Raw genomic sequence first — 53,587 nt, forward strand, 5'->3', positions numbered from 1 at the left:
GATTTTCGGGAGTCGGGGCGAAGTCCAGCACCCGCAGCAGTTCCGGCACGTCCACGTGCTTCGGGGTCAGCCCACCGCGCAGCACATTGTCCGAGTTGGCCATCACCTCGACACCGACACCGTGCAGATATGCGTGCAGATTTCCGGCGGGAAGGTAGATGCCCTCCCCCGGCCGCAGGCTGATGCGGTTGAGCAACAGGGAGGCCAACACACCGGCATCACCGGGGTATCGCTCGCCGAGTTCCAGCACCGTCTTGACCTCGGCGGCGAATTTCTTTGCCCCGGAACGGATGTAGTGAACGGCCCCGTCGAGGACAGCAGGCACCAACACGTCGAGATCGGGCTGGGGCGCGGTGATCCAGGTAGTAAACAGGGCGCGCAACCCGTCGGCATCGGATTGATCCGACAGCAGGTTGATGAACGGGTCGAGGTCCGAGACCGCCAGCGCCCGCATCAACTCGACCGTGCGGTCCACCGTGCGAAATCCGGCCAACGCATCGAATTGTCCAAGCGCAACCAGCAATTCGGGCTTGTGGCTGCGGTCACGGTAATTGCGAATGGGTGAGGTCACCGGAATGTCGAGCCGATCCTCACGGTCGAAACCCTCCCTCGCCTGCACGGCACTGGGATGGGCCTGCAACGACAATGGTTCATCGGCGGCCAGAACCTTGACGAGGAAGGGCAGCGCATCGCCGAATCTGCCGATTGCCACGCTGCCCAACTGACCCTCGGGGTCGTCCTGGACCGCCTGCAGCAGCGACTCTTCACCGTGCTCGGTCTGCAGCCAGGCCGGGTCGCCCGGGTGCGCACCGAGCCACAGCTCAGCCTCCGGATGGATTGTCGGACTGGGCCTTCCGGTGAAATCAGCGATTGCAGTACGCGAACCCCAGGCATAGGTCCGCACCGCTCCCCGTAGCAGATGCACTTCTTATCCTCGAACCAGTTTCATATATACGGCCGTCATCTCCATGCGGACAGCCAGAACCGCCAGTTGTTGTTCCGGGCGCCCGGGCGACAGGGTCGTCCCGGCCTGGTCCGGCACGTCCTCGGCACCGATCACCGCAATATCGTCAAAGCCGCTGACCCTTGCCTCCACCAGTTGTCGTTCGGTGTCGGTGATCAAGGCGAACGTAAGCATGCGGCGCGGCAGCGGTCCGTCGATCTCCTCGTCGTGGAACAGCGATCGGGCCGCGGGCAGCCCGACCGCTCCGCTGCCGATCGCGGCGAGGACGTCACCCAGTCCGGCTGCAGCCACCACTTCCCCGGCCAGGCGCAGCATCACCGTCGCCCCGTGCCGGGCCAGCGCCACCGTGGCCGGATTGTCGCCGGCCAACACGACCGCGCTGTCCGACATCCGCTCGGCCAGGGCCTTGGCCGGGTTGGTCAACAGGTCTCGCCCCGCGCTGTTGCGCAGCGCCTCGGCGTCCAATTCGTCTGCCAGCGCGGCCAGATCCACTCGCATGCCGGGATCCACCACGTGGAGTGCGGCCAGACCGGCCGCCAGATATCGGGTCAGTCCGAAGTCGTCGGGAACCCACAGCCGGGGTGCCAGCACCACCGCGCGTCCGGCCGCCACATCACGCAAGGGACCCTCGTGCGGTGCCACGATCAACACCCGGGCACCGCGGCGAACACCGGCGGCCGCCGCGTTCACCAGAGCCGGATCGCCCGGGTCGTCACCGGCCACGATCACCACGTCGAGTGCACCCAGCCACGGCGGAGTCTCGGCGACCACCACGATGGGGGATGCGATCGATGCGCTGAGTGCACCGGCCAACATGGCGCCCGCATGCTCAGCGGCGCCGCGGCCGGCAACCCAAATCACTGTGCGCGGTGGATAATCGGCGCGCAGCGGGTCGAGCACGCCCTCCGCCAGGGCCGCGGCCGTGGCCCGAACCTGGGCACCCGCCATGGCCACCGCCCGCAGCAGACCGTTGCGATCAGCGGCGAGAAGTCCGTCGCCGTCGCCCAGGTCGACCGTGGCGTCCACGGCGTTCACGGCACCGGCTCGCTCACCCCACGGATCTGTGCCGAAACTGTGTCGACGAGCGTGGCGACATCCTCGGCGGTACGGGCTTCCACGTTCAGCCGCAGTAGCGGCTCGGTGTTCGACGTGCGCAGGTTGAACCAACGCCCCTCACCGAGATCGACGGTGACGCCGTCGAGGTGGTCGATGGACTGGATCGAGCTGCCGAACGATTTCAGTACGGCTTCCACACACGCCGGTGCATCGCTCACGGTGAAGTTGATCTCGCCGGACGCCTCATACCGCTGATAGTCCGCCATGAATTCCGAGAGCGGGCGGTCCTGCTCGCCGAGTGCGGCCAACACGTGCAGTGCCGCGAGCATGCCCGAATCGGCGCCCCAGAAGTCACGGAAGTAGTAGTGCGCCGAGTGTTCCCCACCGAAGATGGCGCCCGTCTCTGCCATCAGTCCCTTGATGTAGGAATGCCCGACGCGGGACCGCACCGGAGTGCCGCCACGCTCGATCACCAGCTCGGGAACCGCACGCGAGGTGATCAGGTTGTGGATCACCGTGGCACCGATCTCGCGGTTGAGCTCACGGGCGGCTACCAGTGCGGTCACCGCCGACGGCGATACCGGGCGCCCGAGTTCGTCGACCACGAAGCAGCGGTCGGCGTCACCGTCGAACGCCAGGCCGATATCGGCACCGCTCGCCAACACGTGGGCCTGCAGGTCGATGAGGTTGGCGGGGTTCAGCGGATTGGCCTCGTGATTGGGGAAGCTGCCGTCGAGTTCGAAGAACAGCGGGAGAATCGTGACGCCCGGGATCCGCCCGAGCACCGCGGGCGTGGTGTGGCCGGCCATGCCGTTGCCCGCATCGACGGCGATCCGCAGCGGCCGCAGCGCGCTCAGATCGACCAGGGACCGAAGGAAGTCGCCGTAGTCCGTCAGCACGTCACGATCGGAGCTCACGCCGGCCGGGCCGTCATGGGCCGGCACCCCGGCGATCACCTCGTCGGAAATGACCGTCAGCCCGGTGTCCTTGCCCACCGGCTTGGCCCCGGCTCGGCACAGTTTGATCCCGTTGTACGCGGCCGGGTTGTGACTGGCGGTGAACATCGCTCCGGGGCAGTCCAGCAGACCCGAGGCGAAATACAGCTGATCGGTGGAGGCCAGCCCGATGCGGACCACGTCCAGCCCCTGGGCCATCACGCCGTCGGCGAAGGCGGCCGACAGCGAAGGCGAGCTCTCCCGCATGTCATAGCCGATCACCACCTGTGCGGCGCCCTCGGCGCGGACCAGCCGAGCGAAGGCACCACCGACCTCGGCCACGAACGCCTCATCGATCTGACTGCCGACCAGCCCTCGGACGTCATAGGCCTTGATGACATCGTGAACGGCCGCCGCTGGCCTAGACATATAGCTCCTTGTGAAACGGGATCGTTGGCGCCAGCCTAACCGTCGGGCGGCGTCGACACGCTCACTACTCTTGGGCCGGTCGACGTCTAATCAGGTCTTAATCGGTGGGATCAGGCAACACCCGCAGGTGCCCGCGTCGGCGGCCGTTGGTCTCGGCGGGACGTGCCTGCGGCGCCATCATCGCGCTGGCGCCCACACCTGCGGAGGGATCGGAGAATCCGGCCACCACCCCGCCGCGGGGAACCGCACCTGCCTGCCCTTCCCGGACCGCGTCGGCCAGTGCCACCAGATCGTCCTCGTCGGGATGGGTGGGCAACGGACCGGCATGACGGACCAACTCCCAGCCTCTGGGCGCGGTGATGCGGCCGGCGTGGCCGACACAAAGGTCCCAGGAGTGGGGTTCAGACACCGTGGCCAGAGGTCCGACTACCGCCGTGGAGTCGGAGTAGACGAAGGTCAACGTCGCCACGGCGTAGTGCGGGCACCCGGGCCGGCAGCAGCGACGGGGAACATTCACGCATCAGAGATTACTTTGGACGATCGCTGTCCGGTGCCGGACACGCGCAGCCGTCGGGTCCAGATCCCGAACCGTTACGATCATCGCCGTGGCTCAGCGCAACCCATGGCGATCGCGTCGCGGCCGCGATATGCGCGGACCGCTGCTTCCGCGCTCGGTTCCCGGCTGGCGTAGCCGTGCCGAGCGGTTCGACATGGCGGTGCTCGAGGCCTATGAGCCGATCGAGCGGCGGTGGGCGTCGCGGATCAAAGATCTCGATGTCGCCGTCGATGAGATACCGCGGATGTCCCCGAAAGATCCCGACAGTGTGCAATGGCCACCCGAGGTCATCGCCGATGGCCCGATCGCGTTGGCGCGGCTGATACCTGCTGGGGTTGACGTCAGAGGAAATGCGACCCGGGCTCGAATTGTCTTGTTCCGCAAGCCCATCGAGCGCCGGGTCAAAGGATCCGATGAGCTAGCAGACCTGCTGCATGAAATCCTGGTGGCCCAAGTGGCCACCTATTTGGGAGTCGAACCGTCAGTCATCGACCCAACGATCGACGACGACTGACGTCAAGCGTCAGATGATGCCGCGTTTGAGCCGGCGACGCTCCCGTTCGGACAATCCTCCCCAGATACCGAAGCGCTCATCGTGCGCGAGCGCGTACTCCAAGCAGGCATCCTTGACTTCGCAGCCCAGGCAGATGCGCTTGGCCTCGCGGGTAGACCCGCCCTTCTCCGGGAAGAACGCCTCCGGGTCGGTCTGCGCGCAGAGCGCACGTTCCTGCCATTGGTCGTCTTCGTCTTCCGGATCCACATCAATGTGTTCGGGAACCGAACTCACCGGGACCAGACTCAGTTGAGGGCGTCCTGCCCCCATCGGTGTCATTCCCGTGTTGATGTGCGGTGCGTTGTCTACCGAGCCGAGTAGCCGATCGTCAAATCGGACCACATGATCGAAATCGCCGCTCTCATAAGACATTTTCCCCCGCCTCCTCACTCGGTCTCATAGATCCTAAGTGGAGCCCCACTATTGCGATGCGCGGTCACTCCATTCGAACAGTTGATCGAATCTCGGTCCGCGACACCGGAATCGGTCACCAACCGGGAAATGACACAACTGTGATTACACACGTGTTAGCTGCCAGGGTCAAGCGCCAGAGCGCGAATTCATACCATCTCGTTATGTCAAATCGGCGCGTCGCGACATCGGCGTGTCCTGCCCGTGACGACGTCGTTTCCATCCGCACGCCCTCAACGCCTAGGGTCGGACGTTGTGAGGATCACCGTTCTGGTCGGCGGCGTCGGAGGCGCCCGGTTTTTGCTGGGAGTACAGCACCTGTTGGGCCTCGGCCAATTCGCGGAGACCGACAGCAAGCATGAACTCACCGCGATCGTGAACGTCGGTGACGACGCCTGGATGCACGGCGTCCGGATCTGCCCGGACCTCGATACCTGCATGTACACGCTGGGCGGCGGTATCGATCCCGTACGTGGCTGGGGCCACCGCGACGAGACCTGGCACGCCAAGGAGGAACTCGCCGCATACGGCGTACAACCCGACTGGTTCGGCCTCGGCGATCGGGACCTCGCCACCCATCTGGTCCGTACCCAGATGCTGCGCGCCGGCTACCCACTGTCACAGGTCACCGAGGCATTGTGTAAGCGCTGGTCACCGGGCGCAAAGTTGCTGCCGGTCACCGACGACCGCAGTGAGACACACGTAGTGATCACCGATCCGGAGGACGGTGCCAAGCGGGCGATCCACTTCCAGGAGTGGTGGGTGCGTTACCGCGCACAGGTGCCCTCGCACAGCTTTGCGTTCGTCGGTGCGGAACAGGCAACCGCCGCGCCGGGCGTCACCGAGGCGATCGCCGAGGCGGACGTGGTGTTGCTGGCGCCGTCAAATCCGGTCGTGAGCATCGGACCGATCCTGCAGATCCCCGGTGTCCGCGGCGCGCTGCGCTCGACCAAGGCGCCGGTGGTCGGCTACTCCCCCATCATCAATGGAAAACCGTTGCGTGGCATGGCAGATGAGTGCCTGTCCATCATCGGGGTGGAATCCACCTCATCGGCCGTCGGTCAGCACTTCGGGGCCCGGTCGGGCACCGGGATCCTGGACGGTTGGCTGGTACACGAAGGCGACCAGGCCGAGATCGAGGGGGTTCGGGTGCGTGCAGTGCCCCTGCTGATGACGGACCCGCCTACGACCGCCGAGATGGTGCGGGCCGGCCTTGATCTCGCAGGCGTTCGGCTGTGACCACCGGGGTGCACACCGAGCACGGATCCGCCGGCCGGGTAGAGATTCTCCCGGTACCGGGGCTTCCCGAGTTCCGTCCCGGAGATGATCTGGCCGCTGCCCTCGCCGAGGCGGCACCATGGTTGCGCGACGGGGATGTGCTGGTCATCACCAGCAAGATCGTGTCCAAGTGCGAAGGCCGCATCGTCACGGCCCCTTCCGATCCCGACGAGCGGGACGCCATGCGGCGCAAACTCATCGACGGCGAGGCGGTTCGCGTACTGGCACGTAAGGGTCGCACCTTCATCACCGAGAACGCCTTCGGACTGGTCCAGGCCGCCGCCGGCGTCGACGGATCCAATGTCGACTCGAACGAGTTGGCACTGCTGCCCATCGATCCCGACAGCAGCGCGCAGGCGTTGCGCGAAGGCCTGCGTGAACGGTTCGGCATCACCGTCGCTGTCGTGATCACCGACACCATGGGCCGTGCCTGGCGAAACGGCCAAGCCGATTTCGCGATCGGCGCATCCGGGCTCACCGTGCTGCACGGTTACGCGGGCGCGTACGACCGGCACGGCAACGAACTACTGGTCACCGAAGTCGCGGTGGCCGACGAGATCGCCGCCGCAGCCGATCTGGTGAAAGGCAAACTCACCGCGATCCCGGTCGCAGTGGTGCGCGGTCTGGAACTGACCGATGACGGGTCGAACGGCCGCACACTGGTCCGCTCCGGTGAGGACGATCTGTTCTGGCTCGGGACCGCCGAGGCAATCCAGATGGGACGCAGCCAAGCCCAGCTACTGCGTCGCTCGGTGCGCAGTTTCTCCGATGAGCCGGTCGATCACGCACTCATCGAAGCCGCCGTCAGCGAGGCGCTCACCGCGCCCGCGCCGCATCACACCCGCCCGGTGCGCTTCGTCTGGCTACAGGACGGTGCCACCCGCGTGCGACTGCTGGACCGGATGAAAGACCAGTGGCGCACCGATCTCACCGGCGACGGCCGAGATCCCGAGTCCGTCGAGCGGCGGGTGAATCGCGGTCAGATCCTGTACGACGCTCCGGAACTGGTGATTCCCTTCATGGTTCCCGACGGAGCCCACAGCTATCCAGACGACGCGCGCACTCAGGCCGAGCACACCATGTTCACCGTTGCCGTAGGCGCGGCCGTGCAGGCCCTCCTGGTGGCGCTGGCGGTGCGTGAGGTGGGCAGCTGCTGGATCGGCTCCACGATCTTCGCCGGCGATCTGGTCCGTTCCGAGCTCGATCTTCCGGCGGATTGGGAGCCCTTGGGAGCCATCGCGATCGGTCACTCCGCTGATCCGCCATCGCCCCGCGACCCGGTGCCCACCGACGGCCTGCTGGTTGTGAAGTGAGCGCCGAGAGCCTGCATGCGTCCACCGTCGAGGTGCTGACGCATTGGCAGACAGCCGATCCCGGTCAGGACACGCTGCGCCACGCGGTGCTGTCATTTCTGGCCGCCCGTCCCGATGCCTGCCTGCGGTCATGCGTGCCCGGACACATCACCGGTTCGGCACTGGTCGTCGACCACACCGGCACCCGGACGTTGCTCACCCTGCATCCGCGCTTCGGCCGCTGGCTGCAACTCGGCGGACACTGCGAGGAAACGGATTCCGACATTCGCGCCGCCGCGCTGCGCGAGGCCACCGAGGAGTCCGGGATCACCGGGCTCACCGTCGACCCGCAATTGGCCGCGCTGCACGTGCATCCGGTGACCTGCTCGCTGGGGGTGCCGACCCGTCACCTCGACATGCAGTTCGTGGTCCGGGCGCCCGAAGGCGCCGAGATCGCCTGCAGCGATGAGTCTTTGGATCTGCGCTGGTGGCCACTGGATGCGCTGCCCGAGGGCACCGACTTCGGCCTGCAGCAACTGGCCGACTCTGTCACCGGAACCGTCTAGTCTGGGCCGGTGAACCCGGAGCGCAGGACCATCGTCATCACCGGTGCCAGCGACGGCGTCGGTGCCGCAGCCGCCCGCCAGTTGAGCCGGCGAGGCGACAATGTCGTGGTGGTGGGCCGGTCCCCCAGCAAGACCGCGGCGGTGGCCGGTGCACTTGGCGCCGACTACCTCGTTGCCGACTTCGCCGAACTCGGCCAGGTCCGCGACCTGGCCACCCAGTTGCTGGATCGGTATCCGCGCATCGACGTACTGGCCAACAATGCCGGCGGCATCATGAGTGGAACCCGGCAGGCGACCGTCGACGGCTTCGAGAAGACCTTCCAGGTCAACCATCTGGCCCCGTTCCTGCTGACCACCCTGCTGCTGGATCGCCTGATCGCGGCCGGGGCATCGGTGATCAACACGTCCAGTGTCGGCAACCGGCTGTTCGGCCACATCGACATCACCGACCTGAACCACGAACGCGGATTCAAGGCGCAGAAGGCGTACGGCGACGCCAAGCTGGCCAACATCCTGTTCACCAAGGAACTGCACCGCCGTTACCACTCGGCAGGGATCTCCACGGCGGCGTTCCACCCGGGCTCGGTGGCGTCGAACTTCGGCGCCGAGGCCAACAACCCGGCCTTGGAACTCGCCTACCGCACACCGCTGAAGAAGCTCATCCTGATCAGCCCGGACAAGGGGGCAGATCAGTTGGTATGGCTGACCACGTCGACCCCAGGCTCCGACTGGACCTCCGGAGAGTACTACGCCCGGCGCAAACCCGGCCGGCCGAACAAACAGGCCCACGATCCTGTTCTGGCACAACAACTCTGGGATCGCAGCCTGGAGATGGTCAGCACCTAACCCGGGGCCTGCGTGCAGTACGCCCGGCGGGCGGCACGCAGCGCGACCGCGGTCTGCTGAGGTGTGGCCGCGTACTGGCCTGCCATCTGGTCGATCACCGCCTGTGCGGGTGTCCCGGTGTAGAGCAGGCGGCACATCTCCCGACCGACCAACAGCAACTGGTCGTCATCGCCGGGGAACACACCGCGCGTGGCCTTGAGATAGTTGGTGTCTTGAGCGGTCAGCGGTATCGGCCAGGCCCCAGCCTCCGGAGCGGTGGCCCCCAAAACCGCTCCAAGCACCAACACTGCCGTGATCGGCGCCAACGCATTGCGCCGCAGTCCCTTGAACAACCCCATGGCCCTCCCCTTTCGCCAATCAAAGCGTAAGGGGCGACGGGGTCCGGCAAACACACTTTTATCAAGGCCGAGACGGCGCTTTCTGACGCCTCAGACGTCAGTCGAGTACCGGATACCGCCGTCGGGAATGGCCACCCCGGGCCACACCCTGGCACCACGCAACAGTTCGCAGCGGGCACCGATGTCGGCGCCGTCACCGATCACGCCGTCGCGGATCAGTGCCCGCGGGCCGATGCGCGCTCCGAAGCCGACGATCGAACGTTCGATCACCGCACCGGCTTCCACGCGCACCCCGTCGAAGATCACCGCGCCGTCGAGACGTGCCCCGGCGCCGATCTCGGCACCGCGGCCGACCACCGTGCCACCGATCAGCAATGCCCCCGGAGCGACCGCCGCACCTTCGTGGACCAGGGACTCACCGCGCTGGCCGTTGAGCGCAGGCGACGGTGCGATGCCACGAACCAGATCGGCGGAGCCGCGCACGAAATCCTCGGGCGTGCCCATGTCCCGCCAGTAGGAGGCGTCGACATACCCGCACACCTTCAGCCCATCGGCGAGTAGGCCGGGGAACACCTCGCGTTCGACCGACACCGGCCGGCCCTTCGGAATCTGGTCGATGACATGCTTTTTGAACACATAGCAGCCGGCGTTGATCTGGTCGGTCGGCGGATCCTGGGTCTTTTCCAGGAATGCCGTCACGCGGGCGTCGGCATCGGTGGGTACGCAGCCGAACGCGCGCGGGTCACTGACGCGCACCAGATGCAGCGTGAGGTCGGCCTGCTGGGTGTCATGCGATTCAAGCAACGCACCGAGGTCGGCTGCCGACAACACGTCGCCGTTGAACACCATTGCCGTGTCGTAGCGCAGCTTGTCCGCCACGTTGGCAATGGCACCACCGGTGCCGAGTGCCTCGGTCTCGGTGACGTATTCGATTTCGAGCCCCAGTTCGGAGCCGTCACCGAACGCCTCCTCGAAAACCTCGGCCTTGTACGAGGTGCCCATCACGACGTGTTTGATGCCGGCCGCGGCGATCCGGGCCAGCAGATGGGTCAGGAACGGCACGCCCGCCGTCGGCAACATCGGCTTGGGCGCCGAGAGGGTCAGGGGCCGCAGCCTGGTGCCTCGTCCACCGACGAGGACGACAGCGTCCACCTCCGCGGGATTGATCACGTCAGTTGCCCTTTCGCCTGCTTACGTCGAGAACTACCGACCACCAGGCCCGCACGTGCTGCCAGCGCGCCCCGAATTGTCCACCGTAACGGCGCCTGCCAAGCCGCCGGGTATCGATCAGCCAGGAAAGTGTAGGTACTGCGGTGATGGGCGGCCAAGTTGCGCGCCGGGTCACGGCCTGTGGAGTGCCCCTTGTGGTGCAGCACCTCGGCGGACGGCACGTAGATGTTCTGCCAGCCGGCCCGGGCGATCCGGTCACCGAGGTCGACGTCTTCCATGTACATGAAGTAGCGCTCGTCGAACCCGCCGACGGCGTCGAAGGCGGCCCGGCGCATCAGCAGGCAGGAACCGGACAGCCAGCCCACCTCACGTTCGCTCGGCTGTTGCCGGTCTTGCCGGTAGGCCGCTGTCCACGGATTCGTTTTCCAGAACGGACCCACCACGGCGTGCATGCCACCGCGGATCAGGCTGGGCTGGTGGCGCGCGGACGGGTAGACCGATCCGTCGGGATCGTGGATCAGCGGTCCGAACGCTCCGGCCTGCGGCCACCGCTGGGCGGCGTCGAGCAGCAGATCGATCGAATGGGGTCCCCACTGCACGTCGGGGTTGGCGATGATAAAAAATTCCGAACAGTCGCCGTCGGAGATCTGGGCCGCGGCGCGGTTGACCGCACTGCCGTATCCCAGATTGCCGCCGGTGTGCAGCAGCTGCACGTTCGGGTAACGCTTTTCCGCCTGTTCGGGTGCGCCGTCCGTCGAACCGTTGTCGGCCATGATGACCTTCACCGGCCGATCGGTGGCCAGCGCGAGCGATGCCAGAAAACGGTCAAGGTGTCGGCCCGGCGAGTACGTCACCGTCACCACCACGAGCGGGCGGGCCGCATCCTCAGTCACGGCGTAGAGGGTAGCGGGCCGGACTGGTGCTCTTTTCCAACCGCTGGGTCTCCCACCGCGGCGGCCAGTGCTTCCCGCCAATCCCGCAGCGGGGCCAGCCCGGCTTCGGCGGACCGGCGCCCCGACAGCACGGTGTAGGCCGGCCGGGGCGCGGGGCGCGGATGGAGGTCACTGCCGACCGGGCGGACCCGCTCGGGATCGGCACCGACTGCGGCGAAGGTCTGCTGCGCCAGCTCGAACCGGCTGGCCGGTCCGGCGTTGACGGCATGCAGCACGCCGGGTCGCACATCGCCGTCGGCGATCTGCAGCAGGGCCGTGACCAGGTCACCGGTGTACGTCGGCGACCCGATCTGGTCGGCGACCACATCCACCGGGCCGTCTCCGGCGGCCAGCCTGCGCATGGTCGCCACGAAGTCTTTTCCGTCGCCGCCGCGGTACACCCAGGCGGTGCGGACGACGTGTGCGTCCGGCTTGGCGGCCAGCACGGCGTGTTCCCCCGCCAGTTTGGTGTGGCCGTAGACATTGACCGGTCCGGTCACGTCATCGACCTCATACGGCGTACGACGCTCATGGGACGCGCCGAATACGTAATCGGTGGAGATGTGCACCAGACGGGCTCCGACCTGCGCGCACACCGTGGCGATGGTGCCCGGACCGACGGCGTTGACGGCGTTGGCCCTGTCCTGGTCCGTCTCGGCGGCGTCCACCTGCGTATATGCCGCGCAATTGATCACCACGTCGCCGGACTCGACGAATCGTCGGATCGTGTCGGCGTCGGAGATATCACAGTCTGCAGAGGTCAGGGCCAGCACGTCACGGCCTTCACGACGCCCCTGATCAGCTAATTCCCGGCCAACCATCCCGCCGGCCCCAGTGATCACAATCCGTTGCGCCATGCGCCGAGTCTGGCACGCCGGTCGCCGTTACCCGGCTCACGCCCACGCCGCAAGTAGCCTGGGCACGTGCCATTCCCCCTGCTTCGCTCCCTCGCTGCCGTCACGGCGTCGGCTGTGGTGCTCGGAACCGGGGTGGCCTGGAGCCAGATCCGCTCCTTCGAGTCGGGCATCAACCACATCAGCTCGGCGGCGCTGGGCGGCGGCGGCGAGGACGGCGCCATCGACATCCTGCTGGTCGGGATGGACAGTCGCACCGATGCCCACGGCAACCCGCTGTCAGCCGAGGAGCTGGAGACGCTGCGTGCCGGCGACGACGTCTCGACCAACACCGACACGATCATCCTGATCCGCATTCCCAACAACGGGAGGTCGGCAACCGCCATCTCCATTCCGCGCGATTCGTACGTCGAGGCGCCGGGTTGGGGAAAGATGAAGATCAACGGCGTGTTCGGGGACGTGAAGCTCGACCGGATGAAGCAGCTCGTCGAGGTCGAGGGCGAAGATCCGGCCGTCGCCGAACCGAAGGCCACCGAGGCCGCCCGCGAGGAACTGATCCAGACCGTCGCCGGACTGACCGGTGTGACAGTCGATCATTACGCCGAAATCGGGCTGCTCGGCTTCGCGTTGATCACCGACGCCCTGGGTGGCGTCAACGTCTGCCTCAAAGATGCCGTGTACGAACCTCTTTCGGGCGCCGATTTTCCGGCAGGCTGGCAGAAGCTCGACGGTCCGCAGGCACTCAGCTTCGTTCGCCAACGCCATGACCTGCCGCGCGGCGACCTGGACCGGGTGACCCGGCAACAGTCGGTGATGGCGTCACTGGCCCATGAGGTGATCTCCAGCAAGACGCTGTCCAGCCCGGGCACCCTGGGTCGTCTGCAGGCCGCGGTGCAGCGGTCGGTGGTGATCTCCGACGGCTGGGACATCATGGATTTCGTCGAACAGTTGCAGAAGCTGGCCGCCGGCAGCGTCGCGTTCGCCACCATCCCGATCCTGCGTGAGGACGGATGGAGCGATGACGGGATGCAGAGCGTGGTCCGGGTCGATCCCGACGACGTCCACCAGTGGGTGTCGGGCCTGTTGCAGGACCAGCAAGAGGGCAAGACCGAACAGCTCAGCTATGCCCCGGACAACACCACGGTCGAGGTGGTCAACGGCACCGACATCAACGGCCTGGCCGCCGCGGTGTTGCAGGTGCTCAGCAACAAGGGATTCCTTCCCGGCGCCACCGGGAATCACGAAGGTGCGCCGCCGACGTCCAGCCAGGTGCTGGCTGCCAAGGCCGACGACTTCGGCGCCCAGGCGGTGTCCAAAGATCTCGGTGGGCTGCCGGTGAACGAGGATTCGTCGCTGCCGCCCGGCGCGGTGCGGGTGGTGCTGGCCGCCGACTACACCGGGCCCGGCTCCGACGGTATGGATCCGTCGGCGGGCATCGTGGATCCGGCTTCTGCCGGCGATCCGTACAGCGATACCGGCGAACAGAGCCCGCCACCACCGCCGTCGCCCATCCTCAACGCGGGTTCGGACGATCCCAAGTGTGTGAACTGATCGTCCTCGGGTAAAACCAGAGCCTATGAGCACAGTCAGCGCTGCGGTCCTGGATCCGTTGTTGGCCGCGGACCCGGCCGGGCCACGGATCACCTACTACGACGACGCCACCGGTGAGCGGATCGAACTCTCGACGGTGACCATGGCCAACTGGGCCGCCAAGACCGCCAACCTGTTGCGCGACGAGATGGGTGCCGGCCCCGGCACCCGGGTGGCGGTGCTGCTGCCCGCGCACTGGCAGACCGCGGCGGTGCTGTTCGGGATCTGGTGGATCGGCGCCGAAGTCGTGCTGGACGGGGACGCCGACGTAGCCCTGTGCACCCGGGATCGCCTCGATGAGGCCGACGACGCGGTGTCCGGAGGCGAGGTCGCGGTGCTGTCGTTGGACCCGTTCGGCAAGTCGGCCGCGGATCTGCCCATCGGCGTCACCGACTACGCCACCGCGGTGCGGGTACACGGCGATCAGATCGTGCCCGAGCGCGTCCCGGGCGCCGCCCTGGCCGGGCGTTCGGCATCCGAGGTGCTCGATGTCGCGCAAACCTCTGCCGCCACACAGGGTTTCACCGGTTCCGATCGCGTGCTGTCCACCGCGCGCTGGGACACACCCGATGAGCTCATCGCGAACCTGGTCGCAGTGTTCGCCGCCGGCGCGTCACTGGTGCAGGTGGCCAACGCCGATCCCGACGCCATGGAACGGCGTCGCACGACCGAGAAGGTCACCCGCGGCTGACGTTCTCTTGCCGAGCAGACACAAAACTGCCCCTTTTCGCGTGAAAAGGGGCAGTTTTCTGTCTCAGTGTCAGTCTGGCAATTGCCGCGTTGCGGTGGTTGGGTCTGGATCATCTGGTGTCTGGCTCATTTTGTGTCTGCCGCCCCTTTGGTGGGTTGGCGTTGAGCAGTAGTGCCGGCATCAGATGTGAAGGACCGGACGGCGTGACTTGATAGGAGCGTGGCATCGCCCCCGACTGAGAAGTGTCCGCCGACCGGCCCAACCTCAACACACCCTCTTCATGACTGAAGGAGGCAACCATCATGGTTGTTGTTGGAGCCGATGTACACAAGTCCACCCACACCTTTGTCGCGGTCGATGAGGTCGGGTGCAAGCTCGGCGAGAAGACCGTCAAGGCCACCACTGATGGGCATCGCAAGGCCATCATGTGGGCCCGCGAGCAGTTCGGTGTCGAGTTGATCTGGGGCATCGAGGACTGCCGCAACATGTCGGCACGGCTGGAGCGTGACCTGCTCGGTGCGGGGCAGAAGGTGGTGCGGGTACCCACCAAACTGATGGCCGCCACCCGCAAGTCCGCGCGCGCTCGAGGCAAGTCCGATCCGATCGATGCGCTTGCGGTGTCGCGGGCAGTGCTGCGCGAACCTGATCTGCCGGTCGCTTCGCACGACGAAGTGTCGCGGGAGTTCAAGTTGTTGACTGATCGTCGTGATGTTCTTGTGGGACAACGGACCTCGGCGATCAACCGGGTGTTGTGGCATGTTCATGACCTCGATCCCGAGTGGGCCGCCGCGTTGGGCTCACTGACTGCTCTCAAGCATCAGAAGGCCCTGATGGTGTGGCTGGCCGAGCGGCCCGGTGTGGTCGCTGAAATCGCCCGCGCTGAGGTGGGCGACATCATCCGGCTCACCAGTGAGATCAACACCTTGACCAACCGCTTGGCGGCCAGCATCGGCCAGGTCGCACCGACGCTGCTGGCGATTCCTGGCTGCGCGGAGCTCTCGGCGGCCAAGATCGTCGGCGAGGTCGCCGGCATCGGCCGGTTCACAAGTGAGGCAGCGTTTGCCTGCCATACCGGGGTTGCGCCCATCCCGGCGTGGTCTGGGGCCAGTGCCGGGCAGATGCGGTTAAGCCGGGCCGGCAACCGTCAACTCAACGCCGCCATCCACCGCATCGCCCTGACCCAGATTCGGATGACCGGCAGCCTCGGGCAGATCTACTTCCAAAAACTGATCGAGACCGGGAAAACCAAACGCGCGGCGCTGCGCTGCGTCAAACGCCGAATCGCTCGCCGCGTCTACCAAGCCCTACGCCGCGACGCCCACGACCACCAAAACCCAGTCAAGCCGCCACAATCAGTGGCGGCTTGACATAGGAGCTATTGCTCGCGGGACTACTTGAGCAGGGCGCGGCTCATCACCACGCGCTGAATCTGGTTGGTGCCCTCATAGATCTGGGTGATCTTGGCGTCACGCATCATCCGCTCGACGGGGAAGTCGACGGTGTAGCCGGCGCCACCGAACAGCTGCACCGCGTCGGTGGTGACCTCCATGGCCACATCCGAGGCCAGGCACTTGCTCGCCGCCGAGATGAATCCGAGGTTGTGCTCACCGCGCTCGGCACGTGCCGCAGCGTGGTACACCATCAGCCGGGCGGCCTCCACCTTCATCGCCATATCGGCGAGCATGAACTGCACGCCCTGGTTGTCACTGACCGGACGGCCGAACTGCTTGCGGTCCTTGGTGTATGCGATCGCGGCGTCCAGCGCCCCCTGCGCGATACCGACGGCTTGGGCGCCGATCGTCGGGCGGGTGTGGTCCAGCGTCGCGAGCGCGGTCTTGAAGCCGGTGCCGGGATCGCCGATGATCCGGTCCCCCGGAATGCGGCAGTTCTCGAAGTACAGCTCGGTGGTCGGGCTGCCCTTGATTCCGAGCTTGCGCTCCTTGGGCCCGACGACGAAGCCTTCATCATCCTTGTGGACCATGAACGCCGAAATACCGTTGGCACCCTTGTCCGGATCGGTTACCGCCATCACGGTGTACCAGGTCGACTTGCCGCCGTTGGTGATCCAGCATTTGGTGCCGTTGAGGATCCAGCCGTCACCGTCGGCCTTGGCGCGGGTCCGCATACCTGCGGCATCCGAGCCGGCCTCACGCTCGGATAGCGCATAGGAGGCCATCGCCGCGCCGTCGGCGATCGAGGGCAGCACCTGCTGCTTGAGTTCGTCGCTGCCGCGCAGGATCAGCCCCATCGTGCCCAGTTTGTTGACCGCCGGGATCAGCGAGGCCGAACAGTCGACGCGGGCGACCTCTTCGATGACGATGCACGCCGCCACCGAATCCGCGCCCTGCCCGCCGTAGGCCTCGGGCACATGCACCGCATTGAAACCCGACGCGTTCAGCGCATCGAGGGCTTCCTGCGGGAAACGCGCGTTCTCGTCGACATCCGCAGCGTGCGGGGCGATCTCCTTCTCGGCCAGGGCGCGGATCGCGGCCCGGAGCTCCTGGTGCTCCTCAGGCAGTTGAAAGAGATCAAACGACGGATTTCCGCCCCATCCAGCCATCATCTTCTCCTTAGCTCTCAGCTCTTGGCTCTCTTGGTTCAATCGTTGCCCGGACTGCACATCGAGTACACCGCCCTGCTACTTTTGGTACTCAGTACCATATCACCGGTACTGAGTACCTCAGGAGGCGCCCATGTCTGACCTGCCAAGCACCCGGGAGCGTCTGGTGAGCGCGGCATTCGAGCTGTTCGAAGAACGTGGGTATGAGGCCACCAGCGTCGACGACATCGCGGCACGGGCCCAGGTGGGACGCACCACCGCATTTCGTCAGTTCGGATCGAAAGAGGCGTTGATCTTTCCCGATCACGAGACGCTGCTGCGCCGCGCCGACGAGAGGCTGTCGACGGCGCCAACCGAAGCGCTGCCTGCCGAAGTAATCGCGGTGGCCACAACGTCGGTATTCGAGAACTATCTCGCCGAGGGCGAGCGCGCCCGGACGCGGTACCGGCTCACCCGCTCGGTACCTGCCCTGCGCGACTTCGAAACGGCCGTCGTCTCGCGGTATGTCCGGTTGTTCAGCAAGCACCTGCGGACCGCGCAGGCCGAGGATTGGACGGCGGACCTGCGCGCCGAACTGTTCGCCAACGCCGTGGTCGCAGCACACAACCATGTTCTGCGCCGTTGGCTGCGCGGTGACGTGACCGACCCACGGTCAGACCTGGCCGAGGCGCTGGCCGCGACGTGGCCGATCTACCGGGGCAGTGGCGGCCGCACCGCAGTGGTGGTGATGTCGACCGATGAACCGATCGAGTCCCTGGCGCCCCGCATTCGCGGCCTAATCGGCGATTGACGTCACGCGCCGTCGCCCAACAGGCGATCGCGTAGGGCGGCGTCCTTGGCCAGCACCATGGTTTCCAGGTCAGCCTGGAATCTCACCATCCGGGCCCGCAGCACGGTATCGGATGAGCCCAGGATCCGCACGGCCAGCAAGCCCGCATTACGCGCTCCGCCAATGGAAACCGTGGCCACCGGCACCCCCGCGGGCATCTGCACGATGGACAGCAACGAGTCCATGCCGTCGAGGCGGGCCAGCGGCACCGGCACTCCGATGACGGGAAGCGGGGTGGCAGACGCCACCATGCCGGGCAGGTGTGCGGCGCCGCCGGCTCCGGCGATGATCACCTCGATGCCCCGGTCCGCGGCGGTCTTGGCGTAGTCGAGCATGCGTTGCGGAGTGCGGTGCGCCGAGACCACACCGACCTCGAACGGCACCTCGAACTCGGCGAGTGCGGTGGCCGCGTCGGACATCACCGACCAGTCGCTGTCGCTGCCCATGATGAGCCCGACTCTTGTGCCTGTTGGCTTACTCGGCATGTTCATCCCATCCGTCGGTCCACTCACCGTGTGACAACCAGTGCGCTGCCCGCACCGCACGCTCGCGCAATTCATCCATATCCGCGCCGATGATGTTGACGTGCCCGAGCTTGCGCCCGGACCGTTCACCCTTGCCGTACAGGTGCACCTTCGCGTCGGGGATCCGCGCGAACAGGTGGTGCAGTCGCTCGTCCATCGACATCGTCGGTGTCTGCGGTGCCCCGAGCACGTTGGCCATCACGGCGGCAGGCGCAATCGCCGAGGTGTCGCCGAGCGGGTAGTCCAGGACCGCCCGCAAATGCTGCTCGAACTGGCTGGTGACTGCGCCATCCATGGTCCAGTGCCCGGAGTTGTGCGGCCGCATGGCCAACTCGTTGACCAGCAGTGTGCCGTCGACGGTTTCGAACAACTCGACCGCCAGCGTCCCGACCACGCCCAGCTCATTGGCCACCCGCAGGCCGAGTTCTTGTGCGGCCGAGCCGAGTTCGTCGGACAACCCGGGCGCCGGGGCGTACACCTCGACGCAGATGCCGTCGCGCTGAACGGTTTCCACCACAGGCCAGGCCGCGCCCTGCCCGAACGGCGAACGCGCCACCAGCGCGGCCAGTTCCCGGCGCATCGCCACACGTTCCTCGGCCAGCACCGGCACCCCGTCGGCCAGGTAACCGGCCACGGTCTCGCGTGCGGTGGCCAGGTCGTCGGCCATCACCACACCCTTGCCGTCGTAGCCGCCACTCACGGTCTTGATCACCACCGGACCGTCGATCTGCTGCACGAACGCCTCGACGTCGGAGACCGAGGTGATCTCGGCGAAGCGCGGCACCGGGACGCCCAGGCTGTGCAGCTTGCGCCGCATCAGCAGCTTGTCCTGGGCATGCACCAGAGCCTGCGGCGGCGGGTTGACCGTGACCCCCTCGGACACGAGTGTCTCGAGGTGTTCGGTCGGCACATGCTCGTGATCGAACGTCAGCACCGACGCTCCGGCCGCCGCCCGGCGCAGGGCTTCGAGGTCTGTGTGGGAACCGATGACAACATCGGGAGTGACCCGAGCGGCGCATTCGTCCGGCGACGTCGCCAGCACCCGCAGGGTCTGTCCGAGGGCGATGGCCGCCTGGTGCGTCATCCGCGCGAGTTGGCCGCCGCCGATCATCACCACGACAGGGGATGCCCCGCTCACGGGGGAAGGCGGCTTCTTGGGAGTTGTCGGCACGCGCTCCATGGTGTCATGCGTGGATTCATGTCATCGTCGTGACCGATGCATTGACCTGCGGTTAAGGTCCGGGGTCTGCAGCGATGCGGCATCTAACGGTGCATTTCCGTACAATGCCTAGTTGTGTCCTTTGCCGATGCGACGATCGCTCGATTGCCGCAATTCGTCCGTCCCTTTGCCGAGCGGCATCACGAACTGATCAAGTTCGCGATCGTCGGCGCGACGACGTTTGTCATCGATTCGGCGATTTTCTACACGCTCAAGCTCACCATTCTGGAGCCCAAGCCGGTCACCGCCAAGATCATCGCCGGCATCGTCGCGGTCATCGCCTCCTACATCCTCAACCGGGAATGGAGCTTCCAGAACCGCGGCGGCCGCGAGCGCCACCACGAGGCCCTGCTGTTCTTCGGGGTCAGCGGCGTGGGTGTGCTGCTGTCGATGATGCCGCTGTACTTCTCCAGCTATGTGCTGGGGCTGCGGGTGCCCGAGGTGTCGCTGATGACGGAGAACATCGCCGACTTCATCTCGGCCTACATCATCGGCAACCTGCTGCAGATGGCGTTCCGGTTCTGGGCGTTCCGGCGCTGGGTGTTCCCCGACGAGTTCGTCGGCAAGCCAGATCTGACGCTGGAGTCCGTGCTCACGGACGGCGGCATCGCCGAATCGCTGGAGAACCATGCCGAACTCCACCAGCCTGCGACCGTGACACCGCTGCGCCGGGTTGGCCGCCGCGCGAAAGCGCGTCAGCTCGGAGATTCTTCAGAGCCCAGGGTGTCGAAGACTTCGTGATACAGCAGTGAATGCACCTGTTCCACGCGCGGAATGTCGTGGAATTCGAGGGGATCCTGCGACGCTGATTCGATGATCAAGGTGCCGGTGCGCATCAGCCGGTCAGTCAGTCCATGGCGGAATTCGACGCTGTTGATCCGCGCGAGCGGGATATCGATTCCCGAGCGGGTCAGTAGGCCGTGCCGGAACATCACCCGCCGGTCGGTGATGACGAAATGTGTGGTCCACCAACTCAGGAACGGCCAGACCGTCAGCCAACCGACCACGATCAGCCAGATCGCGCCGATCACGATGAACAGGACGTTCTTGGCAGTGGCCTGCCAATCCATGGTGTTGACCACGGCAGCGACGAACGCCGAGGCCGCGGTGATCAGGACCAGGACCAGGACCGGACCGATCAGCCGTTTCCAGTGGGGGTGCCGGTGCAGCACCACCTGCTCGTCTTTGGCCAGCACATTCTCCGGGTAACCCACGGCAGCACTCTACGACTCCTCGGGGCGCAGATGCGTGATGTCACCCGCCGACAACATGACCCGTTCGGTTGCGGTGTCGATGATCAGGCGCCCGAGCTCGTCGACATCAGCGGCAGTGCCCACCAATGTGGTGTCCCCCGGCAGGATCGCGCGTACCCGGTTGCCGATGGTGACGCTGCGGGCCCGGTAGTCAGCGGCGAGCGACGGATCATCGTTGCGCCAGCCGGTGATCCGGGCATCGAGATGCCGTAGCAGGGCCCGCGCCAGCGGCGTGCGGTCCACGGTCGCCGCGCCGATCTGGGTGAGCGAGGTGGCACGCGGATCGGGCGCTTCGTCGGCGTTCATCGTCACATTCACACCGAGGCCGACGATGATGACCGGCGCCGGCGAGGCCACCTCGGCGAGGATGCCGGCCAGTTTTCCGCCGCGGGGACCGACCAGGACGTCGTTGGGCCATTTCAGGCCGACCCGAGTCCCGGTGACCTCCGCGACCGCATCGACGATCGCCAGGCCGGTAGCCAAAGGCAGCCAGCCCCACCGGTTCGGGGACACCGCCGATCCGTCGACACCGAAAGACACGATCACCTGTGAGCGCGGCGGTGCCGACCAGTGCCTGCCGTGCCTGCCTCGGCCGGCGCTCTGATGTTCGGCGAACAACACCGTGCCGCAGATGTCCTCCCCTGCCGCTGCCCGCGCCAGCAGATCGGCGTTGGTGGATCCCGTCTCCTCGACAATGTCGACGCGTCGCCACGACAGGCCGTCCAGCCCGTCGCGCAAGGTCGTCACGTCCAGCGCTGGCCTTGTGTTCATCGCGGCCAGCTTACGGGGGTGCAGCGGCCGGCCGTCACCTCTCGTTGAGTGCCGCCAGGTTGTCGGCGACCTCCTGCTGCCAGAGCTCGTTGGCATGCGTGGTGTCGACCTCTTGCTCGAAACGATCGGTCATTTCGGGCGTGACATCGGCGACGTCCACGTAGAACTGCTCGTACCACCGGCGATGGTGGTAGACCGGCCCGTCCTCCTCGGTCAGCAGAGGATTGTCGATGCGCGTCTTGTTCTTCCATATCTCGACGTCTTCCATGAAACCGTCGCCGAAGGTCCGGCTCATCGTCTCCGCGAGCTTGTCGGCCTTGTCCGCGGACAATCCGGAGTTCCGCTGAACCGCCACTCCCCACTGCAGCACGAACGAGTTGTGGGACACCGGGTAATGGCAGTTGATCAGGGCGATCTCGACGGTGAAATCCGGGGCGAGGTCGTTGTGCAACCAGTTGATCATGTAGGCCGGGCCGAAATACGTTGCCTCCGAACGCAGATAGGTGCCGTCCCAGAGTTCTCTGGTGACGTAGTCCGGACGCGGCTTGGACTCCATGAACTGGCTCGCGGTGTGGCCTTCGACAACGTTCTTGAAGAACGTCGGATAGGCGTGGTGGATGTAGAAGAAGTGCGCCATGTCGACGTTGTTGTCGACGATCTCGCGGCAGTGCGACCCTTCGATCAGGATCGAATTCCATTGCCACGGTGACCAGATGCCGTCGTCGTAGCCGTCGAGGGTGGGCGGGATCAGCTCGGCCGGCGGCGTGGACCCTTCCGGGTCATGCCAGACCAGCAGCTGACCGTTGACCTCTTGGACCGGCCATTTGCGGGTGCGCGCCAACCGCGGGGTGCGCTTGGCGTACGGGACGAGCTTGCATTTTCCGTCGCCGCCCCACCGCCAGTCATGGAACGGACAGGCAAGGTTGTCATCCTTGACCGAACCCATCGACAGGTCGCCGCCCATGTGTCGGCAATAGGAATCGAGCACGTGTAGTTCGCCCGCGGAGTCGGCGTAGGCGACAAGTTTGGTGCCGAACGCCTCGATGCCGTGGGGCTGCCCGTCACGGAAGGTGTCCGCGAGCCCGACGCAGTGCCAACCGCGGGCGAACCGCGTCATCTCCGCGCCGGCGTCGATTTCCCGGATGTCGCTCATACTTCTCGTCCTAACATGTCTTTGACCGCCAGGTGGCTGAACAGCATGCTGGTTCCGATCGGATTTCCGCCGCCTGGATACGCGGTGCCGCTCGGGGCGGCCATGGTGTTGCCCGCGGCATACAGTCCGGTGATCACCTGTCCGTCGATATCGAGTACCCGGGCCGCGGTGTCGGTACGCAACCCACCCTTGGTGCCGAGGTCGGAGATGCCGAAGGCGGCCGCGTGGAACGGGCCCTTCTCGATTGCGACGAGCGGTGATGCCCCGCCGGAGAAGGCCCGGTCGTACGCCTCGTCGCCGCGGCCGAAATCCTGGTCCGAACCGGAGGCGACGAAGCCGTTGAAGCGCGCCACGGTGGCGGCCAGATTCTCGGCGGGGACGCCGATCGTGGCAGCCAGCTCTTCCAAGGTGTCGGCGGTGTGCCACAACCCGGCGTCGATGTATTGCTGCGTGTCGACCATCGAGACGTTGGTGGCCTTGACGGGAGGGACTTCCCCCTCCCGGTCGTCGTAGATCATCCAGTACGGCAACGTCATCGAACCGTCGGCCAGCCGTGGCAGGATCGCCCGGCCGATCCGGTCGTAGGCCGCCGACTCGTTGACGAAACGCTGTCCGTCCTGGTCGACGAAGATGCCCCCGGTGAACCACAGCGCGAAGGCCGACCGCCCGTCGGGGTGTGTGAGGCCCGGGGACCACCAGGCCTGCTCCATGAGGTCGACGTCGGAGCCGACGGCCATCGCGGCCTGATGCGCGCGGCCCAGGTTCGCCGGCGGCCCCATGGTGTCGCGGGCGACACCCGGAACCCCGTATTGCCTGCGCATCTCGTCGTTGCCCTCGAAGCCGCCCGCGGCGAGCAGCACGCCGTGGTGCGCCCGGATGGCCTGTCGCCCACCGTCGGATTCGACGATCGCACCGGTCACGGCCCCGTCTTCGACGACCAACTCCACCAACGAGGTGTTGCGTCGAAGCGAGGTATTCGGGTACTGCTCAATGGCTTTCAGGAACCGGGCGATCAGTGCTCGGCCCCCGATGAAGTAGTCATCGGGCTGTTCGGCATCGAGCCGGTCGGCGTCGAGCGGCCCGCGCACCAGCTCGCGCAGGTGTGGGGCTTTCTCCACCTTCAGTGGCCGGGCCGCGATGTGGCGTTGGCCGTCGATCCGGGCCTTGGGCGCCTTGCCGAAGTAGTCGGGCCACGGCATCGGCGCGAACTTCAGATTGTCGTCGGCCTCGAGGTACTCGATCAGACCGGCACCACCGCGGACGTAGGTCTCCTGCAGTTCCCGGGGGGTGCGGTCGCCGACAACAGCGTGGTAGTACTCCAGCGCATCCTCGATGGTGTCGTCGGTACCTGCCCGGGTGAGCACCGGATTGCACGGGAACCACACCCCGCCGCCACCGGAATACGCTGTGGTGCCGCCGAATTTGTCGCTGGCTTCGACCAGGATCACCGACAGCCCTTCTCGGGCGGCGGTGTAGGCACCGGTCACTCCGCCACCGCCGGACCCGGCGATCAGGACGTCACACTCGGCATCCCAGCTCGTCTTCATAGGTATCGCTGCCTCCCGTACTGCGCGAACTCGTCGTCCAGCGACTGCTTGTCATCGTCGCCCATGGCCCGATACACCGGTTCTCCGCGTCCCGCCCACCGGTACACCACCTCATCGGTGCGCCAGCGTTCCTGTTGCAGTTCACGTTTGAGCACCTTGTTGGACCCGGTGACCGGCAGGTTCTTCGACACCCGCAGCAGCCGCGGAATCGCCTTGGTTCCCAGGTCATCCTGGTCGGACAGGTAGGAGATGAACGCTGCGGCGTCGAACCCGGCGGGATCGGATACCTCGATCGCGGCCATCACCTGATCACCCGAGCGCGGATCGGGGACCGCGTAGACACCGGCCGCCACCACGTCGGGATGACGCCGCAGTACCCGCTCGATGTTGAGCGCCGAGGTGTTCTCGCCGTCCACCCGGATCCAGTCGCCACGACGGCCGGCGAAGTAGATGAACCCCTGCTCGTCGAGATACCCGAGATCGCCCGTCCAGTACCAGCCGTTCCGGATACGTTCGGCGTTGGCCTCGTCGTTGCGGTAGTACCCCTCGAACGTTCGGGTGCCGAACTTGTCGACGATCTCCCCCACCGCGTCATCGGGGTTGAGAACGCGGCCGTGCTTATCGAAAACCGCGGGCGCACAGTCATCAAGGGATTCGGGGTCGACGATCGCCACACCGGCGTGTGCGGGGCGGCCCAGCGCGGTCGGCGGGGCATCCGGGGCGAGGGCGACGGCGGCGCCGCCCTCGCTGGAGCCGTAGCCCTCGAACAGCTCGGCGTCGAACCGGCGCCGGAATTCGTTCTGGTCATCGGGTGAGGCCTCGGTGCCGAATCCACGGATCAACGGGTTCTGCGCGTCGTCGGGTAGCTCGGGAGTGGCCATCAGGTAGCCGAGCGCCTTGCCCACGTAGGTGAAGAAGGTGGCACCGAAAAACCGCACGTCCGACAGGAATCCGGACGCCGAGAAGGACGGCGTCAGACACACCGTCGCACCGACCGACAGTGCCGGCGCCCACAGCGCCATGATGGCGTTGCCATGGAACAGCGGCATGCAGCAGTACTCCACGTCGTCGCGGACGTGGCCGAACTTCTCGGTGGCCGCGTGGGCGATCCGGGCCAGCCTGCCCTGGCTGCAGATGACCGCCTTGGAGGCTCCCGTCGTTCCCGAGGTGAACAGCAGCAGCATCAGGGAGTCCTCGGTGACCGAGGGCGCGACCGCGGGGGTGATGCGATGCGCGTCGAGCTGCGCGGCGTAGTCCGGGCTGTCGACCACCAGGAACCGCTCGGGCGCCAACCCGAGGTCGAGGTCACGCAGACGCGCGGCCCCCGCGGTGTCGGTGACGATCAATTGGCAATCGGCAAGCTGGATTTCGGCTGCCAACTCGGCGGCACCGCGGGTCGGGTTGATCCCCACAATCGTCGCGCCGACGAGGGCGGCCCCGCCCAGCCAGAACACAAAGTCCGGCACGTTGTCCAGCAGCACGCCGATGTGAAGCGGGCCGTCAACCCGCATATCCTGCGCCAGCGCGCCGCGTGCGGCAGATTCGGCGACCACCTGGTCCCAGGTCCAGTCCCGGTCGCGGGTCCGCAGGCCGAGGTGTTGGTCGCCGACCCGGTCGAGCAGCAGCGACGCGATGTCAGTCCGGATGTCAGGCATGGGCGGCGGCGGCGCGCTTCTGGTCGATGTACTTCTGCGGCAGCTCTTCCTGGCTCAACAGAGTCACGCTGACCGGGCCGGTCTGATAGGCGTCCTCACCGATGATCAGGCCGTCGGCATCGATCGGCCAGTTGATGAGCTGACGGAACAGCAGCAGGTAGTCGCCGTCCGGGTCGTCGACCTCGACGCCGATCGCCTGGGCGGCCGCGCCCGGATAGATCATTTTCATCCAGCCTTCGGTCATCACCAGATCATCGTCGACGGCAAGGCGATCGATCTCGAAAACGAGGTGGTTGGCACCGCTGGCCACGAATGCCTCGTAATAGGCGCGCACGCCCTCGGTGGTCTTGGGACCCATGTCGGCATTGGCGTACCAGAAGTGGTAGTCCGGGTTCGGAGCCAAGGTGGCCATCAGGCGTTCCATATCGGGCTCAGCCTCGGCCTTCATGTGCTCGAGAACGACGCTGAGCACCTGACGGTGCCGCTCGTTGGTGGTGACGGCGAGCCGCTCTTCCACGGGGACCCAGGTCTTTGACGGGTCGATGATGGCCATACCGGCCTCCTTGCTCAGTTTTGGGCTGCACCGCAATCTTGGCCAATGAGGCGATCCCCGTCACCCGCCACGCGTCGGTCTATTCCGCCAATTCATCCGACAATTGTCGGACCCGCAGCGCCCCAGGCGCCGAACGCGACACTACGGTCGTTCATCGGCGCCTGGAGCAGCCATAGCGTTGTTTTCGAGACACGCGGGAGCCGAATCTCGGTGGCCCGCGTCCAACAGGTGTGCAAGTTCCGTTCATCGGCAGTGAGGCCGTGGAGGCCGGGCATCTCACCAGGGGTCAGCTGCGCAGCCGGTATCGGCCGATCTATCGCGACGTTTACGTACCTCGCGAGCATCGGATATGCCTGTACGACAGGATCGTCGGTGCGGCATTCGCCTCCCCTGACACTGTGGTTGCCGGCGTGGCCGCCTCTGCGATACACGGGGCGAAATGGGTGGACGACCACGTTCCCGTCGAACTCATCGCTGCAGTGAGACGTCAGCCCGGGCTGATCGTGCGCCGGGAAACCCTGCATGAAGACGAGGCCACCACGGTCGAAGGCATTCGCGTGACCACGCCGGCGCGTACGGTCTTCGACCTCGGCCGTCACCTGCCCAGGGATCGGGCCGTCGAACGAATGGACGCGCTGATGAATGCCTACCCGGTCGATCTCGAGGACGTTGCGCTCATCGCGAAGCGCCATGCGCGCGCCCGAGGCATGCGACGGCTGCGGGTGGCGCTGTCACTGGCCGACGCCGGCGGGGAGTCACCACCGGAGACGCGGCTGCGGTTGTTGTTCATCAAGGCCGGACTGCCCCGCCTCACAACACAATTCGTGGTCTACGACGAGTCTGGACACTATATTCGCCGGATCGACATGTGCTGGGAGCAGTTCAAGGTCGGGGCCGAGTACGACGGGGAGCAGCACCTCACCAGTCGACATCAGTACGTGCTCGACGTACGCGTGAACCGAACCTTGAACCGGCTTGGCTGGCACGTCATCCACGTCATCAAGGAAGACTCCAGCGCGGACATCGTCGAGCAGGCACGCGCCGCCCTGCTGTCGCGGGGCTGGCAACCCGATCCGCGAAAGCGACGCAATGGCAGCTCTTCCGCGTGGTGAGCGACCACGGCGTTGATCTCGCGGACGCTTACAACAGATCCACATCGGCAAGTTCTGCCGACGACATCGCGATCCGCCGGACGATGAGCACCAACATGCCCAGGAAGCGGTCCACCGGGTCCTCGAAATCCCATCCCATCGCGGCCTGCACGCGCGCCAATCGGGCGGCCACCGTGCTGTGGTGCACGTGCAGTTCGGTGGCGGTCCGCCGCAGCGAGCCGTAGACGAAGAACGCCTCAGCGGTCCGCACATCGAGATCCCCGGCATGTGTCGACGCAATATCGTTGATACGGGCCACATCTCGGTTGCGCTGCACCCTGTCGATCGGGAGGTCGGCCAGCAGTTCCAATGAGCTCAGCCGCTCGTAAGCCACCACCCGCCTGCCGAATCCGGTCGACGAGGCGAACCGCAACGCGCGCACGGCTTCATGCCACGAGGTCGAGGCGCTGAAGGCGTTGCCCACCGACCCGATTCCGACCCACGGGCCCGACGCGGTGCCGACGTTCACCACCGTCGGAAACCGCTCGACTATGACGCGCTCCAGACGATCCGAGAACTCACGCATATCGAAGGACCCCTGGCACACAATGACTGTCGCGTTACCGATGACCGCGGATCGCACCGCCGGCCCGGGCAGTTCACCGGCGATGAGGCGCACCGTCTCCCGCGGCGAATGCCCGGATGCCGCCAGCACACACGTCGGCCTGGTCTCGTCGAGCCCCAGCAGCCGGATGGCCCGGGCCCGGTCTTCGCGATGCTCCTTGGCCGACAACACGACCTCGAGCAGTGCGGGGTCGCCGAGGTGGGGACTCCCGCTCACCTCGGTCCGCACGGCAACACGCCCCAGTACCCGCCGCAGCCGGTCGAGCAGCACCTCGTCCAGTGGGTGCCCGGATCCGGCACGTTCCACCCAGACGAGCGTCTCGTGCCGATCGGATGTCGGCGCGTCCCCGTCTTCGACCGGAATGAGGTGTCCGGAAGCGTCGTACCGGACGACGGTCACCCCGGGCCAGCGGACACCGACCGGGCACTCCGCCACCAACGCGGCAAACCGCACCGCGGCGTCAGCGTTGACTTCCCGCTCCTCCAGCGCATCGAATTGCGCGATGAGCCGCAGTACCGATGCGGGATCGGTGCCCAGTTCGGACAGCACAAGCGGCCCGGTGGTCATGGTCGAGAGCGTAGGCGCAGCGCCGTGCCGGCGTCGGGCCACAGCACACAACGCACACCGGAGTGACGCGCGCCACGCCCACCACTCTTAGACCAGTCTTAGGGTTACCGATAACATCGTGACCATGACGAGCGTTACCGAGCCGTCCGCCGAGCACCAGGTGGACATCCACACCACTGCAGGCAAGCTGGCTGATCTCAAGAAGCGAGCGGAGGAGGCGCTGCATCCCGTCGGCGAAGCCGCTGTCGACAAGGTGCACGCCAAGGGCAAGCTGACCGCCCGGGAGCGCATCCTGGCCCTGCTCGACGAGGGGTCGTTCGTCGAACTCGACGCGCTGGCCAAGCACCGCAGCACCAACTTCGGCCTGGAGAACAACCGGCCGCTGGGTGACGGCGTGATCACCGGCTACGGCACCATCGACGGCCGCGACGTCTGTGTCTTCAGCCAGGACGCCACGGTATTCGGTGGCAGCCTCGGCGAGGTCTACGGCGAGAAGATCGTCAAGGTCCAGGAGCTGGCCATCAAGACCGGCCGCCCACTGATCGGCATCAACGACGGCGCAGGCGCCCGCATCCAGGAGGGCGTGGTCTCCCTCGGCCTGTACAGCCGCATCTTCCACAACAACATCAAGGCCTCGGGTGTCATCCCGCAGATCTCGCTGATCATGGGCGCCGCGGCCGGCGGGCACGTGTACTCCCCCGCGCTGACCGACTTCGTCATCATGGTCGACCAGACCAGCCAGATGTTCATCACCGGACCGGACGTCATCAAGACCGTCACCGGCGAAGACGTCACCATGGAGGAACTGGGCGGCGCCCACACCCACATGTCCAAGTCCGGCACCGTGCACTACGTCGCCTCCGGGGAGCAGGACGCTCTGGAGTACGTCCGCGACCTGCTGAGCTACCTGCCGCCCAACAACTACGCCGACCCGCCGCGCTACCCGGTGGCCCCCGCCCAGGGCTCGATCGAGGAGAGCCTCACCGACGAGGACGTCGAGCTCGACACGCTGATCCCGGATTCCCCGAATCAGCCGTACGACATGCACGAGGTCATCACCCGCATCCTCGACGACGACGAGTTCCTCGAGGTCCAGGCGGGCTACGCCGGCAACATCGTGGTCGGCTTCGGCCGGGTCGACGGCCGCCCGGTCGGCATCGTGGCCAACCAGCCCACCCAGTTCGCCGGCTGCCTCGACATCAACGCCTCGGAGAAGGCAGCGCGGTTCATCCGGACCTGCGACTGCTTCAACATCCCGATCGTCCTGCTGGTCGACGTTCCCGGCTTCCTGCCCGGCACCGACCAGGAGTACAACGGCATCATCCGGCGCGGCGCCAAGCTGCTCTACGCCTACGGTGAGGCCACGGTCGCCAAGGTCACCGTCATCACCCGCAAGTCCTACGGCGGTGCGTACTGCGTGATGGGCTCCAAGGACATGGGCGCCGACGTGGTGGTGGCCTGGCCGACGGCCCAGATCGCCGTGATGGGCGCCTCGGGCGCGGTGGGCTTCGTGTACCGCTCCGAGCTGAAGAAGGCGGCCGCCGAGGGCGAAGATGTCGACGCGCTGCGCCTGGAGCTGCAGCAGACCTACGAGGACACCCTCGTCAACCCGTACATCGCGGCCGAGCGCGGCTACGTCGACGCGGTCATCCCGCCGTCGCACACCCGCGGCTACGTGGCCAACGCGCTGCGACTGCTGGAACGCAAGATCATCCAGATGCCGCCGAAGAAGCACGGGAACATCCCACTGTGAGCGGGGCGAACGATTCAGCCACTGTGAGCGCCGACGTGCAGGCTGACGTCGCCACCGACGAGGCTCAGGCTGAACAGCAAGCCGACCACGAGGCACACATCAAGGTGCTGCGTGGTGAGCCCAGCGATCATGAGATGGCCGCACTGATGGCCATCCTCGGCACTGCCGGTGGCGGCGACGCCGAACCCGCGGCAGGAGATCGCAACCTGTGGGGTCACCCGGTGGACAAGTTGCGCTACTCGATCTTCAGCTGGCAGCGGGTGACGCTACTGGAGCGCACCCACCTGCGGCGCTAGATGACCCGGGTCGTCCTGGGTTCGGCATCGACAGGCCGGCTTGGCGTTCTGCGCCAGGCCGGCCTCGATCCGTTGGTCGTGGTGTCAGGGGTCGACGAGGACGCCGTCATCGCATCGTTGGCTGATGCCCCACCCGAGCGCGTGGTGAGCGGACTGGCCGCGGCCAAAGCCGACGAGGTGTTCAGCCATGTGCCCGCCGTCATCGCCGAGGACTGCGTCGTCATCGGTTGTGACTCGATGTTGTTTCTCGACGGACGGTTATGCGGTAAGCCCGGAGACGTCGATTCCGCACGGCGGCAGTGGCAGACCATGGCGGGCCGGACTGCTCAGCTGTACTCGGGCCACGCGGTGCTCGTCGTCCGAGACGGAGCCGTCACCCATCGTCTTGCCGATACCGGCGTCACCGCAGTGCATTTCGGGTCGCCCACCGAAGCGGATCTGGACGCGTATCTGAGCAGCGGCGAACCACTCGGTGTCGCAGGCGGTTTCACGATCGACGGACTGGGCGGCTGGTTCGTCGACGGCATCGAGGGTGATCCGTCCAATGTGATCGGGTTGAGCCTGCCGCTGTTGCGTCGGATGCTCGCTGCCGCAGGGGTTTCCGTTGCGGCCCTCTGGGCGCGCCGACCGCAGTGACCAAATTGCAACATTCTTAATAGCGGCGCGCCGTGCCGATGTCCCGAATAGTCTCAACCACGGGTTGACACTGGGCCGATGCCAGTCGAAGAAACAATGTGGGATGTCCGCGTGGCGCGCGACTTCGAAACATGCGATCTGGAGCGGCTGCGCGCTGCATTCGCCGACATCATCTCCAAGCGACTGTCTCCGGGCAAGCGTCTGCTGCGGGTGGTGACCTGGTCCCAGAACGGCGGCTCGCTCTTCCGCGCCAACAATGGCGCCCGCCGCTTCGCCGTGGCCTACGAGGTGGCGTTCACCGCTTAGACGGCATTGCGCTCAGTCGCGACCACTGCCGCAGCGCAGATATTCGGCCCGACGGTACGCTCATGGGGTGCCACTGCCTGCTGATCCCAGCCCTACTCTTGCCGAGTACGCCCACCCGGAGCGTCTGGTCACCGCCGATTGGCTGGCCAGCAACCTGGGGCGGCCCGGTTTGGCCATCGTCGAGTCCGACGAGGATGTCCTGCTCTACGACACCGGGCACATCCCGGGTGCGGTCAAGATCGACTGGCATCTCGACCTCAACGACCCCAACGTGCGTGACTACATCAACGGTGATCAGTTCGCCGAACTGATGGACCGCAAGGGCATCAGCCGCGACGACACCGTCGTCATCTACGGCGACAAGAGCAACTGGTGGGCGGCCTACGCGCTGTGGGTGTTCACCCTCTTCGGTCATCCCGACGTGCGCCTCCTCGACGGCGGCCGCGACCTATGGGTTTCTCACGGCCGCGACACCACCCTTGAGGTGCCCACCAAGCAGTCCAGCGGCTACCCGGTCGTGGAGCGCAACGACGCCCCGATCCGGGCTTACCGCAACGACGTGCTGGACATCCTCGGCAAGGAACCGTTGATCGACGTCCGCTCGCCCCAGGAGTACACCGGCGAACGCACTCACATGCCCGATTACCCGGAAGAGGGTGCGCTGCGCGGCGGGCACATCCCGACGGCGAAGTCGATCCCCTGGGCCAAGGCAGCCCGGGACAGCGGCCAGTTCCGCAGCCGCGCCGAGCTCGAGGAGCTCTACGGCTTCCTCAACCCCGGCGACAATACGGTGGTCTACTGCCGCATCGGCGAGCGCTCCAGCCACACCTGGTTCGTGCTGACCCACCTGTTGGGGCTGCCCGGCGTGCGCAACTACGACGGCTCGTGGACCGAATGGGGTAATGCCGTGCGGGTCCCGGTCGCTGTCGGCCCCGACCCAGGTGAAGCCCCGGGCGCCCCGTGAGTTCAATGCCGGCCGCCCTGGCGGAGGTGGTCTCCGACTTCCAGGAGGTGGCCGGCCAGGACAAGTTGCAGCTTTTGTTGGAGTTCGCCAACGAGCTGCCGCCTTTGCCGACTCATCTCGAGGAAGCGGCGATGGAGCCGGTGCCGGAGTGCCAGTCGCCGTTGTTCCTGGACGTCGACACGTCCGATCGGGGCAAGGTACGGCTGTACTTCAGCGCTCCCCCGGAAGCTCCGACGACGCGCGGCTTCGCCGCCATCCTGGCCACCGGTCTGGACGGCCAGTCAGCCGAGGACATCCTGGCGGTGCCCGACGACTTCTACACCGCGCTGGGCCTGGCCGCGTTGATCAGCCCGCTACGGCTACGGGGTATGTCGGCGATGCTGACGCGTATCAAGCGGCGGCTGCGCGCGGCCTGAGCGGCTTCACGAGGCGGTACGGAGTCCCTCGACGAGCTTGGGAACAACGTTGCCCGGCGCGGCGGGCATGATCTCGGCTCCATCCCTGTCGACGATGGCCGAGTCGGTGACGATCGTCGTCTCAGCCGTCACATCATCCAGCGACACCCCATGAACAACGAGCCCGGTCCCGGGACGACACATGTCCGACCTCGACATATCGCCGATTTTCTTTGGTGCCCAATAGAGTTCAGGATTCGCGCTCATTCGATCACCTCCGGCCTTGGTCACGCTCGCCGAGGTGTAACACGGATAGCTGAACTTGTCCGACATCGTGCGAATGTACTGATGCACTGCGCCCCCGGGCGCCAGGTAATACACGTAGACCCGCATGCCGCCTGGCGTCGGGTCGGCGAAATAGCCGACCACCGGGAGACCTCCCCGATCCTCCGGCGGCGGAACCACAAAGGCCGCTTCGGCCGCCTTTCGCTGTTCCTCCGCTTCACGGCGGTTCTGCCGCTGGAGGTCGCTGTGAATGATCGACGCGCCCAGGAACAACGCCAGAAGGATCACGAACACCCCGCCCGCCCGGGTCATCCCGTAGGCCGTGTCGCTCGGTTCGTTGGCCTCCGGATTGCGGAACTTCCAAGACTCGGTGACCCACCAGATGCGCCGTGGCGAGGCCGCCATCACGCCGCCCACCAACACGCCCACAACAATGACCAATATCGCCGGACCCACGGACTAACAGTAATTGCGTCGGACTGCCCGTCGAGACCGGAATTTCGCGCGTCAACAGGACAGATGTGCCCATCGACAGATTTCGACCAAAACCTACTCACCGGTAACCGATACCGGATTGGGAAGCCTCAAGGTGCGGCGCATAAACTGCCCGCGATAGATTCTTAAAGACGTTTCTTAGAGAACACTGCCGAGGAGGCACCGTGGCCAACCACGCCAGCTCAAAGATCTCCAAGGTGCTGGTCGCCAATCGCGGGGAGATCGCGGTCCGGGTGATCCGCGCCGCCAAAGACGCCGGACTGGCCAGCGTGGCCGTTTATGCCGAGCCTGACGCCGATGCACCGCACGTGCGGCTCGCCGATGAAGCTTTCGCCCTGGGCGGCCAGACCTCAGCCGAGTCCTACCTGGTCTTCGAGAAGATCCTGGACGCCGCCGCGAAGTCCGGCGCCAACGCCATCCACCCGGGTTACGGCTTCCTGTCGGAGAACGCCGACTTCGCCCAGGCCGTGCTGGATGCCGGGCTGATCTGGATCGGGCCGAGCCCGCAGTCGATCCGTGACCTCGGTGACAAGGTCACCGCGCGTCACATCGCCGCCAAGGCCAAGGCCCCGCTGGTTCCGGGCACCCCGGATCCGGTCAAGGACGCTGACGAGGTCGTCGCGTTCGCGAAGGAGTACGGCGTGCCCGTCGCGATCAAGGCCGCCTTCGGCGGTGGCGGTCGCGGCATGAAGGTGGCCCGCACCCTCGAGGAGATCCCCGAGCTGTTCGACTCGGCGACCCGTGAGGCCGTCTCCGCGTTCGGTCGCGGCGAGTGCTTCGTCGAGCGCTACCTGGACAAGCCGCGCCACGTCGAGGCCCAGGTGATCGCCGACACGCACGGCAACGTCGTCGTCGCCGGTACCCGCGACTGCTCGCTGCAGCGCCGCTTCCAGAAGCTGGTCGAGGAGGCCCCGGCCCCGTTCCTGACCGACGCGCAGCGCAAGGAGATCCACGAGTCCGCCAAGCGGATCTGCAAGGAGGCCGGCTACTACGGTGCTGGCACCGTCGAGTACCTGGTCGGCCAGGACGGCCTGATCTCCTTCCTGGAGGTCAACACCCGCCTGCAGGTGGAACATCCGGTCACCGAGGAGACCTCGGGCATCGACCTGGTGCTGCAGCAGTTCAAGATCGCCAACGGCGAGGCCCTGGACCTCACCGAGGATCCGACGCCGCGCGGGCACTCCTTCGAGTTCCGCATCAACGGTGAGGACGCCGGGCGTGGCTTCCTGCCCGCCCCCGGCCCGGTCACCAAGTTCGAAGCCCCGACCGGCCCGGGCGTCCGGATGGACTCCGGTGTGGAGAGCGGCTCGGTCATCGGTGGGCAGTTCGACTCGATGCTCGCCAAGCTGATCGTCACCGGCGCCACCCGCGACGAGGCGCTGGCCCGCTCGCGCCGTGCGCTGGCTGAGTTCAACGTCGAGGGACTGGCCACGGTCATCCCGTTCCACCGGGCCGTGGTCTCCGACCCCGCCTTCATCGGCGACGAGAACGGCTTCACGGTCCACACCCGCTGGATCGAGACCGAATGGGACAACACCGTCGAACCGTTCACCGGTGGCGATCCGATCGAGGAAGAGGACACCGTTCCTCGCCAGACCGTGGTCGTCGAGGTCGGCGGACGCCGCCTCGAGGTCTCCCTGCCCGGTGACCTGGCGCTCGGCGGTGGCGGCGGCGGTGCTGCCGCCGGTGCCCTCCGGAAGAAGCCCAAGGCCCGCAAGCGCGGCGCCGGCGGCGCCACGGCGGCATCGGGTGACTCGGTGACCGCGCCGATGCAGGGCACCGTGGTCAAGGTGGCCGTCGAGGAGGGCCAGGAAGTGGCCGCCGGCGATCTCGTGGTGGTCCTGGAGGCCATGAAGATGGAGAACCCGGTGACCGCCCACAAGGACGGCGTCATCACCGGTCTGGCTGTCGAGGCCGGTGCCGCCATCACCCAGGGCACCGTGATCGCCGAGATCAAGTAGTTTTTTTCACGCCGAATGGCCACTTGTGACACGGATTCTCGTGAATCCTGTGTCGTAAGTGGCCATTCGGCATTGTGGATTCGGCACTGTGGAGGCCTGATGGAACCCGTAGAGATCAACAACGGCCAGTGGTATTTGCGCGGACTGCGTGCCGATGACCGCGTCGACGACCGGCATGCGCTCGCCGACCTGGGCGAGGACGACCTGGACTACGTTCACGACGCCGAGGACGGCTGGGCCGATGACACGCGGTACACCTGGGCTGTCTGCGAGCCGACCACCGGCGAGCTGCTCGCCGAGGTCATCCTCGACCCCGTCACCGGATTCCTGAGTAGTCGGGGCCGTCCCGGCTTCGAGGACGCCGCCGCGATCTCGGAGGACACCGTGCGGCGGTACGCCACGGAAATCCTCGGCCTGGAAGTGCACACCTGATCCCGCCCGCTCAGCGCACGTCGATATCCAGGCCGGTGGCCAGATCACCGCACTCCACGGTGACGATGTCGTCGCGGCCGCCGAGAAACGCTCGGGCGCCCTGGTCGCCACGCAGCGCGGCGGCCAGCCCCGCAAGGTGCCTGTGGGCCACGACGACGGGATGACCGGGTCGGCCGTCATAGCGGGCGCGGGCCAGACCGGAACCGGACTCACGCGCCGCGCACAGGACCCGGCCGACGACGTCGGCCCCAATGTCCGGCGTGTCGACGGTATGCAGGACGACCCATTCCGCGTCGCCGACGGCTGCCAGCCCCTCGCGGACCGACGCGCTCATACCGTCGGCCCAGCGTGCGGCCACCACGGCGCGAGCCGGGGCGGGCACGTCCACCACCGCGGCACCCAACACCACGATCACCTCGTCGCAGCCACCGTCGGCAAGTGCGGTCACCGCCCGCCGGAGCCAAACACCCTTTTCAGCAAGCACTTTCGGCATCCCGAAGCGGCTGCCCGCACCGGCGGCCAGCACCACACCGGCAACTTCGTCGGCCTTCGACATGCCAACAGTCTGACCTGGGACTCTAAGAATCCACTCAGATAAATTGTCCGCTGACCTTGATGACGGTAGGGTCACCAACAGGTTGAGTTCACAGCCGCAGCGAGCGTCATCGACATACGCGCGGGAACTTGCATCATTGTCGATCGACGCCGCACCAACAGTACGAATACACGTATTACGACTGATGGAGCTACCCATGACCGTCTTCTCGACAAATGCACTGATTGACCGGACCGACGAATCGCCTGCAATGTTTGCGACCCGCCGATTGCCGCCGTCAACGGAGGTGATCAGCGCCCGCGGTGAGATCGACGCCGTAAACGCAGGTGATTTCACCGACTACGCGTTGCGGCACACCGTCAAGGTCGAGCAAGTCGTGATCGACCTCACCGATGTCGAATTCTTCGGCACCGCAGGATTTTCCGCCCTCATGGCGATCGAATTACATTGCTCGACGGCCGATGTCGCCTGGGTGCTGGTGCCCAGCAGGGCAGTGAACCGGCTACTACGCATCTGCGACCCGGATTCGGCGTTGGACACCCGTCACAGCGTGGCCTCGGCACTGTCCACGCTCAATGGCAGAAACCCGCTACTGCAGCTGGTCACGAAGTCGCGCTAGCGATTTCGCCAGAAGTCTCGACACATGCATCTGCGAGACACCGACACGCTCGGCGATCTGCGTCTGCGTCATGGATTCGAAGAATCGCAGCAACAGCACCGTACGCTCCCGCTCAGGTAACTGAGCAAGCAACGGCCGCAACGTTTCTCGATTGTCGATCTGATCCAGGCCGGTGTCCACATCGCCGAGCGTGTCGACTATCGCCGGCGCCTCCTCGTCGCCCCCACCGCCACTGTCGATCGACAGCGTGTTGTAGGAACTGCCGGCGACGAGTCCTTCGATCACTTCTTCGCGGTCCATCTCGAGTTCCACCGAAAGCTCGGAGGCCGTCGGGGCACGGCCCAACCTCTGAGATAGTTCCGCAGTCGCCGCGCCGAGCCGCAGGTGTAGTTCTTTGAGCCGGCGCGGCACCTTCACCGACCAGCTGTTGTCCCGGAAGTGACGCCGGACCTCGCCCATGATCGTCGGCACCGCGAACGACACGAAGTCAGAGCCGGCCTCGACGTCAAATCGGTTGACCGCGTTGACCAAGCCGACCCTCGCCACCTGGACCAGGTCCTCACGAGGTTCACCGCGACCGTCGAACCGCCGCGCGATGTGATCGGCCAGCGGCAGGCACCGCTGCACAATGCGCTCGCGTTGGCGTTCGTAGTCCGAGGATTCCTCGGACAGTCCGCTGAGTTCGCGAAACATGTCGCGAACATCCGCATATTCCGACGTCACCGCAGCAGGCTCGCTCGCCTCGTCGTCAGGGTGATGCCGAATACCTGGCCGGTGTCGGGCCCGTCACCGTCGGTGAAAGTCTTGACCTCGTCGGTCAGGGAGCTCAAAACGTGCCAGCTGAAGCTGCCCGGCTCGACCACGAGGGCACCCGTGCAGGTCGTTGAGGCGGTGACCACCACCGCCTCCTCACCCGGGTCGACGGTCAGATGCAGGCTCGAATCCGGGGTCGAGGCCCGGATCAGGGCGGTGCAGGCCTCGTCCACGGCCAGCCGCAGGTCGGCGACGACGTCGAAATCAAGGTCTTCGAATGCTGCTACCGCAGCGACCAACGTGCGCACTACAGCCAGGTTCTCCAACCTGGCGGCGACCCTAATCTCTACCGACCGCTCCGCGCGGTTCGGCAGGTTGGGCTGGCCCTGTTCTTCGGCCATCTCACCTCCTGACATCTCGGACCGACAGTATCCCAGTCGGGATGCTGGTTCCCGGCGTGGGATCTCCGGCCAGGGATGCCCATCGCGGCGCGACCTGAAACCTAGGACGGCAGCCCGCTTTAGGTGTGGACCCGTTCCTCAGTCGAACTCGGCACGCAGCGCAGCCAGGAGCGGTTTTGCCGCCTCGTCGAGGAACGCCTGCTGGCCCTCGTCACCGATCTGGACCAGGGCGACATCGGTGAATCCCGCATGGACGTAGGGTGCGACGGCGGCGACGATCGCGTCCAGGTCGGGCCCGCACGGGATGGCCGCGGAGACATCGTCCGGACGCACATACCGGGTCGCCGCCGCGAATCCCGCCGGGGTCGGCAGGTCTGCGTTGACCGCCCAGCCGCCCCCGAACCAGCGGAACTGTTCGTGGGCCCGCGCCACCGCCGTATCGCGGTCGGGATCCCAGCACACCGGGACCTGTCCGATTACCCGTCCCTCGGGCAGGACGCCGGTTATCTGCCTTCGCTGATGCCAGCCCGCCACGGTCTCCCGGTCGGGCGCGACATTGATCAGATGATCGGCGGCCACGGCCAGCCTTTCGACGGACTTCGGCCCGGTCATCGACACGGCGATGGTCACCGGAACGTCCGGCACATCCCAGATGCGTGCCGAGTCCACCTCGTAGAACTCGCCCCGGAAATCGATCAAGTCGCCGGTGAGGAGTTCACGAATCAGCTTGATCGCCTCGGCCAGCATGTCGAGCCGACGTCCGATCGTGGGCCAACCCTGACCCACCACGTGCTCGTTGAGGTTCTCCCCGCTGCCGACGCCGAGGGTGAACCGGCCGTCGGCCAGATTCTGCACGGTCGCGGCCTGCTGGGCGATGATCGCCGGGTGATACCTGATCGTCGGACAGGTCACGTACGAATACAGCTGCACGGTGTCGGTGGCGTGCGCCACTGCTCCCAACACCGGCCATGCGTTGGGAGCATGACCCTGGCTGGCCAGCCACGGGCTGTAGTGGTCGCTGCTCACTTCGAAATCGAATCCCGCCTGCTCTGCCGACACCGCATAGTCGACGAGCTGTCGCGGGCCGCTCTGCTCGGTCATCAAGGTGTATCCGAATCTGGCCATGCCGCTGGGATACCCGTGGAGAAGTTGACGAAACTGGGTATCCGGACGCTATGACCGAATCACGGACTCTTCAGACACAACACACCGGCGATCGCCGGCTACGGATCTCGACGACATGGGTGCTGGCCTTGTTGACGGTGCCGGCGGCTGTCGCGGTGTTCCTCTACGGCATGGGTGCGGTGATGGGCATGGCCGGGTGTACCGGCGACGTGTGTGCGAGCAAGGGCCCCGGCGAATTCTGGTTCGGGGTTCTCTTCTACGGCGCACCCGTGGTGCCCGTGGTCACGATCGCCGTGTCGATGTTCACCTCGCGGCTGCGGTACGGCGTTCTGGTTCCCCTGGCCGGCTTGGCCTTGCTGGCCATCGATTTCGCGGTTCTGGCACTCACCTTCTGAGCACACCCGCCTCACAAGACAGGGACCCGGCCGCTCCCGCGACCGGGTCGGTCTGCGCAGGGTCAGCTGCTGGGCCGCTGCCTCACCACACCGGGATGATCGGTATACCAGCGATCCTCGATGCGACGCACCCGCATGTGCTCGAGTACCAACCACATCGAACCGATGACAAACCCGACGGCAGACAACGTGCCCACCATCAAGCCGACATCGGAATGGCCGGTGGCGAACGCCGCCAAGGTGCCGACAAACAGCACCAATCCCACGAGGATGAGTACCAGCGCGGGCATGATGACGTTGTCCTTCATCGACTCGCCGGCATGCGGCCGGGTCGTCCTGGCGTGGTCAACCGGATCTTTTGGGCCATGCATGGCTGCTCCTTCCGCCACTTCTCGCCCCACCTGCCTACATGGGCTGCCTCCACGGTAGATCGCCTGGGCAGGTCTGGCCAGGAAAACACCAGGATGATCTGCGTACCCTCCGAGGGGCCGCCGGCCCAGCAATCAGTGATTCCGGAGCATCCCGATCAGCTCGCGCTTGTTCTTGTCGGAATACCCTCTATCGGTTAACCGGCCCTCCCACGACACGACCGTGGATGCGGCGTGAGGTTCGAGGCCGCCGGTCATGCGGGGCGCATGCTGACAGGGCCGAGAGGGGTAGGCGATGACTGTTCGGGTGCGTACCAGCAGCGAGGGCTATGCGATCGACGGCCCGTGGGAGGGGTGCGCAGCGGCGAACGCATTCCTGGTGCATCTGGTCGGACGCGGGTTCAGTGCGGCGACGGTGCGGGCGTATGCCTTCGATGTGCTCAATTTGGCTCGGTTCCTGCTCGACCGTGATCTCGCGGTGGCGGCGGTGACGCCGGTGGAGGTGTTCGAGTGGATCGACTGGCAGGACGTGCGCCGTGACCCCCGGTGCAACCCGGCGAGAAGGAATGGCGGGAGCGCGGCGGCATCGACGATTAACCGGCGGGTCGCGGCGGTGCGGGCATTGTTCGAGTACCTGGTGATGACTGGGATACGTACCGACAACCCGGTGCCCTCACCGCGGCGCGGGCAGGGACTGCGACCGGTGGCGCGGGGGCCGCTCGGGCATCTGGGCCCGGGTCGGCCTCGGGCCGGAGGCCGACTGGTGCGGCAACCGCGATTGCTGCCCGAGTCCCTCGACGCGGATGCAGTCGAGCGGTTCGTGGCGTCGTTGCGAACCCATCGGGATCGGGCGATGGTGTGGGCGATGCTATTCGGGGGCTTACGCAGCGCCGAGGTGCGATCCTTGCGGTTGGCCGACATCGACTTCGGCCGGCGACGAGTGCGGGTGCTCGGCAAAGGCTCAAAGGAACGGGTGGTGCCGGTCGATGCAGCATTCTTCACCGAACTGTCGGCCTATCTGCGCCTGGAACGCCCACCAGGGTTGGCGACCGAGGAGTGTTTCGTGGTGCTGCGCGGACCCTCCGCGGGGGCCCCGGTCAGCGAGGCCGGACTGCGGTCGCTGTTTCGGCGGCACCGAGACCACTCCGGTGCGACGAGGGTACGTCCGCATCGGCTCCGTCATACCTACGGCACTGAACTCGCCTCTGCTGGCATCGATCTGATGGTGCTGCGGGAGTTGATGGGCCACGTGTCCCCGGAAACCACCGCCGGCTACGTGCACCTGTCGGTCGAACAACTCGCCGCCGAATACGGTGCGGCTCGCGCCAGCCTCGCTGGGACACGACGATGACCAACCGGACGCTCGCATCGATCGACCTACTGGCCGACTCGGATGCGGTGCTGGACGACTATCTCGAGTACGTTTCCGGCCTAGGTCTCAGTGGCAGGTCGGTGCGTGGTCGCACCCGCAGCGCGAGCACCTTCCTGACCGAGCACCCGGATCTGCAGGACTGGATGACTCGACCGGCGGCCGAGCGGTTGGCCGAGCTGCGCCACAGCGGGGCGTGGCCATTGCTGTGTCATGTCGTTGGCCGGGGCGCGTTACGGCTCGACCTCGAACTCGCGGCCGTCAAGAACCTCACTGGCCTCGGCCGGGCCGTCGAGGACCGCGACCCGGACGGATTCGCCGCCGTGCGCACGGCCGGGCTGGCCTTGGGCTGGACACCGCAATGGATCGAGACGGTCCTGGGTGAATGCCTGGCGGTGCTGCTCGCCTGGCACGGCGGACTCGTCCACGATGTCACCAACGGCACGGTCGACAAGTTCGATGCCGCACTGGCTGCCACACAGTCGATCCCGGCATCGTCGAGGCGCGCCTACCGCAACCGGATCGCCGGGCTGCGGCAGATGCTTTTTCACGCCCGCATCGTCGACACACCACCACAGCGTCGGCGGTGGGCCCGCAGCTACGCCCAACGCTTCGCCGACGTGGCGATGACCGGCCCGATCCGGCAGACGCTGCTGCGTTACGTCACCGTCAGGGCATCGGTGCTGCGGCCGAAATCCGTCGAATCGTTGATCAACGATCTGCTGCCGTTCGCGGACTATCTCAGCACCACTCATCCCGAACTCACCTCATTCGAGAATCTGGATCGCCGTCACATCGAGGGTTTCCTGGTCTGGAATCGCACCCGCACCTGGCGTGGGCAACGCGCCGCCGCCGGCGCAGGACGCACCATCTCCAAGGCCGTGATCCAATCGACGGTGCTGAGCGTGCGCAACCTCCTCGATGACATCACCGAATGGGGTTGGGAGCAGGCACCGCCGCGTCGTCTGGTCTTCGCCGTCGATATCCCGAAACTCGATCAACCCCTGCCACGCGCCCTGCCACCTGATATCGACGCCGCGGTGATGAACGCGGTTGCCCAGCTGGAGGATACGTTTACCCGCGTCGGGTTGACGGTGCTGCGCGGGGCCGGGCTGCGAATAGGGGAACTGCTCGACCTCGAACTCGACAGCGTCATCGACTACGGACCCGCCGGCACCTGGTTGAAAGTTCCGTTGGGCAAGCTCGCCACCGAACGCATGGTTCCACTCTCGGCCAACACCATTGCCGCGTTGGACCAGTGGACCAGCAGACGTGGTGTTTGCCGCCCACTGCCGCATCCCCGTACCGGAGCGCCTACCGATTTCCTGTTCGTCGCGCACGGCCGCCGCCTCGGGCAGACGCGGTTACGCAAAGGCCTGCTCGCCGCCGTCGAGTCCTGCGGGCTGCACGGAACTGGCGGCGCACCGTTGGTGGTAACCCCGCATCAGCTACGCCACACGTGGGCCACCGAACTCGCGAACGCGGGCATGAGCCTGCAGGCTTTGATGGCACTGCTCGGACATGTCACCCCGCAGATGACGCTGCGTTACGCCACCCTGGCCTCCCCGACGCTGCGCGATGCCTACGACCAGGCCATGGGAAAGATGCGACGACAGTTCACTCTCACTCCGGTCGGCAAACCCATCGTCCCCGATGCGGTCAGCTGGCTCGGTAGTGAGATGCTCAAAACACGTGTCGCCCACGGCTACTGCGCCCGCCACCAGAGTGCCGGCGCCTGTCCCTATGCCAACATCTGCGAAACCTGCGACAACTTCGTCACCGGCCCCGAGTTCCAAGGCGCACTCAAGGCACAACGCAGCGACATCCAAACCCTCGAAGCAGATGCCCGCGCCCGTGGCTGGCTCGACGAAGCCGCCCGCCACCACCGTGTCGCCGACGCGTTGACCGACCACCTGCACCGCCTCGACCGCTGACCGAATCGACCACCTGGGGTTGATGCGCCCCCGAGGGCCGGATAATGATACCAAGCTCTTTCGCCCGGCCACGCAGATCATCGACTGTCCAGTCGTCATAGGAGCCGGACTTGCCGCCTGCGCGGCCGACGCTCGAACGCCCCCGGGCAGCAGCGGCGTTGGAGATCCGCGCGGATTTCTCCTTCGAATTGCCCTCGTCACGCAGTTCCTCGTAGAGCTTCTCGTCTTTGATAGACGGATTCGGCATCTTGCCTCCCTTGGTCAGTACCAGCTCCGCCGGCCGGCGACCGGACGCCCGATGGCCCCGAGCAGCCAGAACACGCCACCGATGACCAGCAGGATCACGCCCACCACCCAGAGCAGGTACACGTTGAAGATCAAGCCGAGAATGAGCAGAATTGCACCGAGTACCACCATGTCGACCTCAATTCACCGCGGCGATGGGGGTCATCGCGCTGGGCTGCGGCAGACGGCATTCGTCCACCTTCGGGTTGACGCCCGCATAGTTGAGCGGACCGGCAATGACCGTGAGCGCTATGGCGCCCGCGGTCGCACAGTTTGTTGATCCACCATGGAAATAGTCGCGCTGCCAGGCCGCCACCACACCGATGATCAGCCAGATGAGCACGAGTGTTCCGAACAATCCACCAAGTCTCATGACATGCGATGTACCCCGCTGACGCGAGGGTCAAACCTGGGGCAAGGCCGATCGCGCTAGGGTCGAGTTGACCCGAAGGAGGCATCGGGATGAACGCCGACCAACCCTCGTTGATGGATCTGGCCAGTGATGAGCGGACCGACCTTGCCGAATTTCTCGCCACGCTGGCCCCTCAGGAATGGCAGACCGAGTCTCTGTGCACGGGATGGACCGTGAAAGAGGTTGTAGCGCACGTCATCAGCTATGAAGATCTCAATCTCGCCGGACTGCTCAAGCGATTTACAAAGGGTCGAATCGTGCGCGCCAACGAGGTCGGGGTGGCGGAATACTCGACCATGTCGACCGATGAACTGCTCGAATTCCTCAACCAGCATCTACGGCCACACGGTCTGACCGCAGGATTCGGCGGCATGATCGGCCTGGTCGACGGCACAGTCCATCATCAGGACATCCGCCGCGCACTGGGCCGCCCCCGCACCGTGCCCGCGCAGCGACTACAACAGATCCTGCCCCGGGTGCCCGGCAACCCACGGCTGGGAGCGGGCCGGCGAATCAAAGGACTTCGGCTGCGCGCCAACGACATCGAGTGGGCGCACGGTAGCGGACCGGAGGTCACCGGGACCGGCGAGGCCTTGCTGCTGGCAATGACCGGCCGGAGACAGGCCGCCGAGGAACTCTCTGGCGAGGGCGCGACAACTCTGCTTGCCCGGATCTGACGCGGGAGAACCCCGATCGATTGTCCGAGCCTGTCATGGGGCGTAGAGTTCCATTCAGGTTGAGTTCACAGCCGCCCCGAAACGTCATCGGGTGCAGGGTCGCGATACTCCCTGTATCCAGGGGTTTCGAGCCCACAGAGCCTGAAGCGTGACGTGACCACAGTGTTTGTACTGAGGAGTCACAGATGTCCACCATCAGCGCCGTGAAAACGGCGATGTCTTCTGCCAACCATCACAGTCGCGCCCAATTCTGCGCCCAGTGGCTGTCGCCGGCTACCGCGGTGATCAGTGTCCACGGCGAGTTGGACGCATCCAATGCCGCAGAGCTGACCGAATGCGGTACCCAGCACAGCAGACCGAGCGGACAACTCGTCCTGGACCTGAGTGCGGTCGAGTTCTTCGGTACCGGCTGCTTCGCCTGCCTGCACAGCCTCAACGTGCATTGCGCCGGCGAAAACATGGACTGGGTAATGATTCCCAGCACCGCAGTGTCCCGAGTGCTCGGAATCTGCGATCCCGCCTGTGCCCTGCCGACCTCCACCGGCCTGCCTGCCGCCCTGTCGATGCTCCGCAATCAGCCACGGCCCATCCAGTTGGTCAACTTGCCTCGCTAACTGCCGGACAGAGCCCAACGCCGCCGGATCGTCAGCGTGATACCGAGTACGGGTTGGCCGCTGCCGCTGTTCGCATAATCAGCTTCTTCGACGAAGGTGACGACCTTGTCGGTCAACGCCTCCAGTACCCGGCGGCTGAAACCGCTCAAGAAGACGCTGCCGGGGGCCACATGCACTCGGTCACAGATCGCCGACACCCGAACGTCGACCTCGCGTACGCGGGGTTCTTCGATGAGTACCAGGTCGGAGCCGGGCTCGGCCATGCCGATCAGCACCGTGCACGCTTCATCCACCGCCAGTGCCAAGTCGGTAGCCGTATCGCCATCCAGCTCTTCATAGTCGGCCAGGGAACCCGTCATCGATCTCACTACCGTCAGCGCCCGCGTATGAGCGGGAACCCGGAGTTCGACAGCTCGCGATCCCAGCATGTGGCCATATCCCGAGTGGGGTATTCGCCGACCGTGCACCACAGTCAGCCGGAGCCTCGGTAAGCGGCCTGACGATGACATGTTCATCGCGTGGGGTTCCCCAGGAAAAGTGGACGCGGTTAGCTTGCTTCCAGGGTGACATTCAGGCTGCGCTCGTAGGTGATGGGTGAGCGCATTCCGATCGCTGAATGCCGACGTTGATGATTGTAGAATCGCATCCAATTGTCAACTGCTGCAATCAATTCAGCCATTGTGGCGAAAGTGTGCCGGTAGTAGTACTCATGTTTGAACGTCGACCACAGCGCCTCCGCGCCGGCGTTATCCCAGCAGATGCCGGTGGCACCCATAGAGCGCCGCAGCCCGTGGGCGCTGGCTGCGGCAGCCATATCGTGGGAGGTGTACTGGGTGCCGCGGTCCGATTGCAGTATGACGCCCTTGACGTGGCCGCCGCGGGTGAACACCGCCCGATCCACCGCGGTGGTCACCAACCCGGTGCGCATGTGGTCATCGACCGCCCAGCCCAAGACGCGGCGCGAATGCTCATCGCGGATCGCGCACAGGTACATGTCGCCTTCCCCGCAGCTCAGGTAGGTGATGTCGGAGGACCACACCGCATCTATACGACCCTGGTCAAACCGGCGGCCGACCAGATCAGGCGGGAACGACGCACAAGGATCGACGACCGTGGTCGTTTTGAAGGTGCGTGGGCTGATGCCCTCGATGCCCAGGTCGGCCATGATCGTTGCGACGGTGTTGACCGATACCCGTTCTCCGGCGTCGTGCAGATCAGCGGTGATCCGCGGCGAGCCGTAGGTGCCGCCGGAGTCCTTGTGGTGGGTCAAGATCTTGACTTCCAGATCCCGGCGTCGTTGGACCCGTGGCGTCGGCTCACTGGCCGACAGCCGGTACCGATGCTTGTAGTAGCCCGAGGTGGACACCCCCAGCAGCTGGGCCATGCGGGTCACGTCGTGGGAGGCGCACTCTGCGGCCATGAGCTCAAACCGGCTCACTTTAGATGCTTGCCCGCAAAGTACGCCGAGGCTTTTTCCAGGAACGCGATGTCCTTTGCCTGCTCGGTGACCTTCACCCGCAGCCGTACCAACTCAGCACGTTCATCCGGTGAAAGCGATTGCCCATCACCAGGATCGGCAACCCCGCCGCCTTCGGCGGCGGCCATCCGTCGCCGCTCCTGGCTCACCCACTTATGCAGCAGGTTCTCATGCAGATTCAGCTCCAGGGCAACCTCAGCCACCGGCCGATTCGAATCGATCACCCGATGCGCGGCCTCCACCCGGTACTCCGGGGTAAACGAACGCCGACGACCAGACATACGAACATCCTTCCAAGGGGACCACCGTCCCGCTATCTCAGATGTCCACTACTTCTGGGGAACCTCAGCGTACCCAAAGTCGCCCAAGCACCAAACCGAAGCGGCGGAAGCAATGAGGTTGCGTCGTAGCGTCATCCCACGTCACGCTGCGCGTCGGCTACAGCCGGGAATCTCCGGCTCTGCGCCGTCGGTGACCAGATCATCAGGGCAGTGCCACAGCAGTTCGGTGAGGGCGTACTCAGTGAGGGCCTGCCGGTGCTGCGATTCGAGAACCTCTGCGATCCGCTCGAAGATGACTTCTCGCCCGCCCTGGACTGACGGGGATTGTGCTGACCTGGCCATGTTCCTCACCTCAACTTCGCCAGACTGCTGAATACCCCCGCAGGTACCCCGACAAACCGACACGCGGGTTTACCAGAACCCCCTGGCGGGCATTCCTCATCCGCCATGACGACGCTCCCCGCCCTTCTGCAACCAGGGCTCCCGCCCGCGAAGGGGCCCATTTCCGCCGCCCTGATCGAGCGGCTCGGCGACCGCGCCCCACACAATCATCTCGAGCCGGTGTGGGTGCCGCTGCGCGATGTCGACCCACTCCAACTTGACCTGCAGTTGGCGCTCTACATCTGCTACGAATTGCACTACCGGGGCTTCGCCGGCGTCGATCAGGACTGGGAATGGAACGCCGGGCTGCTGCACTTGCGGTCGCAGTTCGAACGGATCTTTCTTGCGGCGGTCCGCCGCGAGGTCGGCCAGATCGGTGCTGACGACACCGCCGAACGGGAGATGGCTCGTCTGTCCATCGAGCCCGCCGACGGGGCAGGCCCGTCGTATCACCTTCGCGATGAAGGCACGTGGGAGCAGATGCGCGAGTACTTCGTGCACCGGTCGCTGTACCACCTGAAAGAGGGCGACCCGCACGCCTGGTTGATCCCCCGGCTGGCCGGCCAGGCGAAAGCCTCCTTCGTCGCCGTCGAATACGACGAGTACGGGGCGGGCTCAGCGAGCCGCCTCCACCAGAACCTGTTCGCCGACCTCTTGAGAGAAGCCGACCTGGACAACCGCTACCTCGGCTACCTGGATGCCGTACCGGCTGAAAGCCTGGCGCTGGTCAATCTGATGTCGATGTTCGGCTTGCACCGACGACTGCGGGGCGCCGCTGCGGGTCATTTCGCGGCCACCGAGATCACCTCCTCACCAGGATCGCAGCGGATGGTCGCCGCCTTGGAGCGCTTGGGCGCTCCCGAGGCGTGTGTGCGGTTCTACCGCGAGCACGTTGAGGCCGACGCAGTGCACGAACAGGTTGTCCGTCACGACGTGGTGGGCAATCTCGTCAGCCGCGAACCTGAGCTGGACACGGACGTGGTGTTCGGGATTCGAGCCTTCGACGCGCTGGAAGACCGGCTGGCCGCTCACCTGATGGAGAGTTGGCAGGCGGGCCGCAGCTCGCTACCCCGGCCGCTTGCCTGATCGCGAAACTTTGCGATGGCTGGTGTCGCATAACGGATAGGACTTGGACCGCCGGCATGTACAGATGGCCACCATGAACCGATCTGACTCCACGATGCTCCCATCGGGTAGTTCGATCCGTACCGGCCCCTCGACGAGGATCGGTCCGCCCTGAACCACCCGCACTTCCCGACGTTCTGTCATGGCTTGTCCGCCCTGATGACCACCAGTTCCTCTTCGGTCCTGGCATCCGCCAGCCGCCCGGTGTCGCGAAGCCAGCGAGTCTGTGAGTGCAGCACCGGACCGAATGGAATCCGCTGCACGGCAAAAACATCCGCATCGAGTCCGCTTTCGCGCAACAGCCTCACTGACTGCCCGACATCGGCGAATTCTGACTGGACCAGAAATAGGGACCCGCCATCGGCCAGGATGGCCGCGGCAGAGCGGCACAGGGGGTCAAGTACCAGCCGGCCATCCGGACCACCGTTCCAGGAAGCCGCCGGATCGGTCGACACGACCACTCCCGTGGAGGTTTCCGGCGCTACCGGCACGTAGGGCGGATTGCACACCACGACATCGAAGGGTTCATCTTCCAGCGCCTGAGTCCAGGAACCGAGCCTGGCATCGACGTCGACCTGTGCGGCGAGCGCATTGGCCCGGGTACAGCGGATCGCGCTGGGCGAAATGTCCAGCGCCGCCACCGCGCTGGCCCCGAGATTGGCCGCAGCGATGGCAACCACTCCGCTCCCGGCACACAGGTCCACCACCGTGCAGCCCGCCACTGCCCCACTTCGCTCCAGTGCTTCGACCAGCAACCAGGAGTCGTGCTGGGGTCGGTAAACGCCCTCAGCGCCAACGGCAATGGTCTCTACGGCCATTTCAGCAGCCAATTCGCTTCTTCCGGACAGCACCTCTATTCGGTACCCACCCGGGCATTTCGCAAACTTCCCTGGCGGGTACAACTCCGTTCGTCACGTCACGTTTAAGGCCGCCGCATCTGGGAAATCCAGGGGGTGCGTGGAGAAGCCGCGTAGTAATCACCAATCCACTCCAGAAGCGGAAAGGTAAAGCATGACCGAGAAGAACTCAGGACCTGAAGAAGGCATCAAGGGCGTCGTCGAGGATGTCAAGGGTAAGGCGAAGGAAGCAGTCGGCACCGTGACCGGCCGCGAAGACCTTGTGCGCGAGGGCAAAGCCCAGCAGGACAAGGCCGACGCTCAGCGCGACGTCGCCAAGAAGGAGGCTGAAGCCGAGTCGGCCCGGGCGGGCGCCAAGGCCGCCGAGAAGCGAGAGCAGGCGCATCAGCGTCCCTAGCGCGGCCTGATTGACGAGATGGGCCCAGCCGACGTCGGCTGGGCCCATCTCTTATGTTCTCAGTTCAGCTGTTCGGTGCTTGCCTGATCACCTCGGGGTGCTCTGCGTACCAACGTTCTTCGATACGCCGCACGCGCAGGTGCGCGACGGCGAGCCACAGCCCGCCGGCCAGCAGGCCCACAGCGGCCAGGATCGCGAGCAGTACCCCGATGCCGGTGTTGCCGGTCGCGAAGCCCACCAGACACGCGACGAACATCACCACACCGAGGCCCACCAGAACCAGCGCGGGCATGTTGCGGTTGTCCTTCATCGACTCGCCGGCATGCGGCCGGGTTGTCCTGGCGTGGTCGACCGGATCGTCAGGGCCCTTCATCATTCCTCCCGGTTCGCTTCGAGTAGCGCCGGGAGACTTCCCTGGACGAGGCCGGGCTAAACCTCCCGGCTGACCCGCTGATGGGTGGTGAGCAGCAGCCGATCCAGGACCGCGCGGCTGGGCAGCGTCTCGGTGTAGTCGAGCTCCAGGAAATCTATTGCCAGCTGTTCGGCCAAGAGACGCAGTTTGGTGTTGGTTTCCTGCGAGCGCCATTTCAGTAGTTCGAACGCCGCGTCGGCATTGATCCGATAGATCAGCATCAGCATGCCCTTGGCCTGCTCGATGACACCGCGGGCCTCGGCGATCTCGGCCACCACTTCGGTGACAGCGTCCTCGCGTACCTGCGTAATCGTCGGTGAGACATCGACATAGAAGCCGTGTGTTCCGATGATCGCACCGGCGTCGTCGAAGAGCTGGTCCCCGACCACGACGACGTGGCGGACAGCACCGGCCACATCGATGATCCGGTGCCGGGTGCTGAATGCGCCCGAGGTGCGCCGGATCTCCAGAAGGGTTGCAGCCACCTGCCCGTAGTCCTCGGGGTGCTTGTGCGAGAGCACCAGCTCGGTCGTTGGGTGAGCCGTGCCGGGCTCATAGCCGTGCATCCGCTCCACCTGTGGGGACCACTCCCAGCGCTCGTCGGCGAAGTAGAACCGGAACCAACCGACACGCTGCGGCTCGCCGCCGGCGAGCGCATACTCGACCGGTGACTCGGGGTTCCCCGCAGCCGGGTCAGTCGTCACGGAACGAGAATATCGCGTCGAGTTGGCGGCGACGCACCCGATTGTCACAGGTGGGGTCTACATTCGGCGCCGTGATACGGCTTCGGATCAAGCTCTCCATCGCGGCCGGTGCGGCGGCGGCGGCCGCGAGTCACCTGGCCGGCGTCGACGTGGCATGGAGCCTGGTCATCGGCGTCCTGATGCCGCTGGTCCTGGCCGCCACGCCGCGCCTGCTGCTGGGCGCATTCCATGGGGCCGCCACTCCCAGCGTCCGCGAGCAAGCGTCGACCGAGATGACCGGTCTGGAGTTCGAGGACCACGTGGCCCACATCGCGCGAAAGTGTGGGCTGCCGGTGATGATGACTCCCCTCACCGGTGACTGGGGTGTGGATCTGATCGTCGGTCACCGGCCGAACCGGATTGCCGTGCAGTGCAAACGACTGTCACGGCCGGTGGGAGCGGGCGCCGTGCAGGAGGTGGTCGCGGGCGCGCCGATGCAGGATTGCACCAGGACCATGGTGGTGACCAACAACGAATTCACTCCGGCCGCACGCAAACTCGCCGAGCTTCACGGTTGCGAGTTGGTGGGCGGAGCCGACCTGCCCAGGCTCAAGTCGATCCTGCGCCGAGCTGCGTCGCCGGAACTCGCGCCTTAGCCTGTCAGAGGCGATCTCAGCGCGGCCCGCACAGCGTCGAGACATTCGTCGATCTCCCTGCGCGTCACGGTCAGCGCCGGCCGGAACCGCACCGAGTCAGGCCCGCTCGGCAGCATGACGACGTGGTTGCCCCACAATCGGCGGATCAGCTCATCCCGCGCGGCCGCGGTGGGCAGGCTGAATGCACACATCAGGCCGCGACCACGGGGATCGAGCACTGTGTCGGGGAAATCCGTTGCCAGGAAAGATAACTGGCCGCGGAGATAGGCGCCGGTCACCGCGGCGTTGCGGAACAGATCCTCGCCCTCGATGACCTCGAGGATTCGCCGTGAGCGCACCATGTCCACCAGGTTGCCACCCCAGGTCGAGTTGATCCGCGAGCTCAACATGAAGACATTGTCGGCGACCTCGTCCACGCGCCGGCCGGCCATCACGCCACACACCTGGGTCTTCTTCCCGAAGGCCACCACATCCGGTGTGACCCCCATTTGCTGGTAGGCCCAGGCAGTTCCGGTGATGCCGCACCCGGTCTGCACCTCGTCGAAGATCAGCAAGGCATCGCATTCGTCGCACAGTTCCCGCATTGCGGCGAAGAACTGCGGCCGCATGTGCCGGTCACCACCCTCACCCTGGATCGGCTCGGCGATAAAACAGGCGATGTCGTGCGGGTCGGCCTCGAATGCCGCCCTTGCCTGACGTAGCGAATCAGCTTCGAGTGCAGCGATATCCACGCCCGGACGAAGGTATGGGGCATCAATGCGCGGCCAGTCGAACTTCGGGAAACGGGCCACCTTGACCGGATCGGTGTTGGTCAGCGACATGGTGTAGCCGCTGCGGCCGTGGAAGGCTCCGCGCAGATGCAGCACCATGGTGCCCAGCGCGGGGTCGATCCCGCGGGACTCGTTGTGGCGGCTCTTCCAGTCGAACGCCACCTTGAGTGCATTCTCGACCGCCAGCGCTCCGCCGTCGACGAAGAACAGATGCGGCAGGTCCGGGTCGCCGAGCACGCGGCGGAAGGTGTCGACGAACCGAGCCATCGGCACGCTGTAGATGTCGGAATTGCTCGGCTTGTTCACCGCGGCCTGAACAAGTTCCGACCGGAAGGCTTCAGCGCCGGGAAAATCCCCGGCCAGCGCCGGATGGTTCATGCCGAGTGCGGACGAGGCGAAGAAGGTGAACATGTCCAAGAACCGAACGCCGGTGCGGGCATCCACCAGATACGACCCTCGGGAACGGTCCAGATCGAGGACGAAATCGAAGCCGTCGGTCAGGATGCTGCGCGCCAGGACAGCTCGTACCCGGTCAGGAGTCACGCATGGCGTGGTCGTCAGCACTGCAGTCATGACGCCATTTTAGCGGAATCTTTACGGCGTTTACCTTAATTGACCGTAACAGTTACGGAACATAGCTTCTTTCACTGTAAAATGTCTGCAAAATGATCGTGCTTCGGGTGCGGACGTTGGCCGCGGTCCTGATCCG

64 protein-coding genes and 2 pseudogenes (2 of these 66 running past the window's edge) are annotated in these 53,587 nt (G+C 65.8%); 28 read left to right on the forward strand and 38 right to left on the reverse strand.

Translation table 11 applies throughout. From position 1 onward, the window contains the following. The 4 genes from manA to JOF57_RS17750 form a co-directional block, all read right to left on the reverse strand. Positions 1 to 925: the 5' portion of a mannose-6-phosphate isomerase, class I gene (manA, locus tag JOF57_RS17735; RefSeq protein WP_209918596.1), read on the reverse strand. It extends 302 nt beyond the left edge of the window; 925 of the gene's 1,227 nt are visible here — the first part of the coding sequence; the start codon lies at positions 923 to 925; its stop codon lies off the left edge, out of view. A gap of 3 nt (positions 926 to 928) precedes the next feature. Further along, positions 929 to 1,999 (reverse strand): TobH protein, encoded by a 1,071-nt coding sequence (locus JOF57_RS17740; RefSeq protein ID WP_209918598.1) that lies wholly within the window; start codon positions 1,997 to 1,999, stop codon positions 929 to 931. Continuing rightward, complete coding sequence (locus JOF57_RS17745; protein ID WP_209918600.1) at positions 1,996 to 3,384, reverse strand: phosphomannomutase/phosphoglucomutase; 1,389 nt, start codon at positions 3,382 to 3,384, stop codon at positions 1,996 to 1,998. The genes JOF57_RS17740 and JOF57_RS17745 overlap by 4 nt, the downstream gene beginning before the upstream one ends. A gap of 97 nt (positions 3,385 to 3,481) precedes the next feature. After that, entirely contained in the window at positions 3,482 to 3,901 is a 420-nt protein-coding gene (locus JOF57_RS17750) for a DUF3499 domain-containing protein (RefSeq protein ID WP_209918602.1), read from the reverse strand. Positions 3,902 to 4,031: 130 nt separating this feature from the next. Between JOF57_RS17750 and JOF57_RS17755 the strand changes: the two genes are divergently transcribed. Next, on the forward strand, positions 4,032 to 4,454 hold the full coding sequence (locus tag JOF57_RS17755) for a metallopeptidase family protein (protein WP_163669780.1): 423 nt from the start codon (positions 4,032 to 4,034) through the stop codon (positions 4,452 to 4,454). A gap of 9 nt (positions 4,455 to 4,463) precedes the next feature. Here the strand turns inward: JOF57_RS17755 and JOF57_RS17760 are convergent, their stop codons facing one another. Continuing rightward, positions 4,464 to 4,865: a WhiB family transcriptional regulator gene (locus JOF57_RS17760; protein WP_307870044.1), complete on the reverse strand. Its 402-nt coding sequence runs from the start codon at positions 4,863 to 4,865 to the stop codon at positions 4,464 to 4,466. 294 nt (positions 4,866 to 5,159) lie between these two features. Here JOF57_RS17760 and cofD point away from each other — a divergent pair, with 294 nt between their 5' ends. From cofD to JOF57_RS17780, 4 genes are read left to right on the forward strand one after another with little or no spacing between them, the layout of a single operon-like run. Then, positions 5,160 to 6,143 (forward strand): 2-phospho-L-lactate transferase, encoded by a 984-nt coding sequence (cofD, locus tag JOF57_RS17765; RefSeq protein ID WP_209918605.1) that lies wholly within the window; start codon positions 5,160 to 5,162, stop codon positions 6,141 to 6,143. After that, on the forward strand, positions 6,140 to 7,495 hold the full coding sequence (locus JOF57_RS17770) for a coenzyme F420-0:L-glutamate ligase (RefSeq protein WP_209918607.1): 1,356 nt from the start codon (positions 6,140 to 6,142) through the stop codon (positions 7,493 to 7,495). The genes cofD and JOF57_RS17770 overlap by 4 nt, the downstream gene beginning before the upstream one ends. After that, positions 7,492 to 8,040: an NUDIX hydrolase gene (locus JOF57_RS17775; protein WP_209918609.1), complete on the forward strand. Its 549-nt coding sequence runs from the start codon at positions 7,492 to 7,494 to the stop codon at positions 8,038 to 8,040. Before JOF57_RS17770 ends, JOF57_RS17775 begins: the two co-directional genes overlap by 4 nt. 9 nt (positions 8,041 to 8,049) lie before the next feature. Then, on the forward strand, positions 8,050 to 8,886 hold the full coding sequence (locus JOF57_RS17780) for an SDR family NAD(P)-dependent oxidoreductase (protein WP_209918611.1): 837 nt from the start codon (positions 8,050 to 8,052) through the stop codon (positions 8,884 to 8,886). Here JOF57_RS17780 and JOF57_RS17785 read toward each other — a convergent pair. The 4 genes from JOF57_RS17785 to rfbD all read right to left on the reverse strand — a co-directional run bounded on the left by JOF57_RS17785 (position 8,883) and on the right by rfbD (position 12,183). Continuing rightward, entirely contained in the window at positions 8,883 to 9,224 is a 342-nt protein-coding gene (locus JOF57_RS17785) for a DUF732 domain-containing protein (RefSeq protein WP_209918614.1), read from the reverse strand. The genes JOF57_RS17780 and JOF57_RS17785 overlap by 4 nt on opposite strands. Positions 9,225 to 9,314: 90 nt before the next feature. Then, entirely contained in the window at positions 9,315 to 10,394 is a 1,080-nt protein-coding gene (manB, locus tag JOF57_RS17790) for a mannose-1-phosphate guanylyltransferase ManB (RefSeq protein WP_209918616.1), read from the reverse strand. Continuing rightward, complete coding sequence (locus JOF57_RS17795) at positions 10,391 to 11,287, reverse strand: glycosyltransferase family 2 protein (protein WP_209918617.1); 897 nt, start codon at positions 11,285 to 11,287, stop codon at positions 10,391 to 10,393. The genes manB and JOF57_RS17795 overlap by 4 nt, the downstream gene beginning before the upstream one ends. Further along, a complete protein-coding gene (gene rfbD / locus JOF57_RS17800) occupies positions 11,284 to 12,183 on the reverse strand; it encodes a dTDP-4-dehydrorhamnose reductase (RefSeq protein ID WP_209918619.1) in 900 nt (299 codons plus the stop codon). Before rfbD ends, JOF57_RS17795 begins: the two co-directional genes overlap by 4 nt. A gap of 66 nt (positions 12,184 to 12,249) precedes the next feature. Here rfbD and JOF57_RS17805 point away from each other — a divergent pair, with 66 nt between their 5' ends. The 3 genes and pseudogenes from JOF57_RS17805 to JOF57_RS17815 form a co-directional block, all read left to right on the forward strand. Beyond that, positions 12,250 to 13,731: an LCP family protein gene (locus JOF57_RS17805; protein WP_209918621.1), complete on the forward strand. Its 1,482-nt coding sequence runs from the start codon at positions 12,250 to 12,252 to the stop codon at positions 13,729 to 13,731. Between the two features lie 25 nt (positions 13,732 to 13,756). Further along, positions 13,757 to 14,461 carry a TIGR03089 family protein gene (locus JOF57_RS17810; protein WP_209918623.1) on the forward strand — a complete coding sequence of 235 codons (705 nt, stop codon included), beginning with the start codon at positions 13,757 to 13,759 and terminating at the stop codon, positions 14,459 to 14,461. 302 nt (positions 14,462 to 14,763) lie between these two features. Beyond that, positions 14,764 to 15,825: pseudogene (locus JOF57_RS17815) on the forward strand (IS110 family RNA-guided transposase); the annotation flags it as partial. Between the two features lie 26 nt (positions 15,826 to 15,851). Here the strand turns inward: JOF57_RS17815 and JOF57_RS17820 are convergent. Next, positions 15,852 to 17,021: an acyl-CoA dehydrogenase gene (locus JOF57_RS17820; protein ID WP_209918628.1), complete on the reverse strand. Its 1,170-nt coding sequence runs from the start codon at positions 17,019 to 17,021 to the stop codon at positions 15,852 to 15,854. A 133-nt stretch (positions 17,022 to 17,154) separates the two neighbouring features. Here JOF57_RS17820 and JOF57_RS17825 point away from each other — a divergent pair, with 133 nt between their 5' ends. Beyond that, positions 17,155 to 17,811, forward strand: coding sequence for a TetR/AcrR family transcriptional regulator (locus tag JOF57_RS17825; RefSeq protein ID WP_209918632.1), 657 nt, complete (start codon positions 17,155 to 17,157; stop codon positions 17,809 to 17,811). 2 nt (positions 17,812 to 17,813) lie between these two features. Here the strand turns inward: JOF57_RS17825 and purE are convergent, their stop codons facing one another. Together purE and JOF57_RS17835 are read right to left on the reverse strand one after the other, a co-directional pair. Then, positions 17,814 to 18,335 carry a 5-(carboxyamino)imidazole ribonucleotide mutase gene (purE, locus tag JOF57_RS17830; RefSeq protein WP_407666585.1) on the reverse strand — a complete coding sequence of 174 codons (522 nt, stop codon included), beginning with the start codon at positions 18,333 to 18,335 and terminating at the stop codon, positions 17,814 to 17,816. Next, positions 18,325 to 19,554 carry a 5-(carboxyamino)imidazole ribonucleotide synthase gene (locus tag JOF57_RS17835; protein WP_209918639.1) on the reverse strand — a complete coding sequence of 410 codons (1,230 nt, stop codon included), beginning with the start codon at positions 19,552 to 19,554 and terminating at the stop codon, positions 18,325 to 18,327. The genes purE and JOF57_RS17835 overlap by 11 nt, the downstream gene beginning before the upstream one ends. A 114-nt stretch (positions 19,555 to 19,668) precedes the next feature. Between JOF57_RS17835 and JOF57_RS17840 the strand changes: the two genes are divergently transcribed. Next, a complete protein-coding gene (locus JOF57_RS17840) occupies positions 19,669 to 20,334 on the forward strand; it encodes a GtrA family protein (RefSeq protein WP_209918641.1) in 666 nt (221 codons plus the stop codon). Here JOF57_RS17840 and JOF57_RS17845 read toward each other — a convergent pair. From JOF57_RS17845 to JOF57_RS17870, 6 genes are read right to left on the reverse strand one after another with little or no spacing between them, the layout of a single operon-like run. Further along, positions 20,289 to 20,807, reverse strand: coding sequence for a PH domain-containing protein (locus JOF57_RS17845; protein WP_209918643.1), 519 nt, complete (start codon positions 20,805 to 20,807; stop codon positions 20,289 to 20,291). The two genes, JOF57_RS17840 and JOF57_RS17845, sit on opposite strands and share 46 nt — an antisense overlap. A gap of 9 nt (positions 20,808 to 20,816) precedes the next feature. Next, complete coding sequence (locus JOF57_RS17850; protein WP_209918644.1) at positions 20,817 to 21,617, reverse strand: biotin--[acetyl-CoA-carboxylase] ligase; 801 nt, start codon at positions 21,615 to 21,617, stop codon at positions 20,817 to 20,819. A gap of 34 nt (positions 21,618 to 21,651) precedes the next feature. Further along, positions 21,652 to 22,770 (reverse strand): 3-ketosteroid-9-alpha-monooxygenase, oxygenase component, encoded by a 1,119-nt coding sequence (locus JOF57_RS17855; protein ID WP_209918645.1) that lies wholly within the window; start codon positions 22,768 to 22,770, stop codon positions 21,652 to 21,654. After that, positions 22,767 to 24,317: an FAD-binding protein gene (locus JOF57_RS17860; RefSeq protein ID WP_209918647.1), complete on the reverse strand. Its 1,551-nt coding sequence runs from the start codon at positions 24,315 to 24,317 to the stop codon at positions 22,767 to 22,769. The genes JOF57_RS17855 and JOF57_RS17860 overlap by 4 nt, the downstream gene beginning before the upstream one ends. Beyond that, positions 24,314 to 25,972, reverse strand: a complete 1,659-nt coding sequence (locus JOF57_RS17865; protein WP_209918649.1) for a steroid-22-oyl-CoA synthetase — start codon at positions 25,970 to 25,972, stop codon at positions 24,314 to 24,316. Before JOF57_RS17865 ends, JOF57_RS17860 begins: the two co-directional genes overlap by 4 nt. After that, positions 25,965 to 26,525: a nuclear transport factor 2 family protein gene (locus JOF57_RS17870; protein WP_209918651.1), complete on the reverse strand. Its 561-nt coding sequence runs from the start codon at positions 26,523 to 26,525 to the stop codon at positions 25,965 to 25,967. Before JOF57_RS17870 ends, JOF57_RS17865 begins: the two co-directional genes overlap by 8 nt. A gap of 230 nt (positions 26,526 to 26,755) precedes the next feature. Between JOF57_RS17870 and JOF57_RS17875 the strand changes: the two genes are divergently transcribed. Further along, positions 26,756 to 27,637 carry a type IV toxin-antitoxin system AbiEi family antitoxin gene (locus JOF57_RS17875; RefSeq protein ID WP_209918653.1) on the forward strand — a complete coding sequence of 294 codons (882 nt, stop codon included), beginning with the start codon at positions 26,756 to 26,758 and terminating at the stop codon, positions 27,635 to 27,637. Positions 27,638 to 27,665: 28 nt separating this feature from the next. Here JOF57_RS17875 and JOF57_RS17880 read toward each other — a convergent pair whose 3' ends face one another. Then, complete coding sequence (locus JOF57_RS17880) at positions 27,666 to 28,808, reverse strand: PucR family transcriptional regulator (RefSeq protein ID WP_209918654.1); 1,143 nt, start codon at positions 28,806 to 28,808, stop codon at positions 27,666 to 27,668. A 124-nt stretch (positions 28,809 to 28,932) separates the two neighbouring features. On the opposite strand from JOF57_RS17880, the gene JOF57_RS17885 reads away from it, so the two are divergent. The 6 genes from JOF57_RS17885 to JOF57_RS17910 all read left to right on the forward strand — a co-directional run bounded on the left by JOF57_RS17885 (position 28,933) and on the right by JOF57_RS17910 (position 33,179). Further along, complete coding sequence (locus JOF57_RS17885) at positions 28,933 to 30,561, forward strand: acyl-CoA carboxylase subunit beta (RefSeq protein ID WP_209918657.1); 1,629 nt, start codon at positions 28,933 to 28,935, stop codon at positions 30,559 to 30,561. Further along, positions 30,558 to 30,857 carry an acyl-CoA carboxylase subunit epsilon gene (locus JOF57_RS31250; protein WP_209918659.1) on the forward strand — a complete coding sequence of 100 codons (300 nt, stop codon included), beginning with the start codon at positions 30,558 to 30,560 and terminating at the stop codon, positions 30,855 to 30,857. The genes JOF57_RS17885 and JOF57_RS31250 overlap by 4 nt, the downstream gene beginning before the upstream one ends. Further along, positions 30,858 to 31,493 carry a Maf family protein gene (locus tag JOF57_RS17895; protein WP_209918661.1) on the forward strand — a complete coding sequence of 212 codons (636 nt, stop codon included), beginning with the start codon at positions 30,858 to 30,860 and terminating at the stop codon, positions 31,491 to 31,493. 78 nt (positions 31,494 to 31,571) lie between these two features. Continuing rightward, positions 31,572 to 31,799 carry a hypothetical protein gene (locus tag JOF57_RS17900; RefSeq protein WP_234927067.1) on the forward strand — a complete coding sequence of 76 codons (228 nt, stop codon included), beginning with the start codon at positions 31,572 to 31,574 and terminating at the stop codon, positions 31,797 to 31,799. Positions 31,800 to 31,866: 67 nt separating this feature from the next. After that, positions 31,867 to 32,763 (forward strand): sulfurtransferase, encoded by an 897-nt coding sequence (locus JOF57_RS17905; protein WP_209918663.1) that lies wholly within the window; start codon positions 31,867 to 31,869, stop codon positions 32,761 to 32,763. A 5-nt stretch (positions 32,764 to 32,768) separates the two neighbouring features. Then, positions 32,769 to 33,179: a SufE family protein gene (locus JOF57_RS17910; protein WP_209923467.1), complete on the forward strand. Its 411-nt coding sequence runs from the start codon at positions 32,769 to 32,771 to the stop codon at positions 33,177 to 33,179. Positions 33,180 to 33,185: 6 nt separating this feature from the next. On the opposite strand, the gene JOF57_RS17915 is transcribed toward JOF57_RS17910, so the two are convergent. Next, positions 33,186 to 33,860, reverse strand: a complete 675-nt coding sequence (locus tag JOF57_RS17915; RefSeq protein ID WP_209918665.1) for a DUF6199 family natural product biosynthesis protein — start codon at positions 33,858 to 33,860, stop codon at positions 33,186 to 33,188. Between the two features lie 242 nt (positions 33,861 to 34,102). Here JOF57_RS17915 and JOF57_RS17920 point away from each other — a divergent pair, with 242 nt between their 5' ends. Both JOF57_RS17920 and JOF57_RS17925 read left to right on the forward strand, forming a co-directional pair. Beyond that, on the forward strand, positions 34,103 to 35,899 hold the full coding sequence (locus JOF57_RS17920; RefSeq protein ID WP_209918667.1) for an acetyl-CoA carboxylase biotin carboxylase subunit: 1,797 nt from the start codon (positions 34,103 to 34,105) through the stop codon (positions 35,897 to 35,899). A gap of 99 nt (positions 35,900 to 35,998) precedes the next feature. Next, positions 35,999 to 36,331, forward strand: a complete 333-nt coding sequence (locus JOF57_RS17925) for a hypothetical protein (protein ID WP_209918669.1) — start codon at positions 35,999 to 36,001, stop codon at positions 36,329 to 36,331. Positions 36,332 to 36,341: 10 nt separating this feature from the next. Here the strand turns inward: JOF57_RS17925 and JOF57_RS17930 are convergent, their stop codons facing one another. Beyond that, a complete protein-coding gene (locus tag JOF57_RS17930; RefSeq protein WP_209918670.1) occupies positions 36,342 to 36,887 on the reverse strand; it encodes a nucleotidyltransferase family protein in 546 nt (181 codons plus the stop codon). Between the two features lie 196 nt (positions 36,888 to 37,083). Between JOF57_RS17930 and JOF57_RS17935 the strand changes: the two genes are divergently transcribed. Further along, positions 37,084 to 37,506 (forward strand): STAS domain-containing protein, encoded by a 423-nt coding sequence (locus JOF57_RS17935; RefSeq protein ID WP_209918671.1) that lies wholly within the window; start codon positions 37,084 to 37,086, stop codon positions 37,504 to 37,506. Here JOF57_RS17935 and JOF57_RS17940 read toward each other — a convergent pair. The 3 genes from JOF57_RS17940 to JOF57_RS17950 form a co-directional block, all read right to left on the reverse strand. Then, a complete protein-coding gene (locus JOF57_RS17940) occupies positions 37,477 to 38,199 on the reverse strand; it encodes an RNA polymerase sigma factor SigF (protein WP_234938635.1) in 723 nt (240 codons plus the stop codon). The genes JOF57_RS17935 and JOF57_RS17940 overlap by 30 nt on opposite strands. Before the next feature lie 26 nt (positions 38,200 to 38,225). After that, positions 38,226 to 38,660 (reverse strand): ATP-binding protein, encoded by a 435-nt coding sequence (locus JOF57_RS17945; RefSeq protein ID WP_209918672.1) that lies wholly within the window; start codon positions 38,658 to 38,660, stop codon positions 38,226 to 38,228. Positions 38,661 to 38,798: 138 nt separating this feature from the next. Continuing rightward, positions 38,799 to 39,785, reverse strand: a complete 987-nt coding sequence (locus JOF57_RS17950) for an LLM class F420-dependent oxidoreductase (protein ID WP_209918673.1) — start codon at positions 39,783 to 39,785, stop codon at positions 38,799 to 38,801. Between the two features lie 50 nt (positions 39,786 to 39,835). Here JOF57_RS17950 and JOF57_RS17955 point away from each other — a divergent pair, with 50 nt between their 5' ends. Continuing rightward, entirely contained in the window at positions 39,836 to 40,180 is a 345-nt protein-coding gene (locus tag JOF57_RS17955; protein WP_209918674.1) for a hypothetical protein, read from the forward strand. 62 nt (positions 40,181 to 40,242) lie between these two features. On the opposite strand, the gene usfY (JOF57_RS17960) is transcribed toward JOF57_RS17955, so the two are convergent. Next, positions 40,243 to 40,551 (reverse strand): protein UsfY, encoded by a 309-nt coding sequence (gene usfY, locus JOF57_RS17960; protein WP_209918675.1) that lies wholly within the window; start codon positions 40,549 to 40,551, stop codon positions 40,243 to 40,245. Positions 40,552 to 40,843: 292 nt separating this feature from the next. On the opposite strand from usfY (JOF57_RS17960), the gene JOF57_RS17965 reads away from it, so the two are divergent. Both JOF57_RS17965 and JOF57_RS17970 read left to right on the forward strand, forming a co-directional pair. Then, on the forward strand, positions 40,844 to 41,899 hold the full coding sequence (locus tag JOF57_RS17965; protein ID WP_024637592.1) for a tyrosine-type recombinase/integrase: 1,056 nt from the start codon (positions 40,844 to 40,846) through the stop codon (positions 41,897 to 41,899). Further along, positions 41,896 to 43,851 carry a site-specific integrase gene (locus JOF57_RS17970; RefSeq protein ID WP_047040994.1) on the forward strand — a complete coding sequence of 652 codons (1,956 nt, stop codon included), beginning with the start codon at positions 41,896 to 41,898 and terminating at the stop codon, positions 43,849 to 43,851. Before JOF57_RS17965 ends, JOF57_RS17970 begins: the two co-directional genes overlap by 4 nt. A gap of 46 nt (positions 43,852 to 43,897) precedes the next feature. On the opposite strand, the pseudogene JOF57_RS30985 reads toward JOF57_RS17970, so the two are convergent. The 3 genes and pseudogenes from JOF57_RS30985 to JOF57_RS17980 all read right to left on the reverse strand — a co-directional run. Next, a pseudogene (locus tag JOF57_RS30985) lies at positions 43,898 to 44,098 on the reverse strand (DUF7218 family protein); the annotation flags it as partial. A gap of 14 nt (positions 44,099 to 44,112) precedes the next feature. Beyond that, on the reverse strand, positions 44,113 to 44,268 hold the full coding sequence (locus tag JOF57_RS17975; RefSeq protein WP_209918676.1) for a DUF6131 family protein: 156 nt from the start codon (positions 44,266 to 44,268) through the stop codon (positions 44,113 to 44,115). 7 nt (positions 44,269 to 44,275) lie between these two features. Next, on the reverse strand, positions 44,276 to 44,509 hold the full coding sequence (locus tag JOF57_RS17980; RefSeq protein ID WP_209918679.1) for a hypothetical protein: 234 nt from the start codon (positions 44,507 to 44,509) through the stop codon (positions 44,276 to 44,278). Positions 44,510 to 44,598: 89 nt separating this feature from the next. On the opposite strand from JOF57_RS17980, the gene JOF57_RS17985 reads away from it, so the two are divergent. Both JOF57_RS17985 and JOF57_RS17990 read left to right on the forward strand, forming a co-directional pair. Beyond that, positions 44,599 to 45,225 carry a maleylpyruvate isomerase family mycothiol-dependent enzyme gene (locus tag JOF57_RS17985; protein ID WP_209918681.1) on the forward strand — a complete coding sequence of 209 codons (627 nt, stop codon included), beginning with the start codon at positions 44,599 to 44,601 and terminating at the stop codon, positions 45,223 to 45,225. A gap of 185 nt (positions 45,226 to 45,410) precedes the next feature. Further along, positions 45,411 to 45,839, forward strand: coding sequence for an STAS domain-containing protein (locus tag JOF57_RS17990; protein ID WP_209918683.1), 429 nt, complete (start codon positions 45,411 to 45,413; stop codon positions 45,837 to 45,839). On the opposite strand, the gene JOF57_RS17995 is transcribed toward JOF57_RS17990, so the two are convergent. From JOF57_RS17995 to JOF57_RS18010, 4 genes are all read right to left on the reverse strand, one after another. Further along, positions 45,836 to 46,198: an anti-sigma factor gene (locus JOF57_RS17995; RefSeq protein ID WP_273544697.1), complete on the reverse strand. Its 363-nt coding sequence runs from the start codon at positions 46,196 to 46,198 to the stop codon at positions 45,836 to 45,838. The two genes, JOF57_RS17990 and JOF57_RS17995, sit on opposite strands and share 4 nt — an antisense overlap. Before the next feature lie 188 nt (positions 46,199 to 46,386). Further along, positions 46,387 to 47,277, reverse strand: coding sequence for an IS3 family transposase (locus tag JOF57_RS18000; protein WP_209913100.1), 891 nt, complete (start codon positions 47,275 to 47,277; stop codon positions 46,387 to 46,389). Next, a complete protein-coding gene (locus JOF57_RS18005; RefSeq protein WP_209915717.1) occupies positions 47,274 to 47,597 on the reverse strand; it encodes a transposase in 324 nt (107 codons plus the stop codon). The genes JOF57_RS18000 and JOF57_RS18005 overlap by 4 nt, the downstream gene beginning before the upstream one ends. Before the next feature lie 141 nt (positions 47,598 to 47,738). Further along, on the reverse strand, positions 47,739 to 47,939 hold the full coding sequence (locus tag JOF57_RS18010) for a hypothetical protein (RefSeq protein WP_209918686.1): 201 nt from the start codon (positions 47,937 to 47,939) through the stop codon (positions 47,739 to 47,741). Between the two features lie 105 nt (positions 47,940 to 48,044). On the opposite strand from JOF57_RS18010, the gene JOF57_RS18015 reads away from it, so the two are divergent. Next, complete coding sequence (locus tag JOF57_RS18015) at positions 48,045 to 49,064, forward strand: iron-containing redox enzyme family protein (protein WP_209918688.1); 1,020 nt, start codon at positions 48,045 to 48,047, stop codon at positions 49,062 to 49,064. Here JOF57_RS18015 and JOF57_RS18020 read toward each other — a convergent pair. Further along, entirely contained in the window at positions 49,044 to 49,247 is a 204-nt protein-coding gene (locus JOF57_RS18020) for a CDGSH iron-sulfur domain-containing protein (protein WP_209918691.1), read from the reverse strand. The two genes, JOF57_RS18015 and JOF57_RS18020, sit on opposite strands and share 21 nt — an antisense overlap. Then, on the reverse strand, positions 49,244 to 49,921 hold the full coding sequence (locus JOF57_RS18025; protein ID WP_209918693.1) for a HemK2/MTQ2 family protein methyltransferase: 678 nt from the start codon (positions 49,919 to 49,921) through the stop codon (positions 49,244 to 49,246). Before JOF57_RS18025 ends, JOF57_RS18020 begins: the two co-directional genes overlap by 4 nt. A 193-nt stretch (positions 49,922 to 50,114) precedes the next feature. Here JOF57_RS18025 and mbp1 point away from each other — a divergent pair, with 193 nt between their 5' ends. After that, positions 50,115 to 50,357, forward strand: coding sequence for a microaggregate-binding protein 1 (gene mbp1, locus JOF57_RS18030; protein ID WP_209918696.1), 243 nt, complete (start codon positions 50,115 to 50,117; stop codon positions 50,355 to 50,357). A gap of 64 nt (positions 50,358 to 50,421) precedes the next feature. On the opposite strand, the gene usfY (JOF57_RS18035) is transcribed toward mbp1, so the two are convergent. Together usfY (JOF57_RS18035) and JOF57_RS18040 are read right to left on the reverse strand one after the other, a co-directional pair. Then, positions 50,422 to 50,730 carry a protein UsfY gene (gene usfY / locus JOF57_RS18035; protein WP_209918698.1) on the reverse strand — a complete coding sequence of 103 codons (309 nt, stop codon included), beginning with the start codon at positions 50,728 to 50,730 and terminating at the stop codon, positions 50,422 to 50,424. Positions 50,731 to 50,786: 56 nt separating this feature from the next. Continuing rightward, positions 50,787 to 51,473 (reverse strand): PAS and ANTAR domain-containing protein, encoded by a 687-nt coding sequence (locus JOF57_RS18040; protein WP_209918700.1) that lies wholly within the window; start codon positions 51,471 to 51,473, stop codon positions 50,787 to 50,789. A gap of 71 nt (positions 51,474 to 51,544) precedes the next feature. Here JOF57_RS18040 and JOF57_RS18045 point away from each other — a divergent pair, with 71 nt between their 5' ends. Then, positions 51,545 to 52,108 (forward strand): restriction endonuclease, encoded by a 564-nt coding sequence (locus JOF57_RS18045; protein WP_209918702.1) that lies wholly within the window; start codon positions 51,545 to 51,547, stop codon positions 52,106 to 52,108. On the opposite strand, the gene lat is transcribed toward JOF57_RS18045, so the two are convergent. Together lat and JOF57_RS18055 are read right to left on the reverse strand one after the other, a co-directional pair. Beyond that, on the reverse strand, positions 52,105 to 53,451 hold the full coding sequence (lat, locus tag JOF57_RS18050; RefSeq protein ID WP_209918704.1) for an L-lysine 6-transaminase: 1,347 nt from the start codon (positions 53,449 to 53,451) through the stop codon (positions 52,105 to 52,107). The genes JOF57_RS18045 and lat overlap by 4 nt on opposite strands. A 52-nt stretch (positions 53,452 to 53,503) precedes the next feature. Next, on the reverse strand, positions 53,504 to 53,587 hold the final stretch of the coding sequence (locus tag JOF57_RS18055; protein WP_209918705.1) for an Lrp/AsnC family transcriptional regulator. The gene runs 381 nt beyond the window's last position; the window shows 84 of its 465 coding nt (coding positions 382-465); its start codon lies off the right edge, out of view — the gene reads right to left on this strand; its stop codon occupies positions 53,504 to 53,506.

The sequence above is a fragment of the Mycolicibacterium lutetiense genome (assembly GCF_017876775.1).
GTDB classification, from domain to species: Bacteria; Actinomycetota; Actinomycetes; order Mycobacteriales; family Mycobacteriaceae; genus Mycobacterium; species Mycobacterium lutetiense.

Bases quoted from the DNA above. Each gene is read 5' to 3' on its own strand.
- JOF57_RS17745 (WP_209918600.1), bottom strand. From the start codon at position 3,384: ATGTCTAGGCCAGCGGCGGCCGTTCACGATGTCATCAAGGCCTATGAC.
- JOF57_RS17755 (WP_163669780.1), top strand. From the start codon at position 4,032: ATGCGCGGACCGCTGCTTCCGCGCTCGGTTCCCGGCTGGCGTAGCCGT.
- JOF57_RS17760 (WP_307870044.1), bottom strand. From the start codon at position 4,865: ATGTCTTATGAGAGCGGCGATTTCGATCATGTGGTCCGATTTGACGAT.
- JOF57_RS17785 (WP_209918614.1), bottom strand. From the start codon at position 9,224: ATGGGGTTGTTCAAGGGACTGCGGCGCAATGCGTTGGCGCCGATCACG.
- rfbD (WP_209918619.1), bottom strand. From the start codon at position 12,183: ATGGCGCAACGGATTGTGATCACTGGGGCCGGCGGGATGGTTGGCCGG.
- JOF57_RS17810 (WP_209918623.1), top strand. From the start codon at position 13,757: ATGAGCACAGTCAGCGCTGCGGTCCTGGATCCGTTGTTGGCCGCGGAC.
- JOF57_RS17820 (WP_209918628.1), bottom strand. From the start codon at position 17,021: ATGGCTGGATGGGGCGGAAATCCGTCGTTTGATCTCTTTCAACTGCCT.
- JOF57_RS17825 (WP_209918632.1), top strand. From the start codon at position 17,155: ATGTCTGACCTGCCAAGCACCCGGGAGCGTCTGGTGAGCGCGGCATTC.
- purE (WP_407666585.1), bottom strand. From the start codon at position 18,335: ATGCCGAGTAAGCCAACAGGCACAAGAGTCGGGCTCATCATGGGCAGC.
- JOF57_RS17835 (WP_209918639.1), bottom strand. From the start codon at position 19,554: ATGGAGCGCGTGCCGACAACTCCCAAGAAGCCGCCTTCCCCCGTGAGC.
- JOF57_RS17850 (WP_209918644.1), bottom strand. From the start codon at position 21,617: ATGAACACAAGGCCAGCGCTGGACGTGACGACCTTGCGCGACGGGCTG.
- JOF57_RS17855 (WP_209918645.1), bottom strand. From the start codon at position 22,770: ATGAGCGACATCCGGGAAATCGACGCCGGCGCGGAGATGACGCGGTTC.
- JOF57_RS17860 (WP_209918647.1), bottom strand. From the start codon at position 24,317: ATGAAGACGAGCTGGGATGCCGAGTGTGACGTCCTGATCGCCGGGTCC.
- JOF57_RS17865 (WP_209918649.1), bottom strand. From the start codon at position 25,972: ATGCCTGACATCCGGACTGACATCGCGTCGCTGCTGCTCGACCGGGTC.
- JOF57_RS17870 (WP_209918651.1), bottom strand. From the start codon at position 26,525: ATGGCCATCATCGACCCGTCAAAGACCTGGGTCCCCGTGGAAGAGCGG.
- JOF57_RS17880 (WP_209918654.1), bottom strand. From the start codon at position 28,808: ATGACCACCGGGCCGCTTGTGCTGTCCGAACTGGGCACCGATCCCGCA.
- JOF57_RS17885 (WP_209918657.1), top strand. From the start codon at position 28,933: ATGACGAGCGTTACCGAGCCGTCCGCCGAGCACCAGGTGGACATCCAC.
- JOF57_RS17895 (WP_209918661.1), top strand. From the start codon at position 30,858: ATGACCCGGGTCGTCCTGGGTTCGGCATCGACAGGCCGGCTTGGCGTT.
- JOF57_RS17900 (WP_234927067.1), top strand. From the start codon at position 31,572: ATGCCAGTCGAAGAAACAATGTGGGATGTCCGCGTGGCGCGCGACTTC.
- JOF57_RS17910 (WP_209923467.1), top strand. From the start codon at position 32,769: ATGCCGGCCGCCCTGGCGGAGGTGGTCTCCGACTTCCAGGAGGTGGCC.
- JOF57_RS17925 (WP_209918669.1), top strand. From the start codon at position 35,999: ATGGAACCCGTAGAGATCAACAACGGCCAGTGGTATTTGCGCGGACTG.
- JOF57_RS17930 (WP_209918670.1), bottom strand. From the start codon at position 36,887: ATGTCGAAGGCCGACGAAGTTGCCGGTGTGGTGCTGGCCGCCGGTGCG.
- JOF57_RS17935 (WP_209918671.1), top strand. From the start codon at position 37,084: ATGACCGTCTTCTCGACAAATGCACTGATTGACCGGACCGACGAATCG.
- JOF57_RS17940 (WP_234938635.1), bottom strand. From the start codon at position 38,199: ATGTTTCGCGAACTCAGCGGACTGTCCGAGGAATCCTCGGACTACGAA.
- JOF57_RS17945 (WP_209918672.1), bottom strand. From the start codon at position 38,660: ATGGCCGAAGAACAGGGCCAGCCCAACCTGCCGAACCGCGCGGAGCGG.
- JOF57_RS17950 (WP_209918673.1), bottom strand. From the start codon at position 39,785: ATGGCCAGATTCGGATACACCTTGATGACCGAGCAGAGCGGCCCGCGA.
- JOF57_RS17955 (WP_209918674.1), top strand. From the start codon at position 39,836: ATGACCGAATCACGGACTCTTCAGACACAACACACCGGCGATCGCCGG.
- usfY (WP_209918675.1), bottom strand. From the start codon at position 40,551: ATGCATGGCCCAAAAGATCCGGTTGACCACGCCAGGACGACCCGGCCG.
- JOF57_RS17965 (WP_024637592.1), top strand. From the start codon at position 40,844: ATGACTGTTCGGGTGCGTACCAGCAGCGAGGGCTATGCGATCGACGGC.
- JOF57_RS17970 (WP_047040994.1), top strand. From the start codon at position 41,896: ATGACCAACCGGACGCTCGCATCGATCGACCTACTGGCCGACTCGGAT.
- JOF57_RS17975 (WP_209918676.1), bottom strand. From the start codon at position 44,268: ATGGTGGTACTCGGTGCAATTCTGCTCATTCTCGGCTTGATCTTCAAC.
- JOF57_RS17980 (WP_209918679.1), bottom strand. From the start codon at position 44,509: ATGAGACTTGGTGGATTGTTCGGAACACTCGTGCTCATCTGGCTGATC.
- JOF57_RS17985 (WP_209918681.1), top strand. From the start codon at position 44,599: ATGAACGCCGACCAACCCTCGTTGATGGATCTGGCCAGTGATGAGCGG.
- JOF57_RS17990 (WP_209918683.1), top strand. From the start codon at position 45,411: ATGTCCACCATCAGCGCCGTGAAAACGGCGATGTCTTCTGCCAACCAT.
- JOF57_RS17995 (WP_273544697.1), bottom strand. From the start codon at position 46,198: ATGACGGGTTCCCTGGCCGACTATGAAGAGCTGGATGGCGATACGGCT.
- JOF57_RS18005 (WP_209915717.1), bottom strand. From the start codon at position 47,597: ATGTCTGGTCGTCGGCGTTCGTTTACCCCGGAGTACCGGGTGGAGGCC.
- JOF57_RS18010 (WP_209918686.1), bottom strand. From the start codon at position 47,939: ATGGCCAGGTCAGCACAATCCCCGTCAGTCCAGGGCGGGCGAGAAGTC.
- JOF57_RS18015 (WP_209918688.1), top strand. From the start codon at position 48,045: ATGACGACGCTCCCCGCCCTTCTGCAACCAGGGCTCCCGCCCGCGAAG.
- JOF57_RS18020 (WP_209918691.1), bottom strand. From the start codon at position 49,247: ATGACAGAACGTCGGGAAGTGCGGGTGGTTCAGGGCGGACCGATCCTC.
- JOF57_RS18025 (WP_209918693.1), bottom strand. From the start codon at position 49,921: ATGGCCGTAGAGACCATTGCCGTTGGCGCTGAGGGCGTTTACCGACCC.
- mbp1 (WP_209918696.1), top strand. From the start codon at position 50,115: ATGACCGAGAAGAACTCAGGACCTGAAGAAGGCATCAAGGGCGTCGTC.
- usfY (WP_209918698.1), bottom strand. From the start codon at position 50,730: ATGAAGGGCCCTGACGATCCGGTCGACCACGCCAGGACAACCCGGCCG.
- lat (WP_209918704.1), bottom strand. From the start codon at position 53,451: ATGACTGCAGTGCTGACGACCACGCCATGCGTGACTCCTGACCGGGTA.